We start from the raw sequence: 57,671 nt of genomic DNA on the forward strand, positions 1-57,671 counted from the left end.
CATTCGCGGCTCAACAGCCACCGAAAGACTGCACGGAACGCAGTCTTTCGCCCACAACCGGACGGCCCGATTTCATTTAGATTTCACACGGGCGCCTTATATGAGGAAGAGGCCCATAGACACCGCTCTCCCTGGCGGGCGCCCCATAGGATACGTCCGTACAAAGCGGACACCTGGCGGGCTGCGCCCTGGTTTTCGGACAGTCTCAGGGGGGGGCAAGTAACCTAAAGTATGTGAGAATATAGGATTTTCCTGATAATTCCGCATTTATTTGTGACCAAAAATTTGTTGATAGCTTTTGATCTCATTTGTCTCAGGTTCTGCATCCAATACCATGATCCCTCCCATCATTTCAGCCCATCTTTTGCAAATCTCCGACTCCTGCTTGACCTTGTCCGCATATTGAAGGGATTCACATTCATAATACCCGATAACTGTATCGTTGTTATTCCAAATCGTATAATTGTGAATTCCCTGTGTATTCAGAGCTTCTGTCATTTCCGGCCAAATTTGCTGATGCGTTCGAATATATTCCTCTAATTTTCCCGGAAGAATTTTTCCTGTCCACACTCTTTTTTCCATAATTTCTATTACTCCTGCCTGTCAAAGCCAATCAGCTTTTTATAATTTCATAATCGATATGAAGTACTTCCGCTATTTTAGCAATGGTATCTGCATGGTGTCCGACTCCAAGAGCATAGTGATGGGTGGGGCCTGCCATTACCCATTTTTTGATATATTCTTTTGTAGTCGGCTCAAAAAATCCTCGCGTATTTGTATTTCCTGTGGGCGGAATCGGTCCATGCTTTGAAATCCCTTCGCCAAGGATAAATTTAAACTTCCCATCGTAGCTCTGCGTAATTCCAAGCATCGTGATAGGGCCTTCTTTGATTTTAAATTCAATGGAAGCGCCTGAGCCCGGCTTTCCATGGAATTTTTTGAGGGAGCGCAGCACCGGTTTCCCATCTGCAATCGCAATATGATGAGGTCCGTCATGTCCAACCATAATATAATCTTCATCAAAGTCAAATGGATGAAATTCTGCAAAACTTCCGCCAATATTTAATCTATCCATAATAAACATTGCGATACAGGTTTTAATATCAAACTCTCCGCACATAGGAATCCCTTCTGCATTTAACAAAGAATTTCCCACGATAAAAGAACTCACTACTTGCCGATGATTCGAATCCGGCCGCCCGTTATAATAATAAGCCAGACCTGTCAGATTATATTTTTCCACAAACTTATCTAACGTTACTGCTGTCTTGGACGCATTATACAGATCTTCTTCTGTCAGTTTCATCGTCAATGGATCGGAAACCGGAACCGGAGTGTCAAAGCATTCCAGAATCAGCCTGCTTTTCTCTTCTATCTCTTCTTCCGTTACTGTTTCATATACCGCTAAGACGTCATCCACCTCAAGCAGAGGAACATGAACGCCAAATGCATCTGCAATTGCCGTTGGATCCGCATGCATATCATACATAGCCTCCAGCACATGTCCCATCAAACCAAAACGTGCGCCTTTTAAATCATGAAGCACTTTTGCAATTTCACACCATTCTGAAATATTTGTTTTTGCTTCATTATCATCATATAATACACCAATAATCACATCCTGGACCTTTTTACCCATACGGATCGCAACCCCCGTAAATTCCGGAACCGAACAGATATTATCATTTTCCAGCTGCTGGCGGGTGTTTGCCTCCTCACACTCTAACTGTCTTCGGGGTTGAAGCGCCACTAAAATAATCGGAATATCTAATGCTCGAATGATCGGTGCAAACACGGAAGAGGTTGCATAAGTGAGCATATTACAAAACAGAATATCTATCCTGCCGCCTTTGATCTCTTCCACAGCAGCAAAAGCCTTTTCGCTGTAATCGATCATTCCGAAATCTACGACATCCACTCCGTTTTCGTATACGATTTTTTTGAATTCTTCATGATATTTCATTAACTGTTCTTCCAAGCCCGGAAACTGTCCCCAGTATACCGGATGGGCAACGCCAAATACGCCGATTCTAGCATTTCGCTGTTTTAATCGTTCTACCATTTCTCTAATCTCCTTAACTCTTAGACATGAAAGATATTTTTCTGTTGAATAAAAAAAAATTTTTGTTAAACTGTAGTTAGAACTGTTTTCGAAAGGTAAATAAACTATGCCGTTAAATTTTTCCCTGGACTTTGCCGACATTCAGCCCAATATTCGATACGTACAGCGTTTTCGTGTCACAAAGGAAGAGTATCCCGATTTCTTCCGGCCATATGACTGCCGCTTTTTCTTGGTTTCTAAAGGAAGCGGCTGTCTCTATACCATTGATGCCTCTTACCGCCTTTCCCGCGGCGATGTTTTTATGTATCATTCCGGTACGGAATACCGTATGGTCAGCGATGACGGGAATCTCCTGATTCTCCTGGGCGTAAACTTCGATTATACGCAAAGTAATAAAAACCTTGTGGTTCCGATTCCGCCTGAACCGATCAGAATATTTGATGAAAATAGGATTTTAGAACGGGTTTTTCTAACTGATATGCCTGCCATGAATCAGTTTATCTATCTGCAAAATATGCAAAGCTTGGAATCTACATTACAGGATATGCTAATCGAGTTTGATTCTAAAAAAATTTTTTACAGCCAGCGTTTAAGCGGACTTTTTTTGTCTATTCTTTCCCAGTGCTACCGCACACTCTCACTCGGACAAAATCAGCGTTCCTTTTCTGCGAAAAAGGCAGAGCAAATTTTAAGCTATATCCAGCAGCATTATACGGAAAATATTACAAATGTCACTATCGGGCAGCATTTTAATTATCATCCAAATTATCTCAACAAACAGTTCATAAAATATACAGGTAAATCACTGCATCAATATCTGATGGCGTACCGTATCTCCAAGGCAATCGAAATGATCACTTCTACAGATATGACAATTTCAGAGATCGCTGATACCACCGGCTTCAGCGATATTCATCATTTTTCAAAAACATTTCGTCAAAAAACTGGTATGTCTCCCCGTGGACTGCGTTCCAGCAAACAAAATCTAGTGCTTGATATTTAGATTTTCCGTCTTAGGCTTCCTCCCTTAATCGCATCGATGGATACTGCAGCCAACAGAACGAGGCCGATAATAATATACTGCCAATAGGAACCTACGGATAAAAGCGTCATTCCGTTATTCAGCATAGCCAATATCATAGAACCCAAAAATGTTCCGAATATCGTTCCTTTTCCACCTGTTAAAGCCGCGCCGCCAAGGATAACAGCGGAAAGAGCCGTCATATTATAAGTGGCCGCAGCATTTGGCATACCTGCTCCTGTCTGTGCCGATAAGATAATACCGGCAACGCCGCACATTAATCCATTTATCAGATATAATTCGAAGCGTATTTTATTGACTTTGATGCCAGCCAGGAAGGAGGCTTGCGTATTTCCGCCTATCATGTAGATCGATCTTCCGAATACGGTCCATTTTGAAATAATATGAAAGATGATATAGCATATCAGCATGATCCACAGAGAAGTCGGTAGTCCGACCAGATATCCTCTTCCGATGAAGGTAAATTCCGGATTAGAAATCGGCAGAGACTGCCCCTGCGAGATCAGATAGGCGATTCCGCTTAAAGACTGCATCGTTGCAATGGTGGTGATAAATGCATTTAATTTTAATACCGTAATGAAAAAACCGTTCACCGCGCCACAAACGACGCCTGCAATTAATGCCGCGATACATGTGATTTCCCAGCCATAGCCTGCGCGGCTTACAACCGCAGCTACCATACCGACCACTGCGATCTGTGAACCTACCGATAAGTCAATGTTTCCAGAAATATTGACTAACGTTACAGAGCATGATACACAACCGACGATCGCTGCATACAAACCAATATTTAAAAAATTCTTCCAAGATAGAAAATGTGGAGACATGAGCGCAAAAAATAAGATTTCCAATACCAATGCGCAAATAACTGTCGTAAACGATGTATGAGTCATTTTCCCCACAACTTCTTTTAAACTCTTCTTTGCCACACTCTTAACCTCCTATCGCATACTGAACAACCAATTCCTGCGTAGCTTCATCTTTATTTAAAAAACCGCTTTTTTGTCCGTCGGACATTACCATAATTTTATCGGACATTGCCAAAAGCTCCGGCATCTCTGAGGTAATGATAATCACACATTTCCCCTCCTGACACAACTGATCCAGAATCCTGTAAATTTCTGATTTTGCACCGACATCAATGCCGCGTGTCGGCTCGTTTAAAATCAAAACATCCGGATCTAATTCCAGGCAGCGCGAAAGAATCACTTTTTGCTGATTTCCACCTGATAAGGATTCTACTGCCGTATCGATTGTTGGTGTTTTTATAGAGAATTTATCCACCCACTTCTTTGTCTTTTCAATTTCCAGACGGTTATTCAGTATCTTTTTATGGGACTTACTATAATATCCAGCCATCGTATTTACCGCAACGCTTTGATTTAAAACCAGACCTTCTGTTTTTCGTTCTGCAGGAACATAGGCAAGACCAGCATTAATGGCGTCCAGGGGTGTTTTTGGAATTAAATTTTTATTATTTATACGGATTTTTCCTTCATGAACGATATCTTGTCCGTATAAAGCGGAGCCGATTGCCTGATGCCCGGACCCCATTAAACCATAAATTCCCAAAATTTCTCCATTCCTTGCCTCAAAGGATACACTTTTCAGACTGTCTGTTGTCAGATTTTCAACCTGCAAAGCTACTTCTCCAACGACTCCGCCAATCTTAGGATACATATCGTCCAGTTCCCGGCCAACCATTTTGGAGATTAACAGGTCATTCGTAGCCTCTTTCATATCGATCTGGCCAGTTACACATCCGTCCCTCATAACAACCACGCGGTCGGCCACTTCAAAAAGCTCATCCAGTTTATGGGATATATAAAAGATCGATACGCCCTCAGACGCAGCTTTATGTATCAGTTGAAACAGATATCCTACCTCTATATCATTTAACGCGGAAGTCGGCTCATCCAGGATCAGGACTTTTGCGTTGTTGGACATAACCTTCGCGATTTCAATCAGCTGTTTCTGCGCAACAGAGCAATCTCCGATATTTATCTTGGGATCAATCGTTAAGCCTACCAGCGATAGAATCTCTTTGGATTGTCTGTACATCGTTTTATAATCTACCAGGCCGTATTTTTTCGGAATATTACCCATAAAAATATTTTCTGCAACAGAAATCGTGGAAACATAATTTAATTCCTGATGAATCACTCCAATACCTGCATTGGTCGCATCTGACGGAAGTTCAAAATTCATCTCTTTGCCTTCCATCGCAACCGTACCGATTTCCTGTTTATAAATTCCGGAAAGTACTTTAATCAGAGTGGATTTTCCTGCGCCGTTTTCACCTAGAAGCGCCACCACTTCCCCTTTGTGAATGGTTATATCTACATCGCTAAGCGCCTTTACGCCGGGAAAACTTTTACATATTCCTTTCGCTTCCATTACGATCTCATCTGAAACAATATGGTCATTTTTCATATATTTCTCTGCCATTTTATTACCTCGAATTTCAATATCTACAGACATAAAGAAACCGTAAAATAAAATTTTGGTTTCTTATATTTTAATTTACGGTTTCCCATATGAGACAGCTTTCTTTCATTTACCTTAAGTAATAGCATACCGATACAGGCATTACTCAAAATTATCCCACGGACAATTGCCTTCCGGGTAAAATTCGCTGATGTTATCCCAGGTAATCGCTTCAAATTTACAGCAGGTACTTTCAGGAATAGTTCCTGTCTCAAAATACTGCTCGATCAGTTCACAGCACTGTTCTCCATAAAGCTCAGTAAAATTAGAAATCGTACATACCCAGGACTGCTTTCCAGCTGATTCATACATCGGTTCTACAAACTGGACACCGCAGTTTGCTGAGAAAATACGTACATCCCATTCGCGGCCGGCGGTAACAGCTCCTGCATATACGCCCTGCGCCGAATTTTCATTAATGGTAAATACAATGACAGATTCTGCATCCGGATGCGCTGTCAAAAAGTCTGTGAATCTTTGCTGGCTGATAGCCGCGTCATTTTCACTCTCAATTTCTACTACTTCGCCGTATTTAATTCCATTTTCATCCAAAGCGTCAATGGACGAACGAACACGTTTCTGCACTTCATCGCCGGAAGCAATCTGAGTCATCAATACAACATAATCTACCGATCCCTCATAATTTTCCTGAATATACTTTGCTGCTGTTTCTCCATTAAAATAACCAAGCTGTTCAGAATCGATTCCGAAGAACGGCGCATCTCCCAGGGCGATATCGACAGCCAGAACCGGAATCCCCGCCTCGTCAAAAATCCCTTTTACCATATCCCCCACGGATGAGTCTACATTCAGGTCAACTACAAAATCTACCTCCTGCAATACCATGGTGTCTGCGTTTGTAATCGCCTGCTGGCCGTTGGAATTATTATCTGCATATACCAATTCCCAACCTCGTTCGTTGCAGGCCTGCTCAAATCCATATTTTACCAATTTTCCAAACGCGCCTTTTTCATTAATGTTGCATAACCCTACTTTAATCGGATCCGAATCCTCATTCTTCACTGTTGTATCGGTCTGTGTTTTCTCAGAGGTCTCTGCATTTACGTCTGTCTGTGTCTGCCCGACTCCTTTTGCCGGTTCGTCTTCCGTTTGCTTAGCCCCACATGCTGTTAGTGAAAAAATCATTACCGCTGACAGTAACATTGCTATTGCTTTTTTCATACCTTTCCTCCATATTTATAATTTTTGTACAGTTCCATGGTTCTGCTTACTTTCTAATTTTACTATGTGCTGAAAATTATTCAATAGGTTTCATCCTTTTACATCTTTTATTACAAAAAAGCGTTTTTTGACAAATATCTGCATTTTTGTAATCATTCTCATAGAAAAAATCTGATAAAAAGTATATATATTTAAAACTTTTTTGACTGCCGGCTCGTTATATAATAAGGTAAGAAACTTAATTTAGAAGACCAGGAAATCACAGAGGTAAAAACTTTGGAAGACAGGAAACTGATCAGAGAAATTCAAAAAGGAAAGAAAGAGCTTCTGAATGCCGTAGCGGAGAAATACTATGACGACATTTACCGTTTCTGCTGTTTTCAGACGGGAAATCCGGTACAGTCCTATGATTTGGCCCAGGAGACCTTTTTAAAATTCATCCGCACGGTAGACCGGTATCAATACCGGAATCTGAAAGGATATCTGCTGACAATTGCCAGAAACTGCTGTATTGATTACTATCGGGAAAAGAACCACAGCATACCAGGATTTGACCAGTTCCTTAAGGAGGGCCGGGAGGACGAGCGGCTGGCCGGGCTGGAACTGCGGGAATGCATCCTTCAGGCCATACAGCAGCTGCCATCTGTGCAGCGGGAAGCCGTGGTTCTTTACTATTATTATGATATAAAACTCCGGGAAATTGCCCAGATGACGCAGACCGGGGTGTCAACGGTAAAATCCAGGGTGCGGCAGGGCACACAGAAATTAAGAAAGTGGATCAAAGAGGAGGAATTGAAGTGAAACGGCAACGGGATACGGAGGCGTGGTTAAAAAAAGAGTGGATAAAAGAACAGGAGCCATACCGGACAGACCCGGACAAAAAAGAGAAGGCACTGGCCGGAATCCGGGCGGAAGTGAACGGACAGGTTCTTTGTTATCAGCCGGGCCTGCCGGAAATCATAGCCGGACAGCTCCAATATCTGTCGGCCGGATACTGGATTCTTCAGGGTATCCTGCTGGCTGTGATGCTGGCTGTGATGTACTGGATGAACCGCAATGTGGAGGATGCGATGACCTATATAGCCGCCGGTTCCGCCTTCGCCGCTTTCGCGGGCGTCATCGGTGTCCAGGAACTGGGCCGCAGCATGGCATACCATATGGCGGAGCTGGAGCAGACTTTTTATCTGAATATGAAACAAATGCTGGCGCTGCGGATGATCCTGTTCGGCGGAATGGATCTGCTGTTTCTGACTGTGCTGGCCCTGGTAACGCACCAGGGAGCAGAGTACGGCATCGGGGTAATGTGTATCTACCTGCTGGTACCATTTGCCGCCTCAAATATCGTCTATTTTGCCACCCTGACCCTGGCTAAAAACCGCAGGGCCAGGTATATCCAAACCGGAGCAGCCATATTAGCCGTACTGTTCTCCATGATGCCGGCCATGACACAGGAGGCTTACCGGACGGCCGCGGTACCGGCCTGGCTGGGAATCCTTCTGTTAATGCTGGCAGTGCTTGGGATACAGATCCGGATCCTGCTTCAAAAGGCGGTGAAAGGAGAATTATTATGTTGGAATTGACACTGGACAGACTGACCAAGCGGTACAGGAATAAAATAGCGCTGGACCAGGTGTCCGCGAGCTTTACACAGGGGGTATACGGTCTGCTGGGCGCCAATGGCGCCGGGAAAACCACAATGCTCCGGCTGATCTGTGACATTTTGGACCCCACAGAAGGGGAGATCCTCTGCAACGGCACACCCATACGCAGGCTGGACGGCGAATACCGGAGGCTTCTCGGATATCTTCCCCAGGACTTCGGATATTACCCCGATTTTACCGCCCTGAAATACCTGATGTATATCGCGGCGCTGAAAGCCCTTCCGCCGCAAACCGCCCGTGACAAGGTGGAAGAATGCATTCACCTCGCTGGGCTGAAGGGCGAAGAAAAGCAGAAGATCCGCGGCTACTCCGGCGGGATGCTGCGCAGGCTGGGAATCGCCCAGGCCCTGTTAAATGATCCTCGCATCCTGATTATGGATGAACCCACTTCCGGCCTGGACCCCAGAGAGCGGATCCGTTTCCGGAACATTATCAGTTCCCTGTCGAGGGACCGGATCATAATCTTATCCACCCATATTGTCTCGGATGTGGAATATATCGCGGACGAGATTCTCCTCCTCCGGTCCGGACGGCTGATTCAAAAAGGGACAGTCACAGAAGTAACTGAAGTCGTCAGAGGCCGGGTATGGGAATGCATGGTACCCCCGTCAGAGGCCGAAGAACTGGGCCGAAGATACGCGATTGCAAATCTAAAGAATCTGGAAGGGATGGTAAAAGTGCGCATCGTCTCCGACGAAAAGCCGTTCCCACAGGCGGCAGAAGCGGAGCCGGGGCTGGAAGACCTGTATCTTTACTATTTCGACCAAAAGGATATGCGAAACTTAAGGGAAACCTACGGCCCGGGCGGGAGAAGGGAGAATGAAAATGTTTCGGACAGAACTCTATAAACTTTGCCATAAGAAAATAGCAGTGATCGGATTACTCTGTCTGGTGTTTATTTCAGTATTCTATTTTTATGCATCCGGTATCGAAGATACGATGGTGACGGACAACGGGAAAACCTATCTGGGGATGGATGCGGTCCGGATTGACCGAAAGATCGCCCGTCCCTACCAGGGCGTGATGACACTTGACAAGGCCAGACAGATCCTGGACAAATACGGCTTTGCAGATTTAGAAAACCACACGGGAAATTTCAATTTCTGTAACGAGTTTGTGACCAGATATATGACGAATGCCGGCAGAGACGACGGAAAAGACGTCCACCTCCATACGCCCGAAGAGTCAGGGCTGATCAGACAGGTGGCGGCAGGCGGGATCACCTTTGGATACACGCGCGGCTGGAGTTCTTTTTTGGAAACCTATATTTTGATCTTTGTGTGTCTTTGCATATACCTTTCCATCGTGATCACCCCGTTATTTTCAGAGGAATATGCACTTCGGACAGCTGACATTCTTCTGACAACGGCACACGGCAAAAAAAGAGATATCCATGTCAAATACGCAGTATGTTTCAGTGCCGCTGTGGGACTGACGCTCTTTATGTACGCCCTTACGTTCCTGCTGTACGGTTTTGCCTACGGATTCGACGGTCTTGGGGCCAGTGCCAGCCTGATGGACATGGTCGACCCGGGCACGAAGATGCCGGTATGGGCCGTGCTGGCGCTTCTGCTGGGATGTTCGGTGCTGGCGGCATGGCTGCACACCTGTATCACAATATGGATCTCCTCCTGTTTCCGGCAGCCGTTCCTCGTAGTAATCCTGTCTGTGATCCAGTATCTGGCCCCCTGGGCAGTGAACCAGATTATCCTGGGAGCCTTACCGGTCACGTTCCTCTCTATGTGGCTGCGCCGCTTTACTATGCTGTTCCCGTTTTACCTGCTGTTCGCGTGGGGATATCACGATCCGGTGAGTTTTAAGGTTTTTAAACTATTATTCTTTGCAGCGTTCTCTACACTCTGTCTGCTGCTGGCACGAAGAAAATACGGCCATTATCAGGCAGGAAACTGAAGAAAAGAAGTCTGGTAAAAACGCCGTTTTACGGTTATAATACCGTTAGCTGTAAAATATGGGTTTGCGTAAACGAAACTACTGCTGTGATACATGAGAACAGAGTTGATTGCTGATAACAAACCGCAAAGACGAATAGAAAAGGCTGAGGACCATTGAACAAAAGAGAGATAGAGGCAGGGAGACGAAAGAATGAGTAAAAGAGTAAACTGTGAATGCTGCGGCAATTACTTTTATGACGAGGAATCCGGATATTACGAATGCCAGATCAATTTGGACGAGGATGAGATGGGAAGATTCCTGACCGATTCCTTCCGGGACTGTCCGTATTTTCAATATGACGATGAGTACCGGATCGTCCGAAAGCAGATGTAGAAATACCTAACGCATGCAGGGGCGGTTTCCGGAGGCGGCCCCCATTTCGTTTAGGCCCTGCCTCCCAAAACCGTCCCCTGTGCCCGCCTTATCCCGCCCCCAGCACCGCAAAAGCGGTGTAAGCAGTAAAATTATCCAATTCCCCCTTGCGAAGAAGCAGAAAACAGTTTATAGTATAAAAAAACAGAACGATCTGATACAGCAGAAACAGCGTTGAGAAAAGCTGCGGTTGTGAATTTCTACAGAGAGCCGGTGGTTGGTGTGAACCGGTGAAAGGAAGAACCTTTCCACTTTTTTAGCTGTTGGTGAAAGCCAGAGGCCGGTATCCTTTATCATACCTTCGAGAGGCCGTCACGGATGTGTACGGCAATTTGGGTGGCAACGCGGATTCCTATTCGTCCCATAGCAGGGGGGAACAGGAATTTTTTTATTTCATAGGAAACGGAGAGTTTTGCAAGCAAAACCGCGGTATCAGAGCTGTTCTAAATAAAAAGATTTGTTGCCGGAGGGTAAGACCCGGCAGCCATGAAACGGAGGAAAACAACATGCTGGATTTAAAATTTGTCAGAGAGAATCCCGAAGCAGTAAAGCAAAATATCAGGAACAAGTTCCAGGAAAGCAAGCTGCCGCTGGTAGATGAGGTGATCGCCCTGGACACCGAACACCGGAAGGTACTGCAGGAGATGGAGGCGCTGCGCGCCGAGAGAAACCGGATCTCCAAACAGATCGGCGGGCTGATGGCACAGGGAAAGAAGGAAGAAGCGGAGGAAACCAAGAAAAAGGTCACGGAGTTTTCCTCGCATCTGGCAAAGCTTGAGGAACAGGAAAAAGCAGGCAATGAGAAAATTACGAAGATCATGATGACCATCCCTAATATCATCGATCCCAGCGTGCCGATCGGAAAAGACGACAGTGAGAATGTAGAGGTACAGCGCTATGGGGAACCGGTGGTGCCGGATTTTGAGATTCCGTATCACACAGAGATCATGGAACGTTTCAATGGGATCGATCTGGACAGTGCCAGAAGGGTTGCCGGAAATGGTTTCTACTATCTGATGGGCGATATCGCCAGACTGCACTCCGCGGTGATATCCTATGCCAGGGATTTTATGATCAACCGGGGATTTACCTACTGTGTGCCTCCGTTTATGATCCGAAGCGATGTAGTGACCGGTGTGATGAGTTTCGCGGAAATGGATGCCATGATGTATAAAATAGAAGGGGAAGATCTCTATCTGATCGGAACCAGTGAACATTCCATGATCGGAAAATTCATTGATTCGATCCTTCCGGAAGAACAGCTGCCCTATACCCTGACCAGCTATTCTCCCTGTTTTAGAAAAGAAAAGGGAGCGCATGGTCTGGAGGAACGCGGGGTGTACCGTATCCACCAGTTTGAGAAGCAGGAAATGATCGTGGTGTGCAAGCCGCAGGACAGCATGATGTGGTATGACAAGCTCTGGCAGAACACGGTGGATCTGTTCCGCTCCCTGGATATCCCGGTCCGCACGCTGGAATGCTGCTCCGGTGATCTGGCCGACCTGAAGGTGAAATCCGTGGATGTGGAAGCCTGGTCGCCGAGACAGAAGAAATATTTCGAGGTGGGCAGCTGTTCCAATCTGGGAGACGCCCAGGCCAGAAGGCTTAAGATCCGGGCGGTAGGGGAAGGCGGCAAATATTTTGCCCATACGTTAAATAATACCGTGGTGGCTCCTCCTAGAATGCTGATCGCGTTCCTGGAGAACAATTTGAATGAAGATGGCACGGTGCGGATCCCCGAAGCCCTCCGGCCTTATATGGGCGGGGCAGAAGTGATCGATTAAGCGGATACGGATAATGGAATACAAAATGTGGAAATCTTTAGCTCAGATTGAAAAGATACGGTTGTTCCGGTAACTTTTGAATTTGGACAGGGTTTCCACATTTTTTATGCATAAATTCGGATAAAGAGAAGTTTCTGGCCGTACGGAGTTCTGTTCCAGGATGGTATCCGGTTAATTCCGCTTCGAGAACTGTATCCGAGAATGGTGCGGGCCTGCGTTTTTCTGGGCGCGGGAGTGGGCATCGCCGGCAGCCTGTTTGCCATGCGCAAGCTGAAGGATAAAAAAAGCCGATACTCAAAAATTTGTCAAAATCAAGGCAAAATCGTATAATTTTCACATTGATCATGTATCCTAGTAGTGATAAACTTCAATAATAGTAAAATCCAGGATTATGGAATGCGTGAAAAAATACAGGTGAGATATTTCGGGAGGTATCATATGATAGAAAAGCAATTGCGTGACATCATCACTCGGCGCTATCACAAAAAAGCGGAGGAGTGCAGCAGAGAGGAATTGTACTATTCCCTGCTGGAGCTGACAAAAGAGATCACAAAGGAACGCGGATACAACGAAGGGGAGCGCAAGCTCTATTACATTTCCGCCGAGTTTCTGATCGGCAAGCTCTTATCAAACAACCTGATCAATCTGGGGCTGTTCGAAGAAGTGGAAGAAGTGCTGGTGAAGTTTGGAAAAACGATAGAGGAGGTAGAAGCTGCTGAGCCGGAGCCATCCCTGGGAAACGGCGGGCTGGGCCGTCTGGCTGCCTGTTTTTTGGACTCCATCGCAACGCTTTCCCTGCCTGGCGACGGTATCGGCCTGAATTATCATTATGGGCTGTTTCGGCAGATATTTGAAAAACATAAGCAGAAAGAGTTAATCAACCCCTGGATCGAGCCGGAGAGCTGGCTGAACCAGACCGATATCCATTTTGATATACCCTTTAAAAATTTCACGCTGAAATCCCGCCTTTACGATATCGATGTGACGGGTTACGAGAGCAAAAATAATAAACTGCATCTGTTTGACGTGGAGACGGTGGATGAAAAGCTGGTAGAGGAAGGCATCCATTTTGATAAAAGCCAGGTGGAAAAGAATCTGACTTTATTCCTGTACCCGGATGACAGTGACAAAGAAGGAAATCTGCTCCGCATTTACCAGCAATACTTCATGGTCAGCAACGGCGCGCAGCTGATCTTAAAAGAGTGCAAAGAAAAAGGTTACGATCTGCACAAGCTGGACCAGCATGTGGTGATCCAGATCAACGACACCCACCCTACCCTGGTGATCCCGGAGCTGATCCGTCTGCTGATGCTTAAGGGCATCCGTATGGATGAGGCCATCGGCATCGTCTCCAGGACCTGTGCGTACACCAACCACACGATCCTGTCGGAAGCGCTGGAAAAATGGCCCTTCGAGTACCTGGATGAAGTGGTACCCCATCTGATGCCGATCATCTGTGAGCTGGACACCAGAGTAAAAGAGGAGTACGCCGATCAGAAAGTACAGATCATCGACGGGGAGAGAAGGGTACACATGGCCCATATCGATATCCATTACGGATTCAGTGTCAACGGGGTGGCGGCCCTGCACACTGAGATCCTGGAACAGTCGGAACTTAAGCATTTCTACGATATTTATCCGGAGAAATTCAACAATAAAACCAACGGGATCACCTTCCGCCGCTGGCTGCTGGAGGCAAACCATCCGCTGGCAGACTATATCGCCTCACTGATCGGAAATGGGTTCAAGAAGGACGAGGAAGAACTGGAACAGCTGTTACAATACCGGGACGTAAGCCAGGTGAAGGAGCGGCTGCTTGCCATCAAGAAAGAGAATAAGCTGGCGTTAAAGCGGTACCTGGCAGAGACGGAAAATATCGAGATCGACGAAAATTCCATCTTTGATATCCAGATCAAGCGTCTGCACGAGTATAAGCGCCAGCAGATGAACGCGCTCTATGTGATACACAAATACCTGGAGATCAAAAAAGGCAGAGTGCCTTCCACGCCGGTCACCCTGATCTTCGGGGCCAAGGCGGCCCCGGCCTACGAGACAGCTAAGGATATCATACATCTGATCCTCTGCCTGCAGGAGTTAATCCAGGACGATCCACAGGTCCGCAGGCACATGAATCTGGTTATGGTCCAGAACTATAACGTGACCAAGGCCACGAAACTGATACCGGCCTGTGATATCTCCGAACAGATTTCCCTGGCATCCAAAGAGGCCAGCGGAACCAGCAACATGAAGTTCATGCTGAACGGGGCGGTGACACTGGGAACTATGGACGGTGCCAACGTGGAGATACATGATCTGGTCGGGGATGAAAACATCTATATCTTCGGAGTTGGCAGCAAAGAAGTAATCGAACACTATGCCAAGGAAGACTATGTATCCAAAGACTATTACGAGAAAGACCCGGAGATCAAAGAGGCCGTGGACTTTATCACCGGCCCGGAGCTTATGAAAATCGGAGACCCGGAAAACCTGAACAGGCTGCAGAAGGAACTGATCGGCAAAGACTGGTTCATGACGCTTCTGGACCTGAAGGACTATATCCGTACGAAGGACCGGATGATCAAAGACTACGAGGACCGGGAAGGATGGAGTGAGAAGATGCTGGTAAATATCGCAAAGGCCGGATATTTTTCTTCCGACCGGACCATTGAACAGTATAATGAGGATATCTGGAGACTGAAATAAGCCGAAAACCTAAAAACATTCCTGTGCGCTATGAGCATATTCCATAGGCCAATCGGAAATAAAAAGGCGAAATCAACTTCCGTTGCAGTTCAAATCCATCCGCCATCCAGGGTGATCACCTGACCGGTCAGATAAGAAGGAGCAAGAGCCAGCTGATAAACCATCTGAGCTACCTCCTGCGGGTCGCCGCAGCGCCCCGCAGGGATCTCCTCCATCAGTTCCTGACGCTCTGATGCGGACAGGAACTGATTCATTTCCGTCTCAATAGCCCCGCAGGCTACAGCATTCACCTGGATATTACTGGGAGCCAGTTCCTTAGCCAACGCGCGGGTAAGAGCGTTTACCCCGCCTTTGGAAGCGGAATAAGCCACTTCGCAGGAAGCGCCCACATTTCCCCAGACCGATGAAATATTAATAATCCGTCCCTTCTTTTTTGAAAGCATATAAGGCACAGCCAATTTACTGCAATAAAACACCGAAGATAGATTCGTATTCAACAAATCCTGCCACTCATCCGCAGACATATCCTGCAGAAGGCCGATATGAGAGACCCCGGCATTGTTTACCAGGAGATCTACTCCGCCTAAACGCCGTTCAATTTCCGAAAAAATACCCAGCGCCTGCTCATAATTTCCCACATCACCCGGGCAGACAAGACAGGCCTGACCTGTCCGTTCTTCGATTTCATGCCTAACATCCTGCAGCCGATCCAGAGACCGGGCACAATTCAAAACCACCGACCAGCCCTCCACAGCAAACTTCAAAGCAATAGCCCTGCCGATTCCCCGCGAAGAACCAGTGACCAGAACAGTTTGACCCATGTGTAGATTCCCTTCTATTCTTTTCCGGCATACCTTCCGAATAAAGATTCTCTTTTCTTCTGATCTTACTACAATCCACAGCTTAAGCGCAAGGATCATTACTCAAAAACCTAAAACACATGATCCCAAATACCAAAGCTAAGCCGTTAAACCTATGAACCTGCCTCTCATGAAATCCATGCCCCGTCCAGTGTATATCCCCATTCCGGCCCGGATTTTTTTGCTTTGCAGTCATCATACCCGATCGCCCCGTCCCCGCCCCGCCATTTCTTAACCGTAAAATCAAAAGAAGAGCCTTTTACCGGGGTATCCGTAAGCGTAATCAGAATCCCATCCTCGAAACTTAGACGATCCTTATCAATATACCCCTGTTCACACAACTCATCCCACGAACTCTGGAAAGCTTCGTATCCGAACTGAGTCCATACCAGATAAGCAAGAGCCCCTTTCTCTGCGTCCGTTAGATTATGCACTTCGGTAAGATCCAGAGCAATGGTATGAATATCGCTGTTAAGCGCCGAATCTGTCTCAAAGATATCCCGGACAATCGTCAGATAAAATCCAGTCATATCATCACCAGCATCCGTAATCCGAACCAGGGAAGGATTAGCGACGATCCCGGGATAAACCTCCTCGATAAATCCGTCATACTCCACATCCACCACCATTCCCGGTAAAACCTCCCCAGCCTTTACCGGATTACCCGAAGAATCCACGATCTGAATATCAGCCGTTCCTACCGTAAATAGATCCGACGAAGCATTCTCATCCACAGCCAAAAGAATCGTCGTATCCGACACCTGAATCACCGTCCCCTTCATCACCGCTTCCGGCACGGCAGAAGGCTTTGCAGCCGCTATCCCAGAAGAGTTCCCTGCCAGCTGTCCCCCGGACATGTCCCCTCCTTCCATACCAGCAGCAGCCGGCGTCGCCGCCAGTCCCATATCCCCCGATCCATTTAAATCCGCAGAATCCATCGATTTCCCAGAATCCGTCGAATCCGGCTCAGCCGTTCCCGCCGTTTGGCACCCAACCAAACTAAGCATCAACACGAACAGCAGACAAAAACCCCTTTTATACCACCTTATCCTACTCATACAGAAACTCCTTCCCAGGCTCCTTAGGCGCAAACGCTCAATATAAGCTCCAATAAATTCCAACATAAACCTCTTTTCTTATAAGTGTAAACCAAACGCCCAACTGTTGCAAACCCAGTAAAATATAGTGTTCAAAAACTATCTCTAATGCGCACATATAAAAAGGCTTTTACCAGTGTAGGGGAGAGAGGGAAGGGGCCCGGCCCAGCAAGGCCACGCCCCTTCCCTCTCTCCCCGGCCCCAACCTCTAAAAGCCCTTTCCTCTTCCCCATTATTGCATTTTCTCCAGTAGTTTGCTATGATAAGGGATAAGAATTTTCTGGAAAGGAAGTAATGCTATGATAGCAGATAAAATGATAGGTATGGTTCAGAATAGTTCGGCGATCCGGGCGATGTTCGAGGAAGGAAAACGTCTGGCGGCGATCTATGGAGCGGATAAGGTATATGATTTCAGTCTGGGCAATCCAAGTGTGGATGCTCCCGCGGAAGTGAAACAGGCGGTTATGGACATCATACAGGAGGAGGATTCTCTGGCTGTCCACGGATATATGAATAATTCCGGGTTTGACGATGTGCGCCAGGCGATCGCGGAATCCCTGAACAAAAAGTTCGGTACCTCTTATCAACTACATAATATTCTGATGACCGTAGGAGCGGCAGGAGGTCTGAATGTAATCTTCAAGACCTTACTGAATCCCGGTGATGAAGTGCTGGCATTCGCTCCATTCTTCGGTGAATACAGAAGTTATGTCGCCAACTTTGAAGGAACCCTGGTGGTGGTTCCCCCTAACACGGAAACCTTCCAGCCCAACCTGGACGAATTTGAGAAGCTGATCACCGGCCGGACGAGAGCGGTCATAGTCAATTCTCCGAATAATCCCACCGGCGTGGTATATTCCGCGGACACACTGAAAAAGATGGCGGAAATCCTTCACAGAAAACAGGAAGAATTCCATACGGACATTTATCTCATTACGGATGAACCATATCGGGAGCTGGTATATGACGGGGTGGAAGTACCGTGGGTCGCGGATTATTATGAAAATACCATCATCGGCTATTCCTACAGCAAATCCCTGTCCCTGCCGGGAGAGCGGATCGGTTATCTGGTGATCCCGGATGAAGCTGCCGATAGTGAGATGATAATCAATGCGGCGAATGTGGCCAACCGGATTCTGGGCTATGTAAACGCGCCGTCCCTGTTCCAGAAAGTCGTCGGCCGGTGCCTGGATGCCAAAGTTGATGTTGCCTTCTATGACAAAAACCGGAAAGCGCTCTATGAAGGGCTGAAAAAGTGTGGATTTACCTGCATTAAGCCGGAAGGCGCATTTTATCTGTTCGTAAAATCTCCGGTTCCGGATGAAAAAGAGTTCTGTGAGGAAGCGAAAAAACACAATATCCTGATCGTGCCGGGCACCTCTTTTGCCTGCCCCGGATATGTCAGGATCGCGTACTGTGTAGCTTATGAGACAATCGTAAATGCCATGCCCGGCTTCGAGGCCCTTGGCAAGGTATATTTTTAAAAGGTGGAGATACGAATGAGAACATGGGAAAAGAATATCCGAAAGGTCACCCCCTATGTGCCCGGTGAACAGCCAAGAAGAGACAATATCATCAAGCTGAATACCAATGAAAATCCCTATCCTCCGTCACCGGAGGTCAGGCAGGCGGTAAAAAGCATGTCCACCAGAGCCATGCGGCTCTACCCGGATCCGGCATCGTCGGATCTGGTGGAGGCGCTGGCCCATCATTATCATCTGAGCAGCGGCCAGATATTTGTGGGAGTGGGCTCAGACGATGTGCTTGCTATGGCGTTCATGACTTTTTTTAACTCGGACAAGCCGCTGATGTTCCCGGATGTGACCTACTCCTTTTATCCGGTATGGGCAGAGTTGTTTCAGATTCCCTATGAAATGGTGCCGCTGGATGATCAGTTCCATCTGGTGAAGGAGGATTATGTCCGGGAAAACGGCGGAATTATTTTTCCGAATCCCAATGCGCCTACCGGTGTGTATGAGCCGCTGCAGGATGTCCGCTGGATCTTACAGCACAACAGGGACAGTGTTGTCATCGTAGATGAAGCCTATATTGATTTCGGCGGGAAGTCGGCGGTGAAATTGATCGACGAATTTGAGAATCTGCTGGTGGTCCAGACATTTTCAAAGTCCCGCTCACTGGCCGGTATGAGAATCGGCTATGCGATGGGTAACCCGCGGCTGATCCGGTATCTGAATGACGTAAAGTACTCGTTTAATTCCTATACCATGAGCAGGGCGGCGATAATCCTGGGCGTCGAGGCAGTCAATGACGAAGCTTATTTCCGGGAAACCCTGGATCAGATTATCACCACCAGGGAGCGGGTGAAAGAGGAATTGAGGGAGCTGGGATTTGAGTTTCCGGATTCCAGGGCGAATTTTCTGTTTGCCACTCATCCGGACTATCCGGCCCGTGAACTGCAGGCCGCGCTAAAAGAAGAGGGGATCTATGTCCGTTATTTTGATGCCCCCCGGACGGATAATTATCTGAGAATTACCATCGGAACGGACGAGGAGATGAATGTTTTTCTCGGTTTCCTGAGAAAATATAGGAAGAAATGAATAGAACTTTCAGAATTGTATAGAAATCTAAATTTAAGAAGTATAGAAATCTAAGATGTATAGGAATTTTAAGAAGTGAAGTAACTTTAAGAAGTGAGCATAACTCATTAAGAAAGGTAAGATGTTACGCATGAAATTTATTATCGATATTGTAAAAGGTATTTTCGTGGGGGTAGCCAATATCATCCCCGGAGTCAGCGGCGGTACAATGGCGGTATCTATGGGAATCTATGACCGGCTGATCTCTTCCATTACAAATTTGTTCAAACAGTTTAAGAAGAGCGTGATCAGCCTGCTTCCCATCGGAATCGGCTGCGTCATCGGCCTGGTAGGTTTCACTTATGCGATCCAGTATCTGTTGGCTAATCAGCCGTTTCCCACTTGTCTGGCATTCATCGGTATGATTCTGGGCGGTGTACCGATCCTGGTCTCAAACCTGAAAAAGGGAATGCGCACCACACACACGAAGTTCGGGGCTGTCCAGGTCATTGCATTCCTTGTCCTGTTCGCGCTGGTTATTGTGATGCCTTTGATGAAAAGTGAAGGACAGTCGGCTTCCCTGACGGACCCCGGAGTCTTTACCATGATGAAACTGTTCCTGGTGGGTATCATCGCATCAGCGACCATGGTAATTCCCGGAGTCAGCGGCTCGCTGGTTCTGATGATCCTGGGATATTACTATGGGATTATTGATACGCTGAAAAGTTTTCTGGACTCACTGGCCGCTTTTGAGATGGACGGGATTCTCTCCGGATGTTTTGTGCTGATACCTTTTGGAATCGGGGTGCTGCTGGGGATCTTCCTGATTGCGAAGCTGATCGATTACCTGTTCCGCAAACACAGTGTGACCACCTATAGCGCGATTATGGGGCTTATCGTGGCGTCCCCTTTCGCTATCATATACAATGTCATGCAGGAAAGCGGTATGCGTATCACAGTTCTCAACACCATTGCTGGAGTAGTGCTGCTGGCGGCAGGCGCGGTCTTTACCTACATTATGGGTACTAAGGGTGAGGAATAAAGAGTACCTCAATAGGAAGTTTCGTTTATATTATATCCAAATAGAGAAATCCTTATATTTGAAAATACCGCTGCCGTGATGCAGCCTGCCTTCTACCTTCAACTGGGTGAAGGCATTTTTCATGTCCTGGATGAGAGCGGGCTGTACATTCAGATCGTGATGAGCCGGAAATACCTTTTTCACAGGAAGCACGGCGATCCTCTCGATGGAGGCCAGATAGGCGGCCGGGTCGGTTGAGGGATAATAAGCAAAAAGCGTATCCTTATAGACCAGATCGCCGGTAAAGAGATAGCCGCTGGCTTCCTCGTAGAAACACATATGTCCGGGAGAATGGCCCGGGGTATGTAATACCTGTATTGTTCGGTCTCCGATATCAATGAGATCCTGATCTTTTAATACCCTCACGGGAGTGCCCTGGAAAAATTCATAATTGTCCACGTTGAAATTTTCGGGAAGATCACAGCGCTCGACCACATAGGCTTTGATCTGTTCCACAGTCAGCGGAAATTCACCGGTAAGCCAATGAACCTCATCTTCATGGGCGTAGAATTCAGGAAAATACCGGTGGCCGCCGATGTGATCCCAGTGGATATGGGTAGCTACGGCTATAACAGGCTTAGCGGTTAATTTTATGACTTCTTCATAGATATTTTCAATGCCAAGTCCTGTATCAATCAGAAGACTGTGGGTACTTCCGTTCAGCAGATAGGCGTGGGTTTCTTCCCAGTGCCGGTATTCGCTGATAATATGTGTATCTTTATCGATGTGGTCAATGGTAAACCAATCACTCATTATAGATAGCCCCTTTTGTATGTGATTTTCCTTGAAAAGATTGTACCATATCTCCTGCACTCCGAAAAGATAATTGTCTGATTCATATTGCTGACCAGTATGATTTGCTATATACTGGTTGGCAGAGTGCGGCCTCCGGTTTAATCAATGGAGGAGAAGCCAGCCCCTTTTCTAATTTTCAGGAGGTCAGAAAAAGTATGGAAGAAAAGTATTATGAATCACAGGAGTTTGAAAATCTAAAATACAGAGAAGAAACTTTCCGGAAGTACCGGTTTGTGGACTGTTATTTTACCAACTGTACGTTTGAAGCATGCGTGCTCGTCCAGTCCTCATTTAACAGCTGTACATTCCACAAATGTACGATTACAAGCCTAAGAGCGTCTGATTACTCCCAGATTCAATACGTAGAATTTATGGATTGTAATCTGATCGGGGTACATTGGGAGGAGCTGCTGCCCGCAGGAAAGTTTGCAGAGCCGATCAAAAAACTGCAAACATGCCGATTGAAATACAATACTTTTGCCGATATGGACTTGAGAAAATTTGATTTTTCAGGACAGGACATCTCGGATTCCATGTTTGCGGAATGCCGGCTTATGGAGTGCAGCTTTAAAGGATGTAATCTTGATCGAACGGAATTCTTTAAATGCAATATGCAGAAGGCAGATTTCAGGCAGGCTTCGGGATACCAGATCGATGTACTGACAAATAAAATGAGTGGGGCCAGGTTTTCATTTCCGGAGGTGATGTCCCTTCTTGGCGGGCTGCATATAAACATAGACTAAATAAGCGGCTGAGTATTCTTTTTTTCTGTATTCGCTTGCACAGCAGTGTGGGCGGCTTCCTTGTTTTCCTCTGTGAATCCAATGAGAATCCGGGAGTTAAGGTTCTGCAGGTACGCGATGACCGCGTCGGTATCATGCTGACTGCGTTTGGGAGAGGTAGTCACGTGGCCGTCTTCGGTGATCAGATACAGGTGATAGGACATGGACTTTCTCAGCAGCGGCTTGTGTACTTTCAGATGCCGGTACACCCAGAGCATATGGTGAATCGGAAGAATGATGGTTCCCCGGTTGGACAGATCAAAAAAATAGTGCTCTGTTACATACATCTGGCCGGTGGCCAGTAACGGCTCGGTTTCCAGTTCCTGAACCGCCCTGGCCAGAGCGTTTTTGTCCTTACACAGCCGGCTGAGCCTGCGGGATACAGGGGCCAGCCTGGGACTGATCAGGTAGGCCAGATCAGTAATCAGAACGGCGGAGGCACTTAGAAAGCCAAGCAGAAGAAACAAGGTCAGGATCGAAGGAAATGGCAGATGGTAATCTGCCTCATCCAGGATCAGTGGACTGACTACCAGGGACAGATCCTGATAGGTCCAGCACAGATCTTCGGCCAGGTGTTCCAGCAGCTCTTTGTGACTCTGGTTCGGGCGAACGATTTTGGCGCGGATATTGAGCTCTGTGATGGGCGCAGTTAGATCCTGAACCGTATTGGGCGAGAGGATGACAATGAGACAGGTGTCATCCAAAAAGGTGTAGTAATAGGTTCCGTATATTTTGCCAAAACGTATGTAGTCGTAACCGGTATTGTGCAGATCCTTCAGGGAGATTTTGACATAGCGGTTATCGGAGGAATAGGCATTTTTCAAGGTTTGCACAGAATCAATCTGCATTGGCGTGTAGATGCCCTGGAATGGATTGTACTTCCAGGCGGCTGCCAATATCAGGATAAAGAGAATGGGGAAAATCAAATCCGACAGATAAAAACGCCGTATATTTTTATAGACTTTGTTTGTATTTTGCATTCGTTTCATATGGAATCCTTTAAGGCCTGATATGCCGGAGACGGTTTCTTTTGTAGCTGATCCGTAAATTCTATTCCAGTATACGGGATTTTGGAGAAAGAATCAACAGAAGAAAGAATCAACCTTGCTTTTCCATAGAAAACTTGATAGTATATCTAACAAAAGGTTGGTGGACAGAAAATGGAAGCGTATACGGGATTTGCCGGGGTGTATGACGAATTCATGGACAACGTGCCCTACGAAGAATGGAGTGCCTATCTGATCGAATTGTTAAAAGGACTGGGGATCGAAGACGGTCTGGTTCTGGACCTGGGCTGTGGTACCGGCAATATGACGGAATTGTTGGCAAGAGCCGGATACGACATGATCGGTGTGGATAACTCGGAAGAAATGCTGGAGATCGCCATGCATAAGAAAGAGCAGTCAGGACTGCCGATCTTATATCTGCTGCAGGATATGCAGGAGTTCGAGCTGTATGGAACGGTGCGGGCGGTGGTCAGTGTCTGCGATTCGTTGAACTACCTGCTTGACGAAGAGGACATGCTGAAAGTATTCCGCCTTGTGAATAATTATCTGGATCCGGGTGGATATTTTTTATTTGATTTGAACACTATTTATAAGTATGAACAGATGGGGGACTGCGTGATTGCGGAAAATAGGGAGCATTGCAGTTTTATCTGGGAGAATACCTATTATGAAGAGGAACGGATCAATGAATACGATCTGACTCTTTTTGTAGAGGGAGACCACTCGCTGTATCGCAAATATGAGGAGACACATTATCAGCGGGCATATGAGCTGGAGAAGGTAAAGGGGCTGCTTTTGGAGGCAGGCCTTCAGTTCGCTGGAGCTTATGAGGCGTTCACCGGGGAAGAACCGGGACCGGCCAGTGAGCGGATCTATGTGATCGCAAGGGAATGGGGAAAAAGATAGGAGAGTGGAAAATGGGAGATTATATTGTAAGAGCAATGGGAGCCCAGGGACAGATCCGGGCATTTGCCGCTACCACAAGGAATATGGTGGAAAAGGCCAGGCAGGCCCATAATACGAGCCCGGTGGCCACAGCGGCGCTGGGAAGGCTTTTGACGGCAGGAGCTATGATGGGCTGTATGATGAAAAGCAGGCAGGATGTTCTGACGCTTCAGATCCGCGGCGACGGCCCGCTTGGAGGGATCACCGTGACCGCAGACGCCATGGCCCGGGTCAAGGGTTATGTTCATGAGCCCTCCGTTCTTTTACATGCGAACCAGCAGGGGAAGCTGGATGTGGCGGGAGCCGTGGGACATGGATATCTTCGTGTCATAAAAGACATGGGATTGAAGGAACCGTATGTGGGAGAGGTGGACCTGCAGACCGGAGAGATCGCGGAGGATCTGACCTATTACTTTGCCACATCGGAGCAGGTGCCTTCCTCGGTGGGACTGGGCGTGCTGATGTCCAGAGATAATACGGTTAAACAAGCAGGAGGATTTATTCTGCAGCTGATGCCCTTTGCCGAGGAGCGGATCGTGGACGAGCTGGAATCGAATTTAAGACAGGTGCGGTCAGTTACCTCTCTTCTGGAAATGGGCTATTCCCCGGAAAAGATTCTGGAAAAGCTGCTGGGCGAGCTGGGAATGGAGACTACGGACCGTATTCCCACCAGTTTTTGCTGCAACTGCACAAAAGACCGGGTGTCCAAAGCCCTGATCAGCGTGGGAAAAAAGGACCTGCAGGAAATGATCGACGATGGAAAAGAGATCGAAGTAAACTGCCAGTTCTGTGGTAAGCATTACCAGTTCACGGTGGAAGAATTAAAAGATCTGAAAAACCAGGCAATGTAAGTAATAGATAACCGATAGATACAGCAGATTCAGGCAGAATTTCAGTTAAAATGCAGGAGGCGCAGCATGAAGCATGGATTTATAAAGATCGCCGCGGTCACGCCGGATATGAAGGTGGCGGACCCGGTCTACAATACCGACGTTATGATTGAAGAAATGAAACAGGCGGCACAAAAGGGTGCGAAGATCATCGTGTTTCCGGAGCTTGCCATCAGCGGTTACAGCTGTGAAGATCTGTTTTTGCAGGAACTGCTGCTGGAGGAATCCATGCGGCAGCTGTACCGCATGGCAAAGGAGACAGAAATCCTGGACGCGCTGGTGTTTACCGGGCTGCCCTTCCAGTTCCGGAACAGACTGTATAATGCGGCGGCTGTACTGCACAGAGGAAAGATTCTTGGTATCATACCAAAAAGAAATATACCGAATTATTCTGAATTTTATGAAGCCAGACATTTCACCGAAGGCCCGAAGGACCCGGAATTCGTGGAATGTAAGCAGGAACAGGTTCCCTTCGGCAGCCGGATCTTATTCGAATGTGAGGAGATGAAGGGGCTGTCTGTAGCGGCGGAGATCTGTGAGGATGTCTGGGTAGCGTCCCCCCCCAGTACGGAACACGCGCTGGCGGGAGCCACACTGATCGTGAACCTGTCTGCCAGCGACGAGGTGGTGGGCAAGGACACCTACCGTCAGGACCTGGCCAGGGGACAGTCCGCCAGGCTGCTGTGCGGATACGCCTATAGCAGCGCCGGTGACGGGGAATCCACTACGGATGTGGTATACAGCGGCCATAACCTGATCGCGGAAAATGGGATCGTGCTGGCGGAATCACCCCGCTTCTCTAACCAGACCATCTGGGCGGACCTGGATGTCCACCGGCTGATGAGTGAACGGCGGCGGCTGGGCACCTTCCAGCAGGAAGAAAATCTGAATTATGTCCGGGTAAAATTCCATTTGAAGGTGGAAGAAACCGCGCTGGTGCGCATGTTTGACGCGAATCCGTTTGTGCCTTCCAATAAGCAGGACAGGGACAAACGCTGCCAGGATATCCTTTCCATCCAGGCCGGAGGGCTGAAAAAGAGGCTGCTCCACACCAACTGTAAAAGCGCGGTTGTGGGAATCTCCGGTGGCCTGGATTCCACGCTGGCTCTTCTGGTGACCGTCCGTGCCTTCGACAGCTGCGGCCTGTCCCGGGACGGCATAACGGCGGTAACGATGCCTTGCTTTGGAACCACGGACCGGACCTACACGAATGCCTGTGAGCTGATCCGGTGTCTGGGGGCCGCGTTCCGGGAGATCGATATCCGGGAAGCGGTCAATATCCATTTCCGGGATATCGGCCAGGATCAGGAGCGGCATGATGTGACCTATGAAAATGCCCAGGCCAGGGAGCGGACCCAGATCCTGATGGATATTGCCAACCAGACGGGAGGCCTGGTGATCGGAACCGGGGACATGTCCGAGCTGGCCCTTGGGTGGGCCACCTATAACGGGGACCATATGTCCATGTATGGGGTCAATGCCTCCGTCCCCAAGACCCTGGTCCGCCATCTGGTCAGATATTATGCCGAAACCTGTGATAATGAAACGCTCTCGGCGATTCTGTACGATATACTGGACACGCCGGTCAGTCCGGAGCTGCTTCCGCCGGAGAACGGTAAGATCTCCCAAAAGACGGAAGACCTGGTGGGCCCCTATGAGCTCCATGATTTCTATCTCTACTATATGCTCCGATTCGGCTATGAGCCGGAGAAGATCTACCGCGTGGCCCAAAAGGCATTTGCCGGTATCTACGACAACGTTACGATTCTGAAATGGCTGAAAATATTTTACCGGAGATTTTTCTCCCAGCAGTTCAAGCGCTCCTGTATTCCGGACGGGCCCAAAGTGGGAAGTGTTGCGCTGTCGCCCAGGGGGGACTGGAGGATGCCAAGTGATGCCAGCGCGGCTTTGTGGCTTAAGCAGATCGAGGAGCTGGGATGAAAAGGATTCCCGCCCCCCCAGTCTGCCCCCGCACTGGCTTTACAGTAGCTTTGTTTTTGATTTATAGATTAATTTTTCTTAAAGCAGCCGCAGAATTTTTTGCAGACATTTTTGCATTTGCATCCCAGGGATTGTCTGAGAACTCTGAGGATGCCCCACATGCCGGATTCGATATCCCATTTCAGACTGCCTGAGCGGTAGAGATAGTCTCCGGGACAGGCAGCGCCTTCTGATAGTTCCATGTCAAATTTGTTTCCGATGCTGATACCTCCCTGCAGGGGGATGATTCGGGAGAATGGATCTTTGGGCTGCTCTTTCCATAGGTGGCCGTGGACGGCGAGCCCTACGTTTCTGGGCTTATCGGCAGGCATCATGGTGCGGAAGACGATACGGTCACCGGTGTAGGACTTGAAGATCGGGGTGGCGGGGTCGCCATGCACCTTGCTGCTGAATACCCTGGATATACGCCCGTCTTTTTTTAGCCGGTTGAAGAATCTCTCGGAACGGTAATTATACCCCTTTTCTCCGGTGTCTTCCGCATCCACAGGTTCTCCGGGATCTCCCGCCGCCGTCTGGATTAATTGGCCCTGGATATCCAACAATCGGATTCCGTTCTGTATAAATAATACAAATTCACGGAAGGTTTCCACTCCAGGCGCTGTGATTACCGCCTGTTCGTCATAAGTTCCTTTTGCCATGGAGAAATTGCGGTACCATCGGGAGGCCGGCGGTTCGACGATGATTGCTCCGAACAAGCCGTGGTATCTGTGGTTGCGCATATCTGCGAATGACTGGAGGATACAGGCGCCGTATTCCAGGTCTGCGTGCCAGAGGTATTTTATGCTCTCGCCCGGGCCTACGGTCTGTTCCCTGTTGTTATAGCCCACATTGATGCCGGAATCCGTTATGGGGTTGTATTTAAGAAACTGCGGATTTAAGGAGACTCTGTCGGACGGCTGGTGTTTCATGTCTAAAGGAACGATTGGATAATCGTAATACGGTATCGGCTTATCCGGGGAGAACAGATTGTGGAGAGTAACTTCCACCCAGTCTCCCGCATTTGCCCGAAGGATCAGCGGCTTTGGCTTTGATTTTCCCGAATAGATATGAGGAAGTTCTTCTACCGGCACAAATATCAGACCGTCCGGATCATGATCCCCGTAGCGGTTGTATAACAGGTCTGTCTGGACGGCGGCTATTTCGTATTTTCGTATCACTGCGTCTTTGCCGGGACAGGGGAGCAGAGGCAGGATCTGCGCCTTTCCCCTGCAAATGGGAAGCAGATCGTCCCTTACTTTATCATAGGCCCGGATGATTCCCCACAATCCCAGCCAGGCGTCGTCGATTCCACCAAAATAGTACAGATAATCACCGGCACCATAGGTTCTCTGGATTCTCAGATTAAATGCCTCGGAGATGCCGATCGTCTGGGAGGCGGCCAGGGGGGAATGGATATCCTGAATTTCTTTTTGCCAGGCCAGCCCGGTTATATTTAAGGAGTGCTGTTCTTCATGGGCTCCGTCCAGCAGCCGGATGATCATCTCGTCGCCGGGATAGGTCTGCAGAAGCGGAGTGGCAGGATCACCATGGACGTAAGAGCTGAAGATATAGGCAGGATCTCCGTGGCTTTTCAGCCGTTCTCTCATGGGTTCGGAGCGGTAATTGATTCCCATAACCCCGGGGTCATCGTGGGAGCCGGGGACCGCAGGCGGATTCAGGGGCTTTCCGTCTTTGTCGAACAAAAGGGCAAAGTCGTGGACAAACAGGGCGAATTCACGGAAGGAGGAACCATCCCTTCTGCGGATTACGGCCTGTGTCCCGAACTTTAATTCTTCGCCTGTGTGGATATCATGGAAAGTCGCGCCTGCTTCCTCCACGATAAGGGAGCCGAAGACACCATGCTGCTGGTGGCTGTTGGCGTACAGATGATCATGGAAGAACACGGCGCGCAGCTCTGTATTTGCGAAGAAACGTTCGATCAGCGTTTCATACCTGCGGGCGCCCGCGATATTGTTCCAGCCGTTTGCCGCCCCGTCCGATACGATAGTATCAAATTTTACCAGATGGATATGGTACCCCACGATATCGGTCAGGGTTTTTAACTGGAACGGGCTGGCTTCCAGATATTCCGGCAGCAAGTTGGTTAATCTGATTTCGATACAGTCCCCGTCGTTCGCCCGGATGACCAGAGGCTCTACCCGGATTTCCTGGTTTTCCACTTTCCGAATATAGGCGTCCAGCCCTCCGTGCAGCTCCAGCTCTTCCTTTAGTACAAAAAAACGTCCCTGGGGGTCGTGCCATCCATAATCGTTGTACGTGATTTTGGCCTGGATCACAGCTAGTTCAAACACCTTGACATTTTTTTCTCCCGAGCCGCATTTACCATCGGTATGGCAGGGGCATGTGTCTGTGTAGAGGGCACCGCTTTTGTAATCTTCCACAAAATTTTTCATTTCCAGAGGGGTCGGAAATATTTTATTGCTTCCGTCCGGATTCAGGATTCCAAGCGGAGGCTGTAAAGGCCTTTGGCCATACTGACCGTTGATATAATTTGGATAGCCGGGGTGATCCGGGTCAACCTCAGGTGGAGCCACCCTGTCTTTTAACGGCAGCAGAGGGGGAATGACCGTTCCGTCCGGCAGCTTTTGATTTCCGTCCTGAAGGCGGTCGTATATTCTCCAAAGGGTCCACATTCCTTCATGAAAATGCGGATACAGATGGCAGTGGAAGATAGCATCTCCGATCATTCCATTCAGGCTTCCGGCTCCATGCAGTATATCCAGAGTATAACACTCCTGAGGGCTGATGGAGATGGAGTCTATAATCGTTGAGCTTAGATTATCCCCTTCCAGTCTCCACTGGTGGTTATGAAGATGAAATACATGTGTTTCCTTCACTCCTCCATGAACCAGGCGGATCTTGGACGGATCGCCCACGTAGGATCTGAGGATGGGCGGCGCGGGGTCGCCGTACACCCAGGAACTCATGGATATATCTTCTCCCGTATCCGCATGGTCAACGCTTAGAGGCATGCGGTTCCGCATCGGCTCTGAACGGTAGCTGATTCCGGTTGTGGCGGAAGGGAGGCCTGTGTGCATATCTACGGGCTGCAGCCCATCCTTATTTTTCATCTCCAGCTCGTCGTGAAAAAATACTGCGTATTCCCGGAATGCCGGGAGTGACAGATGGTAGATATCCGCGAACAGTCCGCTCTCTATCGGCTGACCGGTCATAGGATCCAGCCATATCGATTCGGGGGCTTCCACGATAATAGCGCCAAACAGTCCATGAATGTTTGTGCCCTCCTCGCTGCTCCTGGTATCCCCCATATCACTGAACAGATAGACCCCTTCTTTCTGGGCATACCAGCAGTAATTGATTTCGTTTCCTGTAGTGCTGTCCGCATTCATCCCCACAAACGAGCCATCCGAGGACTGCACATCGTAGGATAGTCCCTGTACATGAATGGACAATTCCCTGTCCAGGGAATGGCGGAAGTGCACCCGGATCTCATCCCCCAGGTTGGCCCTCAGCACCAAAGGCCTGACCTCCTCGTACGGCTGGGGTACAGCCTGGTGAAAATTTTCCAGGGCTTTTCTCTGAATACGCCCTGCATCTTTTTGTAACACATATAATAATCCGTTGGGATCGTGATCCCCATATTTATTATAAACAATAGGAATTTCTATTGCCTCTATATAAAAAGTACGGACATTACACCTTTCGGGATAATGGAATAATTCCATACTCTACCTCCTAAATGGATTTGTTTTTTTAAAAGAAACTATTCCGGCCAAAGGCTCTTTGAACCCTGGCCTTACCATATCATATGCGGAAAATCCGATAACACCACCAAAAGACATTTGTGTATTTTTGGTGAACCATACGCTTATAGTGGACACCAAAACCGCCGTGCATTATAATTATATAAAAGAAGGATACCGGCCGGCCGTCAGGGTTCCGGCGGAACAATAAGATAAACGTAAAGGATAAAGGAGAGATCATGAATATTCTATTTTTTCTTACCCCGAAAAGTGAAGTGGCATACATAAATGAAGATGATTCCCTGCGACAGGTTCTGGAAAAAATGGAGCATCACCGCTATACGGCCATGCCCATAATCAATAAAAAAGGCGAATATGTAGGAACCATAACCGAGGGCGATCTGTTATTCTCCATCAAAAACGAGTATTCGCTGAATTTCAGGGATGCCCAGAAGATACCGGTTTCCAAAATCGTGCGCAGGCTGGACAATCTGCCAGTCCACATCGACTCCAATATAGAAGATCTTTTTTTAATTGCCACAAACCAGAACTTCGTGCCGGTAATCGACGACAACCACGTATTCATCGGCATCGTAACCAGAAAAGAAATTCTTCAGTTTTTCTATGAACAATGCCATAATCACAACATTACAAAAAGTGATTAATTCCTTACCGCAACAGCAGTCCGATCCTGTATTGGATACATATATTTTACATTTAACCCTGAATAAAACCAGTTACTGACAGGAAAACTAAAGGTGAAACTAAAAAGGGAAACAAAGAAGGAAAAAGAAAAAAGTATTGACAAGCCTAAATGTAACTATTATAATTACAGTATAAACTGAAAACAAATTAGTTACAGTAAGCCAAGAACGTAACAAGAAACGGAGGAAAAATAAATGTCAGCGATTACAATAACCGAAGAAAACATAGCCCAAAAAACGAAAGGCTCCCTACCCTTACTGGTTGATTTCTGGGCTCCCTGGTGCGGCTACTGCCGTGCTATCGCCCCCGCTGTGGAACAACTGGCCCAGGACTACCAATCCCGGCTCACAGTCGGCAAAATAAATATCGATGAACAGATGAAGATCGCCGAGAAATATCAGATCATGACCATCCCCACCTTAATACTTTTCCAAGACGGAAATGCAGGCGAACCTCTGGTCGCCCCCAAAAATCGAAGCCAAATAGAGACCTGGCTAAAAGACCAGGGCATACAGTTAAACTAACACACATAACAAAAGAAATAGGAGCATGCCGGCAACAAAGCCAGCCGCTCCTTTTTTTTACCATAAAACCCCAAAAGCACAATGGAACCATACCCCCAAGCGTTACTCCTCCGCTGCCGGGACTAAAGCCTTATTCAGCGCAGATGCAATAGCATCCATCAGCACGGTAGAAGTATACTGATTACTCTGCGAATATGTAATATCGTTCAGGGACTGTTTTTCGATAATCTGGTTTGCCAGATCATCTAAAGAAGGCTGTATGAGCGGATACATAGTGGTGACTGTTTCACTTAAGTTCTTTAGTTCAATGGAATTGATATGGTCTTCATCCACGACCACTTCAACATCAATGGCATTGTCATTCAATTTAATGGAAGATGAATAGACACCTGCGACATATTTTGAAGTAGGAGCGGCAGCCTCTTTGTTCCCCTTCCCCCCTTTACCGGGCAGGAACATAAAAATAAGCAGTAATATCAGAAGGATTCCCAGTACAACAAAGATACCTGTATAGATAACCTCCTTCATATGTAACACCACTATTTTTGTCTTAGAGCTCATGGAAGGCCCTCCTATCGTTTTCTTTTTACATCTTATTATGGAAAGAAGGAAAATATTCATTTCTCTTGAGAAAAAGCGGTTCATTATTTTGGAGATCGCCGAATCTCCCGGATATTTGGCCGGCCTGGTATACAACTTCGGGTTTTCACATATTCTAACAACGATTGCGGCTGTCTATTGTATATGATACAATGTATTTTAAATTTAGGAAGGAGGAGTATGTAATGTTTCATAATAAACCTCTGGCACAGATACTGGAACAGTTCCAGGCAGATCCGGGCAAAGGGCTGACCACAGCGGAGGCTGCCCTCCGAAGAGAAAAGTATGGGCCTAATAAACTGAAAGAGGGAAAGAAGAAAAGCCTGCTGCAGCTGTTTGTGGCCCAGTTAAACGATCCGCTGATCTATATTCTGCTGATCGCCGCGGTAATCTCCGGCTTTATGGGCGAGATCAACGATACGGTGATCATCAGCTTGGTGGTGGTGCTCAACGCGGTGATCGGTGTCTCACAGGAAGCCAGGGCTGAAAAATCCATGGAAGCCCTGCAGAAACTCTCGGCCCCCAAGGCGTATGTGGTAAGAGATGGGGAAATAAGAGAGATGGTATCGGAGGAGATCGTGCCGGGCGACATCGTCGTGCTGGACGCCGGCCGGTATATACCGTGTGATATCAGGCTGATCGAGACGGCGAATCTGCAGGTGGAAGAGTCGGCGCTTACCGGGGAGTCGGTTCCTGTGAACAAGGACGCAGGGCTTACACTCGCTGAGGATAATATCCCTCTGGGGGATATGAAGAATATGGCGTTCTCCTCCACCTTGATTACCAACGGCAGAGGTACCGGAGTAGCGGTGGCGACGGGAATGGACACCCAGATTGGCCATATTGCCAATATGCTGGGGGAAGCGGATGAGAAAACTCCGCTTCAGAAGAAGCTGGCAGAGATCGGTAAGCTTCTTGGAATCGTGGCTCTGATCGTGTGCGTGGCCATGTTCGGCATCGCCGTGCTGCAAAAAAGAGACCTGTTCCAGATGTTCATGACGGCCATTTCTCTGGCTGTGGCGGCGATCCCGGAAGGGATGCCGGCGATCGTCTCCATCGTGCTGGCCATGGGTGTCCAGCGCATGGTTAAGAAAAACGCGATTATCCGGAAGCTGCCTTCTGTGGAAACGCTGGGCGCGGTCAACTTTATCTGTTCGGATAAGACCGGGACGCTGACCCAGAACCGGATGACCGTTATGAAATGCTTCGTGAATCGGAAAATCATAGAGGAACCGCAGCTGTCTTCGGATGACCCGGCACAGCGTCTGCTGATCGAGAACCTGGTGCTCTGTTCCGATGCCACCTCAGGGCCTGAAGGAAGCACGGGAGATCCGACCGAGGTGGCGCTTATTGATCTGGGAAATAAGCACGGGATTCGGAAAGAAGATTGGAACGTAAAACATCAGAGGGTCAACGAGGCTCCGTTCGACTCAGACCGCAAGCTTATGTCCACAGTAAATGTCTATGGGGATCAATATTACGTTATGACAAAAGGAGCCACGGATCAGCTGATCAGGAAATCTGCCAGCGCTCTGGTGGACGGCCAGGTGGTTCCTATGACGGAAGCTTTGGCCGCGGAATTTATGGCCGCCGCGGATGCGTTTTCGGATCAGGCGCTCAGAGTGCTGGGGGCTGCCTATAAGGAAACGCAGCGGGAGGATCTCACGCAGGAAGAGATGGAGAGCGGACTTACATTCATCGGCCTGGCAGCCATGATCGACCCGCCGCGGATGGAAGTGAAGGATTCCATTGCCACCTGCTGTAATTCCGGCATTTCCACCGTGATGATTACCGGGGATCATCAGAAAACTGCCTTCGCCATAGCAAAAGAGCTGGGCATCGCTCACACCCAGGAGCAGGTTATGCCGGGTGTGGAACTGGATCAGTATACGGATGAGGAGCTGATCGAGCGGGTGAAGAATGTCCGGGTATTTGCCAGGGTATCTCCGGAACACAAGGTCCGGATCGTGAAGGCATTCAAAGGAAGCGGAAATATCGTGTCCATGACCGGAGACGGGGTGAATGACGCCCCATCCCTGAAGGCTGCCGATATCGGAGTGGCTATGGGGATCACGGGGACTGATGTGGCGAAGGGCGCTTCGGATATTATACTGACGGATGATAATTTTTCCACCATTGTCACAGCGGTGGAAGAGGGTCGTAATATATACGCAAATATCAAAAAATCTATCGTATTCCTGCTTTCCTGCAACATCGGTGAGATTATCGCGCTGTTCCTGGCTACTTTGATGGCGTGGATGACACCCCTGCAGTCCATCCATCTGCTGTGGGTGAATCTGATTACGGATACGCTGCCGGCGCTGTCCCTGGGTGTGGACCCGGGAGATCCGGATATTATGAAGGTGAAGCCCAGAGACCCCAAAGAGAGTTTGTTCCATGGAAGAAAGGTGTTCCTGATTCTGAACGGCGCGCTGATCGGGCTTATGACCCTGACGGCCTTTGCTATCGGAGCCATGCGTTATTCCGGAGAATGGAGCCTGCATGTGCTGCACATCGGTAACCTGTCCGGGGACACGCTGACCCATGCACAGACCATGGCTTTTGTGGTGCTGGCGGTTTCCCAGTTATTCCATTCGCTGAACTTAAGAAGTGAGACCAAGAGTATCTTCCAGGTGGGATTATTCTCCAATAAATATCTGGTCGGATCCATAATCCTAGGTATCCTGATACAATTTGTTGTGATCACAGTTCCTCCGCTCGCGGCTGCGTTTGATGTGTTCCACCTGACACATATCGACTGGATTTTTGTTTTGGGACTTTCGCTGGTGCCTGTAATTGTGAATGAAATTGTTAAAATATTTTTGCGGACAAAAAATAGAAAAAATTAATGAAAAGTAACAAAAAAGATGGAAATATATAGTATTTCCATCTTTTTTTGTAGGGAAATATGGCAAAAAAACAGGAGAAACCAATAAAAGGTTTGCTAGGGTGTTAATATTATGTTAAGATTATTTCGTAAAAATTAATAAGAGGAGAGGGAAAGATGAAAGACGACAAGCAATTCAAACCGTTTATACCAGCGGATCGAATATTGCCGGAAATGACAGTGACATCCGTTATTGTCGGTATCCTTCTGGCCGTATTATTCGGTGGTGCGAACGCGTACCTGGGTCTTCGTGTAGGTATGACTGTATCTGCTTCTATTCCGGCAGCGGTTATCTCTATGGGTATCATCCGGGTCATTATGCGGCGGAATTCCATTCTGGAGAACAATATGGTTCAGACCATCGGTTCAGCTGGTGAATCCGTTGCGGCAGGCGCTATCTTTACCTTACCGGTTTTGTTCATGTGGGCAGACGAGTGGAACGTCAGTGCTCCATCCTTGATCGAAATCGGACTGATCGCCTTAGTCGGCGGTGTGTTAGGCGTCCTGTTTATGGTACCGCTTCGGAAAGCGTTAATTGTTCAGGAGCATGGTACTCTGCCTTATCCCGAGGGTAAGGCCTGTGCGGAAGTATTACTGGCAGGAGAAGAAGGCGGAGCGAAAGCTTCCACCGTATTCGCAGGTCTTGGTATCGCCGCAGGTTACAAATTTATCGCTGACGGGTTAAAGATTTTCCCCAGCGAAGTGCACTATGAGATTACCCCTTACAAAGGCTCCGGTATTGGGATGGACGTGCTTCCGGCTCTGGCAGGTGTTGGTTATATCTGCGGACCCAAGATTTCTTCCTATCTGCTGGCCGGCGGTTGTGTTGCATGGCTGGTTCTGATGCCTTTGATCGCGCTGTTTGGCGGGGATGCGATTCTTTATCCGGGATCAAAAGCGATCAGTGAGATGGGATCCTTTGATATCTGGGGCAGCTATATCCGCTACATAGGTGCCGGTGCAGTTGCGGCTGGTGGAATTATGAGCCTGATCAAGTCTCTGCCGATGATCGTTACTACCTTCAAAGACGCCATGAAAGGCTATGGCAAGGGGAAAGGTGACAGCAATCTGCGTACGGATCAGGATCTGCCGACAGCCGGCGTATTAATCGCAGCGCTGGTAGTGGCAGTTGTTATCTGGCTGCTTCCTCCTGTCCCGGTGAATCTGCTGGGCGCATTTATTATCGTTATTTTCGGTTTCTTCTTTGCGACCGTGTCCTCCCGTATGGTGGGCCTGATCGGAAGCAGCAATAACCCGGTATCCGGTATGGCGATCGCGACGCTTCTGTTTTCCGCGATTATTATGCGTTCGACCAGCGGAACGGGACACAGCAGTTATACGGCGGTTATAGCTATCGGCGCGATCATCTGTATCATCGCAGCGATTGCCGGTGATACATCTCAGGATTTGAAAACCGGTTACATCGTAGGTGCTACGCCCAGGAAACAGCAGATTGGTGAGCTGATCGGCGTGGTTGCATCCGCGGTAGCCATTGGCGCGATTCTGTACCTGTTTAACGCAGCGTGGCAATATGGAACGACCGAACTGCCGGCACCCCAGGCCATGCTGATGAAGATGGTTGTGGAAGGCGTTATGAATGCGAACCTGCCGTGGGTACTGGTATTTGCAGGTGTATTTATCGCAATCGTGGTGGAGATCCTGGGTATCCCGGTGCTGCCCTTCGCTGTCGGGCTGTATCTGCCGATCCATCTGAGTACACCGATGATGGTTGGCGGTCTGGTACGTCTGTTCCTGGAGAAGAGGAAGAAAGGCGATTCCGAGACGAAGAAGAATATGGTGAACAACGGCGTCCTGTACTCTTCCGGCTTGATCGCTGGAGAGGGACTGATCGGAATCCTGCTGGCGGTATTCGCTGTCATCAAGATTAACGGGAAATCCCTTGGGGATATTATCAATCTTTCAGAGAAATTTAATCTGGGCAACATAGGCGGTTTAGTCTTTTTCGCTCTGATTATTATCAGCATTTTGGCATTTACCCTCTGGAAAAAAGAGAAAGCCAGCAAGAATTAATTGCCTGGGATCATGCTGTCTGAACCAGGTGATACTGCCTAATATAGGTAATGCTGTCTGATACAGGTAACAGCGCCGAATATAGGTAAAACAGGAAATTATTATACATTGTTTTGTATTTTCCTCCCATACTATAATGAAACGGACAATGAGTGCCAATTCATAAAGGATGGGGATTGAGATATGAAACAGGAAAAAAGTTTTAAACCATTTGTCCCCGCGGAACGGGTACTGCCGGAATTTACGGTGGCGTCGATCGTCATCGGAATCCTGTTGGCAGTGGTCTTCGGCGGGGCAAATGCTTATCTTGGCCTTCGAGTGGGAATGACGGTGTCGGCATCGATACCAGCCGCCGTTATCGCTATGGGTGTTATCCGGGTGATTCTGCGCAAGGATTCCATACTCGAGAGCAATATGGTACAGACAATCGGTTCAGCCGGTGAATCTGTGGCGGCGGGCGCGATTTTTACCCTGCCGGTATTATTTATGTGGGCAGAGCAGTGGGAGACCCTGCCTCCGTCCTTTTGGACCATTTCGATTATCGCGTTATTCGGAGGAGTCCTGGGAATCTTATTCATGGTACCGCTGCGGCGGGCTCTGATTGTTCAGGAACATGGTGTTCTTCCGTATCCGGAGGGAACCGCCTGTGCAGAGGTCCTGCTGGCGGGAGAAGAGGGCGGTTCCAAAGCCTCCACAGTGTTCGCGGGACTTGGAATAGCAGCCGCTTACAAATTCGCGGCGGATGGGCTGAAGCTGTTTCCCAGCGAGGTTCACTATGAGTTAAACTCCTATAAGGGAAGCGGGGCAGGCGTAGACGTACTGCCGGCGCTCGTTGGAGTGGGTTATATCTGCGGACCGAAGATCTCCTCCTATATGCTGGCGGGCGGAGTCCTGGCCTGGTTTGTGCTGATGCCGCTGTTGAGCTTTTTCGGGCAGGACGCAGTCCTCTTTCCGGGGACGGACCCCATTAGCTCCATGGATTCCTTTACGATCTGGACCAAATACATCCGATACATCGGGGCGGGCGCAGTAGCGGCCGGTGGGATCTTAAGCCTGATCAAATCCCTTCCTCTGATCGTCCGGACCTTCGGTCAGGCGCTGAAGGGATATGGAAAAGGAGAGGCCAGTATGCTGCGCACGGATAAGGACTTGCCTATGAAAGGGATTCTGCTGGTGATTCTGGCTATGGCGGTCCTGATCTGGCTGTTGCCGGCGTTCCCGGTCAATCTGTTGGGAGCGGTTCTGATCGTGGTGTTTGGTTTCTTCTTCGCAACGGTATCCTCCAGAATGGTAGGACTGGTCGGCAGCAGCAACAATCCGGTCTCCGGAATGGCGATCGCCACGCTATTGTTTTCCACGATGGCTTTAAAGGCCACCGGATCCACCGGTCAGGCAGGTATGATCGGCGCGATCGCCATCGGTTCCATTATCTGTATGATCGCGGCCATCGCCGGAGATACCTCCCAGGACTTAAAGACCGGATATATCCTGGGCGCCACGCCCAGAAGGCAGCAGATCGGGGAACTGATCGGTGTCGGGGCCTCTGCGGTTACCATCGGCGGTGTGTTATATCTGCTCCACTCGGCGTGGGGATACGGGTCCACCCAGCTGCCGGCGCCCCAGGCCACACTGATGAAGATGGTGGTCGAAGGCGTAATGGAAGGGAATCTACCGTGGGTGCTGGTATTTGCGGGTGCCGGAATCGCCATCGTGGCGGAGATCTTACGGATGCCGGTACTGCCTTTTGCCGTGGGCCTGTATCTGCCGGTTCACTTAAGCGCCGGGATCATGGCAGGCGGTCTTGTACGATTATATTTTGAAAAGAAAAAGCATCTTCCGGAAGGACACAAAAAGGGAATGATTGAACGCGGTGTGCTGTACTGTTCCGGCCTGATCGCCGGAGAGGGGCTTGTGGGTATCCTGTTGGCCGTGCTGGCCATCGTTCCCATCGGCGCAGTGACACTTGGTGATAAAATAGATCTGTCCGAAATCCTGAATCTGGGAAATATCGGAGGACTGGCAGCGTTTGCGCTGTTGATCGGGTCACTGTTCCTGTTCGCAAAGCGGAAGGCGAAATAGACAAAGGATGTGAGAGCATGTCAAAAAAGACAGTATTGCCCGGAAACTATATGGACTACGTGCCCATGAAAAATCCGGAGTACAAATGGGAAACCAATGAGAAAGGGCGGGTGGTGATCGACGAGCCCAACGAGGGTTTCTTCAACCACATAGCCCAGAAATTTTTCCGCCGGCCCAAAGTAAGCCACATACAGCTGGATGCCTATGGGAGTTTTGTCTGGCTGCAGATCGACGGAAAGAACACGGTCTATGACATCTCGGAGCTTGTTCAGGCTGAGTTCGGCAAGAAAGCGGAGCCGCTGCTGAACCGGCTGGTAGAATTCTTCCGGATATTAAAGTTCCATCATTTTATCATCTACAAAAATGATTGAGAAGCGGAAAACTGAATTCAGGAACGGAGCCTCTGAACCGGGAACGTGTGATGCGTTCCCGGTTCAGAGGTTTTTGCCGTCGGCTGTGGTCAAAATAACCATGGACATTTTCATCAGAAATTATTAAACTAAGATAAGGCGTCACCCTGGCGGTGCTCATGGAAGATAGGAGAGCAAATAACTTACGGAATATTCTATTCTATAAAAGACAGAGAAGGAGCATAAAATGAGATTACAAATAGCGCTGGATATGGTATCGATGGAAGAAGCATTGGGAATGGCGGAAAAAATACACGATATTATCGATATCGTAGAGATTGGAACACCGATGATCATCAAGTACGGGATGCAGCCGGTGAGGTGTATGAAGGAGAGTTTTCCCCAGCTGACGGTTCTGGCAGACACCAAAATCGCCGATGGAGGTGAAATTGAGGCCCGCTATGCCATCGAGGCCGGTGCGGATATCGTGACCGTTCTGGCCGCTGCCGCCGACAATACGATAACAGCAGCAAAGAACGTGGTCCATAAGGCCGGAAAAGAACTATATGTGGATCTGCTGGGTGTTCCTGATCTCATTCAAAGATCCAAAGAGCTGGAGGCGATGGGCGTCGATTATATCGGCGTACATACCGCCGTAGATGTGCAGCAGTCCGGAATAACGCCGTTTAACGACCTGAAGAAATTATCAGAGACAGTCTGTAATACCAGGATAGCGGCCGCAGGAGGTATCACTCAGGACACACTCCCGTTAGCTATGTTCAGCCATCCTGACGTGATTATAGCCGGAGGAGCGCTGACAACCGCCCCCGACCTTCGGGCGGCCGTTCTTGCATTTAAACGCAGAATAATAACAGATCAGAACCGGCTTTAAATCCGGCCGCTTTCAAGAAATTCATAAATTAGAAAGAATTATCACCCCGGAAATTAAGAAATAACTAAGGAAGTAATACGAAAAAATACAAAGAGAACGGATATAATAAGGGCATACCGAAATAAAGGAGGATGCCCCAATGACATCGAGTGAGGAATTAAAAAAAAGGACAAATATAAAGGCCAGAAGAAAACACAGGCGCAGAAGAAGGGCCCGGACAAACCTGCTGAAATTCGTGCTCCTCACCGGGCTGCTGATTCTAGTGGTATTTGGACTTCACTATGGTGTGAAAAATATAGGGAACAAATTCAAAGAATGGCGGCAGCCATATCTGACTGAAAATTCACAGCCTCCCGACGGCAGTCTGTCCGTCAATGTCTCCTCCATGGATATCGACAATTCACTCCTGCAGCAGTTACAAACAATGGATCTGCCCTCTTCCCAGCTCAAGCAAATCACCAGTCATATCGAAGACTATCCCGAAAGAATGCTGGAAGCTCTGACCAAAAATGAAGAGCTGCTGGATTACGTACTTGCCTATCCGGAAAACAAGGACCTTATGGAAAATGATCAGCCCATCGATCTTAAAAATGACTGGGAAGAGGGCAAAATTCCGCTTTTCCTCCAGTGGGATTCCAGATGGGGATACCATTCCTATGGTACAGAAGGTCTCATTGGACTGGACGGCTGCGGACCCACTTGTCTGTCCATGGTCATCGTCGGATTAACCCTGGACCTGCAGAAGAATCCCCAGGCTATAGCATCCTTCAGTGAGGATAACGGATACCTGGACCCAGCCGCCGGGACCACCTGGGCGCTTATGACCACAGGCGCCAGGCAGCTGGGGATCCAGGCAGAAGAAATCCGTCTGGATGAGTCCGTTATGAAAAATGAACTTTCCCAAGGGCATCCCATCATCTGCAGTATGCGGCCGGGAGACTTTACCACCACCGGGCATTTTATCGTATTAACCGGTTACCGGGACGGGGAATTCACAGTCAATGACCCAAACAGCCGAAGCCGCAGCTCCAGGACTTGGTCTTATTCTGAGCTGAGTTATCAGATTAAAAATCTTTGGGCGTTTTCCCTGTGAGGAAGGGGAGACTGTCCGAAAACCAAATAAGTTAATTTTACTAAGGTCCGGGAAGAGATGAGCCGCCCGGTTCCAAGGCCCCGCCGCGTTCCTCTCTTCCCTGCGTTGGTGAATTATGCCATATATCCACTTTTGACCGTAATCAGATAATACTGTGTTCCTGGGATTCGTTCGTAGAGCCTGAGAGTATAGCCAGACTGATCGATGCTTTTGTGAACAGCCTTAATTTAAAAAAATATGAAGGAAAAGAAATGGCAAAAGAGGGCAGGCCGCCCTATGATCCAAGGGGAATGTATAAGCTGTATATATATGGTAACCGAAAAGGAATTCGTTCCTCACGAAAACTGGCGGAAAGTTGCAAAGTCAATCTGGAAGTGAAATGGATGATAGGCGGTGTGGAGCCGGACTTTCGTACCATAGCCGATTTTCCTGGAAAAAATGCCCCAGAGGATGTGCCTGTCGGAGCATCCGTTTGGAACGATAAAAAGAGCGATGGGAGCCAGCCACTTTCTGTTAAGAGGATTGCGGAAGGTGGCAGGAGAATTTGCGCTCTTTTGTCTGGGATATAATATAGAAAGAGCGAAAAACCTTCTGGGATTTAAAAAAATGATGGAATTGATGGCAGAACATAAGCTTCTTTTCTTAAAGTGCGGGTAAATTTGTTTTCGGACATTGCAGGTCTGAAGGGGGTGTGCTAGAATGAAGTCAGAACTTATATATGGAAGCTTAGCCCTTGAACCCGGAGACAGGCAGCGATAAACATTAGATGTATCGTGGTTGGTCCGGGACATTTTATGCAATGAACCTGGATGTTTTGGAAGACGGGAGTGGTATGCGGGGTTAGGAATGTGTTTGCTTGGTTAACTTGATTTGTACAATGGAACGTAGCTTAAGGGAGGAATATGAAGTGAAAGAAATATGGACCATGGGGGAGACGATCTGTGAGATTATGCGGCCGGAGGTAGATATGCCTCTTGAGCGGACCGGCGAATTCACAGGACCTTTCCCATCCGGAGCACCGGCTATTTTTGCCGATACTGTGGCTAAGATGGGATATGTCAGCGGAATTATCGGCAGAGTCGGAGCGGATGAATTCGGCGTCTGCATCCGGAAACGCCTGGAGGAGGACCGGGTCAATTGCTCCTTGCTGTCGACGGATCCGATCTTGTCAACCGGTGTAGCCTTTGTCTCCTATGATCGGAACGGAGAGCGGAAGTTTATCTTCCATATGGGTAATTCCGCTGCCGGAAACCTGAGTGTTCCAAAGAAACTGCCGGAGAATGTGGGGCTTTTCCATATTATGGGCTGCAGTCTGACCTCGTCAAAGAAAATGGCGGAGAGCATACTACAGACCATGAAAGCCCTGTACGAAGCAGGTGCCGTGATCACTTTTGATCCCAATGTGCGGATTGAGATCCTGAAAGAAATAGATTTAATGTCCAGCGTCCTGCCCATTCTGGAGTATAGTTCTGTATTCATGCCGGGCCTTCATGAACTTTTAACGATTTTCGAGACAGAATCAATGGATCAAGCGATCGACCAAGTTTTCCAATATCCCAATATAAAGGTCCTCGTCCTAAAACAAGGGAAAAAAGGCGCTCAGATCATAACCCGGGAATCTCATTTTGACATCCCGATCTGCAAAGTCCGCGCCAAAGACCCCACCGGTGCCGGAGACAGCTTCGATGCGGCCTTCCTTTGCGGCTACTTAAGCGGCCTTCCCCTTGAAACCTGCGCCAGACAGGCATCCGCGGCGGCAGCCCTGAATACAGCCGCCTTCGGCCCCATGGAAGGGATCATCACTCCTGGTCGTGTATCCGACCTGATCCACCAAAATTACGAAGTGCGATCAATATAAGGGATGAATCTCAAATACAAAATGTGATCATTATAAGAAATTATCTCAAATGTAGCCTTCCCAGTTCTGTAGAACATATGAAAACAGGCCTTTACCAGAGCGGGGATGAGAGGGAAGCGGCGGGGGATGGCGGAGCCGGGCGGAAAAACTCGTGAGGCAGCATCGCTTGAGGCCGGGCCTTAGAGCGGGTTGTGCAGATGATGGGAGAACCTCTCAGGGACTGGAACACTGTCCGAGCCCCCAACCAAAAATTTCAGTCCCCCCCGTTGCAGAGGGTAAACACGTATGTTAAAATAAGACAGATAAATAAATTCAGGAAGGAATCCATTATGAAGCTATTGATAAAGCAAGGAAGAATTCTGGACCCGGCGACAGGCACCGATGGTATCTATGATATGCTGATAGAAGACGGAAAGATTAAGGAAGTTTCTGAAAACGTCCGGTCAACAGCAGATGCCACAGTAAATGCGGCGGGTTGTTTTGTGATGCCAGGCTTTATTGACCTGCACGTACATCTGAGGGAACCGGGGCTGACCCATAAGGAAACGATTATGACCGGCCAGAGAGCCGCGGCCCGGGGAGGATTTACCACGATCTGCGCGATGCCTAATACGAAACCGGTGATCGATAACCCAGACCGTGCCAGCTTTGTGCATAATAAAGCGCGTCATACAGGTAAGGTGCGGGTGTACCAGATCGGAGCTGTGACGCAAGGACAGGCCGGGGAGAAACTGTCCGATATCGAGGGAATGGTCCGGGCAGGTGTGCCGGCCATCAGTGAGGACGGTAAATCGGTGATGAATGCAGGACTCTATGAGGAGGCTATGAAGATCGCAGCTGCTCTTGGAATTCCGGTATTTGCCCATTGCGAGGATATCACCATGGTGAAAGGCGGAGTGATTAACGCGGATAAGAAGGCGAATGAACTGTGCCTGCCGGGAATCACGAATGCGGTGGAGGACGTGATCGTGGCAAGGGATATTCTGCTGGCCAAGTCCACGGGAGTGAAGCTGCATCTGTGCCATTGCTCTACCAGGGACAGCGTTCAGATGGTTCGCCAGGCGAAGGAAGCTGGTATTCCCGTAACCGCAGAGGTGTGCCCCCATCACTTTACTCTTACGTCCGGGGATATTCCGGGCTATGACTCGAATTATAAAATGAATCCTCCGCTTCGATCGCGGGAGGATGTGGATGCTTTGATCGAGGGACTGGCGGATGGCACGCTGGATGTGATCGCTACAGACCACGCGCCCCATGCGGAAAATGAAAAATCCAAGTCCATGCTAAAAGCACCGTTTGGTATCGTAGGGCTTGAGACTGCTGCTGCTTTAACTTATTCGGAATTGGTGGACAAGGGGTTTTTGACGCCGCTTCAGATGGCTGAGAAGATGAGTTATCAGCCGGCACGGGTTCTGAATATAGAGAGGGGAACACTGGCAGAAGGCAGCACGGCGGACCTGGTGATTTTTGACCCGGAAGCGGAGTATACCATTGACGCGGAACGGTTTGAGTCAAAAGGAAAGAATACGCCGTTCCATGGCAGAAAAGTAAAGGGCAGGGTGGTTTATACGGTTATAGAAGGGGAAATCGTCTATTCCCTGGAGGATGAGGTTTCCATTTAAAACTCATCCGGACAGACGGGTACCGCAGGCGGAACAAAAATCGCACGAATGGAGGAACGGTTGAACGAAGAGCTGTTCACCTATACCTGAATATAAGACGCAGTAAATGCGTCACTGGAGGTAAATAATGATAGATAAATTGGTAGCGAAAATACAAAAAACAAATGCCCCTATTGTAGTGGGACTGGATCCCATGCTGGCCTATGTTCCGGAACAAATAAAAGAGGCGGCGTATCGGGAGCACGGAGAAACGTTAAAAGGAGCAGCCGAAGCGATCTGGGAGTTTAACCGCAGAATCGTGGACGCGGTGGCGGATCTGGTTCCTGCCGTGAAACCTCAGATCGCCATGTATGAGCAGTTCGGGATCGAGGGCCTGATGGCTTTCCAGAAGACCGTTTCCTACTGTAAATCCAAGGACCTGGTAGTGATCGGGGATGTGAAGCGCGGGGACATTGGTTCCACTTCGGCTGCCTACGCGGCAGGGCACTTAGGTCATGTGGAAGTGGGCGGTAACGTGTATGCCCCGTTTGACGAAGATTTTATTACGGTGAATCCTTATCTGGGGACGGATGGAATCAAACCGTTTACCGATATCTGTAAAAAAGAGGATAAAGGTTTATTTATTCTGGTGAAGACCTCGAATCCTTCCAGCGGAGAATTCCAGGACCGTCTGGTGGATGGCAGGCCGCTGTATGAACTGGTAGCCGATATGGTGAACCAGTGGGGCGCGGATCTGACCGGCAGCTGCGGCTACAGCGCCGTGGGAGCTGTGGTGGGCGCCACCTATCCCGAGATTGGAAAGGTGTTGCGCAAGGTGATGCCCAAGTCCTATATCCTGGTACCTGGTTATGGTGCCCAGGGAGGAAAAGGCGCGGATCTGGTGCACTATTTTAATGAGGACGGGCTGGGTGCCATCGTCAATTCTTCCCGGGGGATTATTGCGGCTTACAAGCAGGAGGCGTACGCTTCTTTTGGCGCGGAGCATTTTGAAGAGGCGTCCAGACAGGCGGTGCTCGATATGACCGCCGATATTGACGGTGCCCTTAAGTCTGCGAAATAAGTACAAAAGGCTGGCCGTAACGATTGCGGCACTGGAGGAAGACATGAACGAAAAAAGGGAAGCCCTGGTGCTAAGCCAGGGAGAGATAGCGAAGGACATTTTTGATCTGTGGATCAAGCAGCCGGAGATTGCCGGGGCAGCCAGGCCGGGACAGTTTGTGATGATTTACTGTGAGGATAACAGCAGGCTGCTGCCGCGGCCCATTAGTATCTGTGAGGTGAACACGGCGAAAGGCCATCTGAGGCTGGTGTACCGGATCGCCGGGGAAGGGACGAAGGAGTTTTCCAAACTGGTATCCGCAGACCGGATTCAGGTGATGGGGCCTTTGGGAAACGGATTTCCGCTGAGCGCCAAAAAAGCGATCCTGGTGGGCGGCGGAATTGGTATTCCGCCGATGTTAGAACTGGCCAGACAGCTGGAAGGAGAGAAGCAGATCGTACTGGGATACCGGGATGAGCTGTTCCTTGACAAGGATCTGGAAAAGTTCGGGCAGGTATGTATTGCCACGGAGGACGGCAGCACCGGCACCAGGGGGACTGTCATAGACGCGATTAAGGAACATCATCTGGACGCGGAAGTGATCTACGCCTGCGGACCCACACCCATGTTAAAAGCGCTGCAGAAATATGCCATTGTCCACAATATAGAGTGCTATTTGTCCATGGAAGAGCGGATGGCCTGCGGGATCGGAGCCTGCCTGGCCTGTGTATGCAAGTCTGTGGGCAAGGATGAACATACCAATGTGCACAATAAGCGGGTATGTAAGGACGGCCCGGTATTTGAGGCGAGGGAGGTAGAGCTGTAATGAATCTGAGTGTAAATATTGCCGGAGTCGAACTGAAGAATCCGGTTATGCCTGCCTCCGGTACCTTCGGGTCCGGACTGGAATACAGTGATTTTGTTCATTTGGGCGAGCTGGGCGCTGTGGTCACCAAAGGGGTCTCCAATGTGCCATGGATCGGCAATGACACCCCGAGAATCGCGGAGACAAAAAGCGGAATGCTCAATGCGGTGGGGCTGCAGAATCCCGGAGTGGACCTGTTCCTGGAGCGGGATATTCCCTACCTGAAAAAATATGATACAAAGATCGTCGTAAATGTCTGCGGGAAGACAACGGAAGAATACTGTGAAGTGGTGGAGCGGCTTTCCGACGCACCGGTGGACCTGCTGGAGATCAATATATCATGTCCGAATGTGAAGGCAGGGGGGATTGCTTTTGGCCAGGACCCAGAGTGCGCGATGGCGATTACGCAGGAAGTGAAAAAGTATGCGAAACAGCCCATCATCATGAAGTTAAGCCCGAATGTGACGGATATCACGGAGATGGCGAAAGCCGTGGAAGCGGGCGGCGCAGACGCGGTTTCCCTGATCAATACGCTGACCGGTATGAAGATTGATGTACACAGACAGAAATTCGTATTGGCCAACCGGACTGGCGGGCTTTCGGGGCCGGCCATCAAGCCCGTCGCTGTTCGTATGGTATATCAGGTGTTCCAGGCTGTGGATGTGCCCATTATCGGCATGGGCGGTATCGCATCCGCGGAGGACGCCCTGGAATTTATCCTGGCAGGGGCCACGGCGGTAGCTGTGGGGACTGCTAATTTCCACAATCCGGCCGTCATGCCTGAGATTATCCAGGGTTTGGTAAATTATATGAAAAAATATAATATTTCGGATATCCAGGATCTGATCGGTGTGGTAGAATGAGTATTGAATTTTAGGAAGATACCGCTTACGCGGCCCGCCGCAGGCGGAGAGCTTCGCAAGCGAAACTCTATTTCAAAGATCGGAATCAAGTAATAGGAGGATAAAAAAGTGGAACAATATAAGCAGGAATTTATAGAATTTATGGTGGATTGCGGCGTGTTGAAGTTCGGGGATTTTGTAACCAAGAGCGGTAGAAAAACGCCATTTTTTGTGAATACCGGATTCTACCGGACAGGTTCACAGCTGCGTAAGCTGGGGGAATATTATGCGAAAGCGATTCAGAGCAGCTATGGCGTGGAGTTTGACGTACTGTTCGGGCCGGCTTACAAGGGAATCCCCCTGTCAGTGGCTGCGACGATGGCGCTTTCCGAGTTCTACGGTGCGGACATCCGTTATTGTTCCAACCGCAAAGAGGTGAAGGACCACGGAGATACCGGTATTCTGCTGGGAAGCCCCTTGCAGGATCAGGATAAAGTGGTGATTATTGAGGATGTGACCACGGCCGGCACTTCGATCCAGGAGACCCTGCCGATTATTAAGGCACAGGGCGATGTGCAGGTGGTCGGGATGGTCGTATCTGTAGACCGCATGGAGCGCGGACAGGGAACCAAGAGCGCTCTGGCTGAGATCCAGGAAACCTATGGTTTCCCCGCTGCGGCGATCGTTACCATGGCGGAAGTGATCGAACATCTGTATAACCGGCCGTACAAGGGAAAAGTCATTATAGATGACACATTAAAGTCAGCCATTGATGCATACTATGTACAATATGGAACACAGGCGTAAGTCATCTTCAAAGCAGCATTTCACTAAGATGATAAAGAAGATCATACAGGAGGAATCAGCATGAGCGAAAGAGTGTATAAGACAATGTGTAGAGCTGGAGCCAGCAGCCTGGTTCTGGGAATTATATTGATGGTCACCGGCATCACGGCCGGAATTATGATGGTTGTCAATGGGGCAAGACTGTTAAAAAGGAAATCGGATATCATTATTTAGCATAACCGAATGACGGCCGGGAGAATATCTAAGAGCGCTTAGTGGACGCTTTTCATATTCCCGGCCGCCGTCTGATTTCCAGCCATTTAAGAGAGAATGGCAGGGTTTCCGGAACAGGAGATTGGGGTATGTTGGAGTGAAAAAAAGTACTGCGAAAATAATCAGGACGGCAGGGTTGCTGCTGTTTATTTTATATATCATCGGCCTGGTGTATTTTATGTTCTTTTCCGAAGAATACGGCCGGATGCCGGGGGAACGGACATACAGCTATAATCTGGTTCTGTTCCAGGAAATCAATAGATTTATCAAATACCGGGATATCCTCGGACCAATGGCAGTGCTAACAAATCTGGTGGGGAATGTTGTGGGTTTTATGCCTTTTGGATTTATTTTACCGATCATTCACCGGGGCAGCAGGCAGTTCCTGTGGATTACCCTGCTGACTTTCCAGATGAGCCTGTTTATCGAAGTGACCCAGCTGATTTTCAAGGTGGGCAGCTTTGATGTGGATGATCTTCTGCTTAACACCATAGGCGGTATGCTGGGATATCTGGTATTCTGGATCTGCAATAAGATAAGGAGAAAGTATATTGGCTAAAAAAAGAGGATATAAGTTTACAAATAAGCGGCACTCCGGAAAAGGGATCTTTTCTACGGTAGTAGCCGCGTTGTCGATTGTATTGTTTGGTTTCATGATCTATCTCTCCTACTTAAGCAAGGGGAGCGGCGAGCTGTATATCGGCTCTGTGGGTGTAGTGGCCATCATTATGGCTGCCGTCGGGCTGGTGTATGGACTGAGAGGTTTCCAGGAAAAAGAACGGTATAAGCTGTTCCCGACGCTGGGGTCGTTACTGTCGGTGCTGATACTGGCTGTGTGGATTGGGATTTATCTGATCGGTTTCTAGGGCGTGCGGCTGGCGGGAATGAATTTTCCATGGCCGGAGGGTATTTTCAATAGCGGGAATGAATGTTCGAGCACGCTCCGGGGCAGGGAACTGGAATAGAGAAATAGAAAAAGAATGGGGGATTTTCATGGAACGTTTAGACAAGCAAATGGAATTTATCCTGGAAGCGGATAAGGAAAAAAATATCATGCGGCAGACTTATATTGCTGATGGCAGCAGAAAGGAAAACGATGCGGAGCATTCCTGGCATCTGGCCCTTATGTGTTACCTGCTGGCGGAGCACGCCAACGAGCCCATCGACGTGGCGAGAACAATGGCGATGGTTCTGATGCATGATATCATTGAGATCGACGCGGGGGATACCTATGCCTACGACAGCGCGGGGAACGACACCAAAAGAGAGCGGGAACTGAAGGCGGCGGAGCGGATCTTTCATCTGCTGCCGGAGGATCAGGCGGCGGACGTCAGAGGGCTTTGGGATGAATTTGAGGAAGGGAAGACTCCGGAGGCCAGGTTTGCCAACACGCTGGACAAAGTGCAGCCGCTTCTTCTGAATGATCGTTCCGGCGGAGAGTCCTGGAGGGAACACGGCGTGAGCCAGGAACAGGTGATCCGGCGCAATGCCCGCACGCCGGAGGGATCGCAGAAACTCTGGGAATATTGCCTGCCTCTGATTGCGAAGAATGTGAAAGAAGGGAATTTGAAGCCATGATGGATAAGGAACGGGCGGAATGGATCTGGGCGCGCTATGCGTTGGCCATTGAGCGGATCCGGGAGATCGCCGGGGAAGAGGTCATCGAAGGTCTGGGCCGAGACTATTTTCAGAAGACGGCCGGTTTTCTGGTGGAAATGGATCTATTGCTGGAGATGATCGAGGGAAAGCGCTTTAAGCGCATGTCCCTGTCTGAAATGCAGGAGCTGAACCGGGAGCTGTACCGGGATATCCTGCCGGAACATTACGATCACAGCTATGCCAATCCTGCGTATGCGGCTGAGAAACTGGGAGCGGAATACGGCAGTCTGCTCTGTTTTCTCTACACGGAGCTTCGGGGGGCGATCCCCTGTGCGTTTGAAATGCAGGCTTATGATGAGGAACGGCTGCTTCATATGGTCATACTGTATGAACTGTTTCTCCAGGTCTACGCGGGATTTACCGACGATCCGGCGCAGACGCCGGAAGAGATCCGCCAGATGATCTACTGGCATATGAGCGATTACAGCGATGTACTGGTGCCCTATCGGATCCGGCAGCAGTTAGATCCGTCGCTTGATTTTGCCACAGACATTATTTTACACAGCCAGCTGATGGATCTTCGCTATCTCTACCGCTACGGGGAGTACATTTCCGATAATGAGCTTAAGCTGGCTTCTTATCTGAACAGTCTGTCACAGGAAAAGATAGATGCCATGGCCCTGACTTATACGGACGGGTACCGGGTCGGATTTGTCAACACCGGAAAGGATATTTCCAAAAAATCCGTGGTGAATATCCGCTATCCCATCGGCTTTGAGCGGGTGGTGCGTTCCGCTATCCGGTATTTTGAAGACATGGGGCTTAAACCTGCGATTTACCGCATTGCGTACCACAGTGTGAACAAACGGCAGAATCTGAGGATCGGTTACTGCGCCACCTCACCCAACAAACAGTACGACTACGACCACAAGGACGACGCTGCCGTTTATCTGGATAAGAAGTATGTCACTCGGAAACTGGAAGTGACCCGCCAGGCGTTTGAAGAATATAAAGAGCTGGCATACGGGCATGCGGGGCCTGCCTGCATCGAGGTATTCGGGGAAGCGCCCTTTACTCCGGAAAATAAGCCTGCGGCCTGCCGTCTGACCGATAAGCAGCAGAAGCTTATGGTCTATTGCCAGAATGAGGCGGGACAGATTACCAACGAATATATCAAAGGGGATGAACGCAGTTTTACGATCATTGCGTTTCCGCTTCCGGAGATCGGTAAGGATTTTCCTGAAATCTTTGATGAAATCGTCAGGATCAATACGTTGGATTATGTCTTATATCAGACGATCCAGCAAAAGCTGATCGACGCTTTAGACGGGGGAGCCTATGTCCATATACTGGGCGCGGGCGCAAATGAGACGGATCTGCAGGTGGCGTTAAAACCGCTCGCCGATACCGCGCGGGAAACCGTGTTCGAAAACTGTGTGGCCGATGTGAATATCCCGGTGGGAGAGGTGTTCACCTCTCCGGTTTTGAAGGGCACCGACGGTATCTTGCATGTGGGCCGTGTCTATCTGAACGAACTGGAATACCGGGGATTGCGGATCGCTTTTAAAGACGGGTGTGTGTCCGATTATACCTGTACTAACTTTGACAATGAGGAAGAGAATAAAAAATATATCCGGGAAAATGTGTTGTACCATCATGATAGCCTGCCCATGGGTGAGTTCGCGATCGGCACGAACACCGCGGCCTATGTTATGGCGCGCAGGTATAGAATAGAGGATAAGCTTCCGATTCTGATCGCGGAGAAGATGGGGCCCCATTTCGCGGTGGGAGATACCTGCTATAGCTGGGAAGAAGATACGAAGACCTATAATCCGGACGGGAAGGAGATCATCGCTAAGGAAAATGAGATCTCAGCACTAAGAAAAGAGGATATTAGTAAGGCCTATTTCAACTGCCATACGGATATTACGATACCTTATGATGAGCTGGCGGAGATAGCTGTGGTGTATCCGGATGGGGGAAGGTGTATGCTTATCAGGGATGGGCGGTTTGTGCTTGCGGGTACGGAGAAGCTGAATGAGCCTTTTGGGGCATAAACAATGGGGACATGTCCAAACTGGAATGGACATGTCCCAAACCGGAATGGACATGTCCCAAACTGAAATGGACATGTCCCAAATCAGAACGGACATGTCCCCCATTACCGCTGGATTATCTTGATCGCCCATTGACAAACGTAAGAAACCCTAGTAGAATTACTTATATAAACGAAGAAATATATAAGCACAACTTATCAATGTCCATTACAAGAAAAGAGAGCGGAAGACATATGAAAAAAATTGGTATAGTGGGCGGCGGTCAGCTGGGAAAAATGATGATTCTGGATGCCAAGCGTCTGGACTATTATTTTGTCATTGTGGACCCGACCGAGCATTGTCCCGCGCACGGTATTGCGGATGAGCACATCGTAGCCGGTTTTGAGGATGTGGCTGCAATTAAGGCGATGGCGGAAAAGGTAGACGTGGTCACTTATGAGTTCGAACATATCAGTTTGGAGGCATTGCAGCAGCTGGAGGCAAAAGGGCATAAAGTCTATCCGTCCAGCGAGACCCTGTCTCACATACAGAATAAGCTGGAGCAGAAGAAGTGGCTCAGGGATCACGGTATCCCGGTACCGGCTTTTCTGGAGATCCCGGACCGGGAGGCTCTTAGTAAGGCACATGAGGTGTTTGGCTATCCCATGATGCTGAAGACCTGTACCGGCGGCTATGATGGAAAAGGCAATGCGCTGATCCGGGAAGCCGGAGACGAAGAGGAAGCCTATCAGGCGTTGGGCGGCGGCAGCCTTCCGCTGATGGTGGAGGAATGTATCCCCTTTGAGAAGGAAGTGTCGGTGCTGGCCTGCAGAAGTACCAACGGCGAGATGGCGGTATTCCCGGTAGCGGAAAATGTACATAAGAACAGTATCCTGGACGAAACCACCGTACCGGCGGATATTCCGGACAGCACTGCCGGGGAGGCCTGGGAAGTGGCCAGGGCCTGTACGAAAGCGGTCAATGCATACGGGATGCTCTGCATAGAATTGTTTGTGGCTAAGGACGGGCATGTCCTGGTAAATGAGCTGGCGCCCAGACCGCATAATTCCGGCCACTATACCATTGAAGGCTGTTATACGTCCCAATACGAGAACCATATTCGGGCGATCCTGGGACTGCCGCTGGGGAATACACAGCTGATCCGGCCGGCCGCGATGAAGAATTTGATCGGAGATCACAGCGGACCGGCAGAATTGACAGGGGTGGGAGAGGCTTATCAAAACCCCAATGTCAAGCTGCACATATATGGAAAAGAGACGGTATCTCCGGGACGGAAAATGGGACATATCACCGCAACCGGCAGCACCATTGAGGAAGCGTTAAGAGAAGTGCGTCAGGCGCACGCATGTATTCGATTCTGATCATTACGGGAGGAGAAGCAGGATGAAACCAGTAGTTGGAATTATCATGGGCAGTGATTCGGATCTGCCGGTGATGGCTAAGGCAGCAGAAATGCTGGATCAGTTACAGGTACCCTATGAGTGTACCATCGTATCGGCGCACAGGACGCCCGGCCGTCTGTGCGAATACGCGAAGCAGGCGGAGGAGCGGGGAATCCGTGTGATCATCGCGGGAGCAGGAGGAGCGGCGCACCTGCCGGGCATGACGGCGGCGATGACGGTGCTGCCGGTGATCGGAGTGCCGGTGCAGACCAAAGCATTAAGCGGCGTGGACTCCCTTTACAGCATTGTCCAGATGCCCCCGGGCATTCCGGTGGCTACCGTGGCGATCAACGGAGCCTTGAACGCGGCGCTGCTGGCAGCTAAGATCCTGGCTGTCACCGATTCGGAATTAAGCGCCAGACTGAAAGAATATGCCGGCCAGCTGGAGGACAGTGTCCTTGGCAAGGCGGAAAAGTTGGAAACGATCCATTATGAGGATTATCTGAAACAGATGTAACAGGATAACAAAAGTTGGAGGAAAATTATGGATTACAAAAAAGCGGGTGTCGATATCGAAGCCGGATATCGAGCGGTAGAGTTGATGAAAGAGCATGTGAAGGGGACGATGCGGCCGGAAGTGCTTACCGGACTGGGCGGTTTCTCAGGAGCCTTTTCACTGGAGTCCTTTAAGAACATGGAAAAACCCACGCTGGTTTCCGGTACGGACGGTGTTGGTACCAAGTTAAAACTGGCGTTTTTGATGGACAAGCATAACACCATCGGTATCGACTGTGTAGCCATGTGTGTGAATGATATCGCCTGCGCGGGCGGGGAGCCTTTGTTTTTCCTGGATTATATCGCCTGCGGCAAAAATGAACCGGAGAAGATCGCATCCATCGTCAGCGGCGTGGCGGAAGGCTGTAAACAGGCGGGAGCCGCCCTGATCGGCGGCGAGACGGCCGAAATGCCCGGATTCTACCCGGTGGACGAATATGACCTGGCCGGATTCGCGGTAGGAATCGTGGATGAGAAGAAGCTGATCACCGGCCGGGACGCGAAACCCGGCGATGTGCTCATCGGTTTTGCCTCCTCCGGGATCCACAGCAACGGATATTCCCTTGTCCGCAAGGTGTTCAGTATGACAAAGGAAGCGCTGGATGTAACCTACGATTCCCTCGGATGTACGCTGGGAGAAGCACTTCTGTGCCCTACGAAAATATATGTAAAAGCTTTGAAGGCCGTAAAAGAAGCCGGCGTATCCATCAAAGCATGCAGCCATATCACCGGAGGCGGATTTTATGAAAATGTACCCCGGATGCTGCCGGACGGTGTCCGCGCGGTAGTGGAAAAGAACAGTTATCCGATTCCTCCTATTTTTGACATGTTATCCAGAGACGGCGATATTGAAGAGGAAATGATGTACAATACCTTCAACATGGGCATCGGCATGATGATCGCGGTATCCCCCGACCAGGCGGACCGGGCGGTGGAAGCCGTAAAAGCGGCCGGAGAGATCCCTTACCTGATCGGGAAACTGGAAGCCGGAGAAAAAGGAGTAACCCTATGTTAGATCTGGTAGTGCTGGTGTCCGGAGGCGGAACAAACCTGCAGGCCATTATCGATGCCATCGATAACGGAACCATAACCAATGCCAGAATCCGGGCGGTGATCAGTAATAATCAAAACGCTTACGCGCTGGAGCGGTCCAGGCGGCATGGAATAGAAGCCGTATGTGTCTCTCCGAAGGAATACGCGGACAGAGAGCTGTTTAATCAGGCTTTTTTGGATACGGTTGATGCTTATCAGCCGGGGCTTATTGTTCTGGCCGGATTCCTGGTAGTTATTCCACCGGCCATGATACAAAAATATGAGAAAAAAATAATCAATATACATCCCTCCCTGATCCCCTCCTTCTGCGGCACCGGATATTACGGGCTTAAGGTACACGAGGCGGCTCTTACAAGAGGAGTAAAGATAACGGGAGCCACGGTGCACTATGTGGACGAGGGGACGGATACAGGTCCGATTTTACTGCAGAAAGCGGTGGAAGTCCGGGAAGGAGACACCCCTCAGGAGTTGCAGCGAAGAGTAATGGAAGAGGCGGAATGGGTGATTCTGCCGGAGGCGATTCAGTTGATAGCGAACGGGAGGAAAGAAGCATGAAAGTACTCATAATCGGAAGCGGCGGACGGGAGCATGTTCTCGCATGGAAAATATCCCGGAATCCGGAAGTGAAGGAAATATACTGCGCGCCCGGGAACGGCGGAATCGCGCAGATTGCGCAGTGCGTGGATATCGGCGTGATGGATTTTGAAAAACAGGTGGCTTTCGCGAAAGAAAAGCAGATCGATCTGACCATCGTAGCCATGGATGATCCTCTGGTAGGGGGCGCGGTGGACGCTTTTGAAGCCGCGGGCCTGAAGGCTTTCGGACCCAGGGCGAACGCGGCGATCCTGGAAGGTTCCAAGGCATTTTCCAAAGATCTGATGAAAAAATATAAAATTCCCACCGCAGGCTATGAAAACTTCGACGATCCGAAGGAAGCGCTTCAATATCTGGAGACAGCCAAGTTCCCTATCGTGCTGAAGGCGGATGGACTGGCTCTTGGCAAAGGGGTGCTGATCTGTCAGAACCTGCAGGAAGCCAGAGCCGGTGTAAAGACCATCATGGAAGATAAACAGTTCGGCAGCGCCGGAAACCGTCTGGTGATCGAGGAGTTCATGACCGGACGGGAAGTATCGGTCCTCTCCTTTGTGGACGGGAAGACCGTCAAAACCATGACGTCCGCCCAGGACCATAAAAGAGCCATGGACGGGGACCAGGGCTTAAATACCGGCGGTATGGGTACCTTTTCCCCCAGCCCGTTCTATACCAAAGAAGTGGATGACTTCTGCCAGAAATATATCTATCAGGCAACGGTAGACGCCATGGCCGCAGAAGGCCGTCCCTTTGTGGGAATCATCTTCTTTGGCCTGATGCTGACGGAAGAAGGCCCGAAGGTGTTGGAATACAATGCCAGATTCGGTGACCCGGAAGCGCAGGTAGTGCTTCCAAGAATGAAAAACGATATGATCGAAGTGGTGGAAGCCTGCATGGAAGGCAGACTGGACCAGATCGACCTGCAGTTTGAGGATAACGCCGCGGTTTGTGTGGTGCTGGCCTCCGACGGATACCCGGTGAAATACGAAAAGGGCTTTCCGATCCATGGACTGGAGAACTTTACGGATAAAGACGGCTGCTAT

52 protein-coding genes (1 of these 52 running past the window's edge) are annotated in these 57,671 nt (G+C 49.1%); 41 read left to right on the plus strand and 11 right to left on the minus strand.

Going from position 1 to position 57,671, the window contains the following annotated elements; translation table 11 throughout:
* Window positions 1-267: 267 nt before the first annotated feature.
* Complete coding sequence (locus KTH90_RS21925) at window positions 268-582, minus strand: L-rhamnose mutarotase (protein ID WP_158352026.1); 315 nt, start codon at window positions 580-582, stop codon at window positions 268-270.
* A 31-nt stretch (window positions 583-613) separates the two neighbouring features.
* Window positions 614-2,062, minus strand: coding sequence for an L-fucose/L-arabinose isomerase family protein (locus tag KTH90_RS21930; RefSeq protein WP_158352024.1), 1,449 nt, complete (start codon window positions 2,060-2,062; stop codon window positions 614-616).
* Window positions 2,063-2,168: 106 nt separating this feature from the next.
* Here KTH90_RS21930 and KTH90_RS21935 point away from each other — a divergent pair, with 106 nt between their 5' ends.
* Window positions 2,169-3,065 carry an AraC family transcriptional regulator gene (locus tag KTH90_RS21935; RefSeq protein ID WP_158352022.1) on the plus strand — a complete coding sequence of 299 codons (897 nt, stop codon included), beginning with the start codon at window positions 2,169-2,171 and terminating at the stop codon, window positions 3,063-3,065.
* On the opposite strand, the gene KTH90_RS21940 is transcribed toward KTH90_RS21935, so the two are convergent.
* From KTH90_RS21940 to KTH90_RS21950, 3 genes are all read right to left on the minus strand, one after another.
* A complete protein-coding gene (locus tag KTH90_RS21940; protein ID WP_158352020.1) occupies window positions 3,062-4,033 on the minus strand; it encodes an ABC transporter permease in 972 nt (323 codons plus the stop codon). The genes KTH90_RS21935 and KTH90_RS21940 overlap by 4 nt on opposite strands.
* A 4-nt stretch (window positions 4,034-4,037) precedes the next feature.
* Complete coding sequence (locus tag KTH90_RS21945) at window positions 4,038-5,552, minus strand: sugar ABC transporter ATP-binding protein (RefSeq protein WP_238727482.1); 1,515 nt, start codon at window positions 5,550-5,552, stop codon at window positions 4,038-4,040.
* 141 nt (window positions 5,553-5,693) lie between these two features.
* Window positions 5,694-6,773 (minus strand): sugar ABC transporter substrate-binding protein, encoded by a 1,080-nt coding sequence (locus tag KTH90_RS21950; RefSeq protein ID WP_158352016.1) that lies wholly within the window; start codon window positions 6,771-6,773, stop codon window positions 5,694-5,696.
* Between the two features lie 276 nt (window positions 6,774-7,049).
* Between KTH90_RS21950 and KTH90_RS21955 the strand changes: the two genes are divergently transcribed.
* The 7 genes from KTH90_RS21955 to KTH90_RS21985 all read left to right on the plus strand — a co-directional run bounded on the left by KTH90_RS21955 (window position 7,050) and on the right by KTH90_RS21985 (window position 15,246).
* Window positions 7,050-7,574 carry an RNA polymerase sigma factor gene (locus tag KTH90_RS21955; RefSeq protein ID WP_158352014.1) on the plus strand — a complete coding sequence of 175 codons (525 nt, stop codon included), beginning with the start codon at window positions 7,050-7,052 and terminating at the stop codon, window positions 7,572-7,574.
* Entirely contained in the window at window positions 7,571-8,353 is a 783-nt protein-coding gene (locus KTH90_RS21960; RefSeq protein ID WP_158352012.1) for a hypothetical protein, read from the plus strand. Before KTH90_RS21955 ends, KTH90_RS21960 begins: the two co-directional genes overlap by 4 nt.
* Window positions 8,341-9,282, plus strand: coding sequence for an ABC transporter ATP-binding protein (locus tag KTH90_RS21965; RefSeq protein WP_158352010.1), 942 nt, complete (start codon window positions 8,341-8,343; stop codon window positions 9,280-9,282). The genes KTH90_RS21960 and KTH90_RS21965 overlap by 13 nt, the downstream gene beginning before the upstream one ends.
* Window positions 9,254-10,345 carry a hypothetical protein gene (locus KTH90_RS21970; RefSeq protein WP_238727483.1) on the plus strand — a complete coding sequence of 364 codons (1,092 nt, stop codon included), beginning with the start codon at window positions 9,254-9,256 and terminating at the stop codon, window positions 10,343-10,345. The genes KTH90_RS21965 and KTH90_RS21970 overlap by 29 nt, the downstream gene beginning before the upstream one ends.
* Window positions 10,346-10,537: 192 nt before the next feature.
* The gene (locus tag KTH90_RS21975; RefSeq protein WP_158352006.1) at window positions 10,538-10,720 is read left to right on the plus strand and encodes a DUF6472 family protein; all 183 of its coding nucleotides are present in this window, start codon (window positions 10,538-10,540) and stop codon (window positions 10,718-10,720) included.
* A 545-nt stretch (window positions 10,721-11,265) separates the two neighbouring features.
* Complete coding sequence (gene serS, locus KTH90_RS21980; RefSeq protein WP_158352004.1) at window positions 11,266-12,543, plus strand: serine--tRNA ligase; 1,278 nt, start codon at window positions 11,266-11,268, stop codon at window positions 12,541-12,543.
* Between the two features lie 438 nt (window positions 12,544-12,981).
* Window positions 12,982-15,246, plus strand: coding sequence for a glycogen/starch/alpha-glucan phosphorylase (locus KTH90_RS21985; RefSeq protein WP_158352002.1), 2,265 nt, complete (start codon window positions 12,982-12,984; stop codon window positions 15,244-15,246).
* A gap of 89 nt (window positions 15,247-15,335) precedes the next feature.
* Here KTH90_RS21985 and ymfI read toward each other — a convergent pair whose 3' ends face one another.
* Window positions 15,336-16,067 carry an elongation factor P 5-aminopentanone reductase gene (gene ymfI, locus KTH90_RS21990; RefSeq protein WP_158352000.1) on the minus strand — a complete coding sequence of 244 codons (732 nt, stop codon included), beginning with the start codon at window positions 16,065-16,067 and terminating at the stop codon, window positions 15,336-15,338.
* A 167-nt stretch (window positions 16,068-16,234) separates the two neighbouring features.
* Window positions 16,235-17,164, minus strand: a complete 930-nt coding sequence (locus KTH90_RS21995) for a hypothetical protein (protein ID WP_158351998.1) — start codon at window positions 17,162-17,164, stop codon at window positions 16,235-16,237.
* A 338-nt stretch (window positions 17,165-17,502) separates the two neighbouring features.
* On the opposite strand from KTH90_RS21995, the gene KTH90_RS22000 reads away from it, so the two are divergent.
* The 3 genes from KTH90_RS22000 to KTH90_RS22010 all read left to right on the plus strand — a co-directional run bounded on the left by KTH90_RS22000 (window position 17,503) and on the right by KTH90_RS22010 (window position 20,782).
* Entirely contained in the window at window positions 17,503-18,687 is a 1,185-nt protein-coding gene (locus KTH90_RS22000) for a pyridoxal phosphate-dependent aminotransferase (RefSeq protein WP_158351996.1), read from the plus strand.
* 15 nt (window positions 18,688-18,702) lie between these two features.
* The gene (hisC, locus tag KTH90_RS22005) at window positions 18,703-19,761 is read left to right on the plus strand and encodes a histidinol-phosphate transaminase (RefSeq protein WP_238727484.1); all 1,059 of its coding nucleotides are present in this window, start codon (window positions 18,703-18,705) and stop codon (window positions 19,759-19,761) included.
* A 130-nt stretch (window positions 19,762-19,891) separates the two neighbouring features.
* Window positions 19,892-20,782 (plus strand): DUF368 domain-containing protein, encoded by an 891-nt coding sequence (locus KTH90_RS22010; RefSeq protein WP_238727485.1) that lies wholly within the window; start codon window positions 19,892-19,894, stop codon window positions 20,780-20,782.
* Window positions 20,783-20,812: 30 nt separating this feature from the next.
* Here KTH90_RS22010 and KTH90_RS22015 read toward each other — a convergent pair whose 3' ends face one another.
* Window positions 20,813-21,574: an MBL fold metallo-hydrolase gene (locus KTH90_RS22015; protein ID WP_158351992.1), complete on the minus strand. Its 762-nt coding sequence runs from the start codon at window positions 21,572-21,574 to the stop codon at window positions 20,813-20,815.
* Window positions 21,575-21,771: 197 nt separating this feature from the next.
* Between KTH90_RS22015 and KTH90_RS22020 the strand changes: the two genes are divergently transcribed.
* A complete protein-coding gene (locus KTH90_RS22020; RefSeq protein ID WP_238727486.1) occupies window positions 21,772-22,359 on the plus strand; it encodes a pentapeptide repeat-containing protein in 588 nt (195 codons plus the stop codon).
* On the opposite strand, the gene KTH90_RS22025 is transcribed toward KTH90_RS22020, so the two are convergent.
* Entirely contained in the window at window positions 22,356-23,387 is a 1,032-nt protein-coding gene (locus KTH90_RS22025) for a DUF6709 family protein (RefSeq protein WP_238727487.1), read from the minus strand. The two genes, KTH90_RS22020 and KTH90_RS22025, sit on opposite strands and share 4 nt — an antisense overlap.
* A gap of 171 nt (window positions 23,388-23,558) precedes the next feature.
* Here KTH90_RS22025 and KTH90_RS22030 point away from each other — a divergent pair, with 171 nt between their 5' ends.
* The 3 genes from KTH90_RS22030 (at window position 23,559) to KTH90_RS22040 (ending at window position 27,181) form a co-directional block, all read left to right on the plus strand.
* A complete protein-coding gene (locus tag KTH90_RS22030) occupies window positions 23,559-24,311 on the plus strand; it encodes a class I SAM-dependent DNA methyltransferase (protein WP_238727488.1) in 753 nt (250 codons plus the stop codon).
* An 11-nt stretch (window positions 24,312-24,322) separates the two neighbouring features.
* A complete protein-coding gene (hslO, locus tag KTH90_RS22035; RefSeq protein WP_238727489.1) occupies window positions 24,323-25,201 on the plus strand; it encodes an Hsp33 family molecular chaperone HslO in 879 nt (292 codons plus the stop codon).
* A gap of 66 nt (window positions 25,202-25,267) precedes the next feature.
* Window positions 25,268-27,181, plus strand: a complete 1,914-nt coding sequence (locus KTH90_RS22040) for an NAD(+) synthase (RefSeq protein WP_238727490.1) — start codon at window positions 25,268-25,270, stop codon at window positions 27,179-27,181.
* Between the two features lie 68 nt (window positions 27,182-27,249).
* Here the strand turns inward: KTH90_RS22040 and KTH90_RS22045 are convergent, their stop codons facing one another.
* Window positions 27,250-30,927, minus strand: a complete 3,678-nt coding sequence (locus KTH90_RS22045) for a multicopper oxidase domain-containing protein (RefSeq protein WP_238727491.1) — start codon at window positions 30,925-30,927, stop codon at window positions 27,250-27,252.
* Between the two features lie 257 nt (window positions 30,928-31,184).
* On the opposite strand from KTH90_RS22045, the gene KTH90_RS22050 reads away from it, so the two are divergent.
* Window positions 31,185-31,610, plus strand: coding sequence for a CBS domain-containing protein (locus KTH90_RS22050; protein WP_158351979.1), 426 nt, complete (start codon window positions 31,185-31,187; stop codon window positions 31,608-31,610).
* A gap of 234 nt (window positions 31,611-31,844) precedes the next feature.
* Window positions 31,845-32,174 carry a thioredoxin gene (gene trxA, locus KTH90_RS22055; protein ID WP_158351977.1) on the plus strand — a complete coding sequence of 110 codons (330 nt, stop codon included), beginning with the start codon at window positions 31,845-31,847 and terminating at the stop codon, window positions 32,172-32,174.
* A gap of 102 nt (window positions 32,175-32,276) precedes the next feature.
* Here the strand turns inward: trxA and KTH90_RS22060 are convergent, their stop codons facing one another.
* Entirely contained in the window at window positions 32,277-32,735 is a 459-nt protein-coding gene (locus KTH90_RS22060) for an FMN-binding protein (RefSeq protein WP_158351975.1), read from the minus strand.
* 224 nt (window positions 32,736-32,959) lie between these two features.
* Between KTH90_RS22060 and KTH90_RS22065 the strand changes: the two genes are divergently transcribed.
* The 24 genes from KTH90_RS22065 to purD all read left to right on the plus strand — a co-directional run.
* Window positions 32,960-35,623, plus strand: coding sequence for a cation-translocating P-type ATPase (locus KTH90_RS22065; protein WP_158351973.1), 2,664 nt, complete (start codon window positions 32,960-32,962; stop codon window positions 35,621-35,623).
* A gap of 155 nt (window positions 35,624-35,778) precedes the next feature.
* Window positions 35,779-37,692: an OPT family oligopeptide transporter gene (locus KTH90_RS22070; protein ID WP_158351972.1), complete on the plus strand. Its 1,914-nt coding sequence runs from the start codon at window positions 35,779-35,781 to the stop codon at window positions 37,690-37,692.
* A 183-nt stretch (window positions 37,693-37,875) separates the two neighbouring features.
* Window positions 37,876-39,771 (plus strand): OPT family oligopeptide transporter, encoded by a 1,896-nt coding sequence (locus tag KTH90_RS22075; protein WP_158351970.1) that lies wholly within the window; start codon window positions 37,876-37,878, stop codon window positions 39,769-39,771.
* A gap of 17 nt (window positions 39,772-39,788) precedes the next feature.
* Window positions 39,789-40,142: a PqqD family protein gene (locus tag KTH90_RS22080; protein WP_158351968.1), complete on the plus strand. Its 354-nt coding sequence runs from the start codon at window positions 39,789-39,791 to the stop codon at window positions 40,140-40,142.
* A 226-nt stretch (window positions 40,143-40,368) separates the two neighbouring features.
* Complete coding sequence (gene hxlA, locus KTH90_RS22085) at window positions 40,369-41,013, plus strand: 3-hexulose-6-phosphate synthase (RefSeq protein ID WP_158351966.1); 645 nt, start codon at window positions 40,369-40,371, stop codon at window positions 41,011-41,013.
* A gap of 139 nt (window positions 41,014-41,152) precedes the next feature.
* A complete protein-coding gene (locus KTH90_RS22090; RefSeq protein ID WP_238727492.1) occupies window positions 41,153-42,106 on the plus strand; it encodes a C39 family peptidase in 954 nt (317 codons plus the stop codon).
* Between the two features lie 251 nt (window positions 42,107-42,357).
* A complete protein-coding gene (locus KTH90_RS25375) occupies window positions 42,358-42,675 on the plus strand; it encodes a transposase (protein ID WP_275061469.1) in 318 nt (105 codons plus the stop codon).
* Complete coding sequence (locus KTH90_RS25535) at window positions 42,599-42,763, plus strand: hypothetical protein (protein WP_408626304.1); 165 nt, start codon at window positions 42,599-42,601, stop codon at window positions 42,761-42,763. The genes KTH90_RS25375 and KTH90_RS25535 overlap by 77 nt, the downstream gene beginning before the upstream one ends.
* Before the next feature lie 250 nt (window positions 42,764-43,013).
* Window positions 43,014-43,964, plus strand: coding sequence for a sugar kinase (locus tag KTH90_RS22100; RefSeq protein ID WP_238727494.1), 951 nt, complete (start codon window positions 43,014-43,016; stop codon window positions 43,962-43,964).
* Window positions 43,965-44,293: 329 nt separating this feature from the next.
* Window positions 44,294-45,586 (plus strand): dihydroorotase, encoded by a 1,293-nt coding sequence (locus KTH90_RS22105; protein ID WP_158351961.1) that lies wholly within the window; start codon window positions 44,294-44,296, stop codon window positions 45,584-45,586.
* Window positions 45,587-45,713: 127 nt separating this feature from the next.
* Complete coding sequence (gene pyrF, locus KTH90_RS22110) at window positions 45,714-46,646, plus strand: orotidine-5'-phosphate decarboxylase (protein ID WP_158351959.1); 933 nt, start codon at window positions 45,714-45,716, stop codon at window positions 46,644-46,646.
* Window positions 46,647-46,689: 43 nt separating this feature from the next.
* Window positions 46,690-47,451 carry a dihydroorotate dehydrogenase electron transfer subunit gene (locus tag KTH90_RS22115; RefSeq protein WP_158351957.1) on the plus strand — a complete coding sequence of 254 codons (762 nt, stop codon included), beginning with the start codon at window positions 46,690-46,692 and terminating at the stop codon, window positions 47,449-47,451.
* The gene (locus KTH90_RS22120; RefSeq protein WP_158351955.1) at window positions 47,451-48,353 is read left to right on the plus strand and encodes a dihydroorotate dehydrogenase; all 903 of its coding nucleotides are present in this window, start codon (window positions 47,451-47,453) and stop codon (window positions 48,351-48,353) included. Before KTH90_RS22115 ends, KTH90_RS22120 begins: the two co-directional genes overlap by 1 nt.
* A 108-nt stretch (window positions 48,354-48,461) precedes the next feature.
* On the plus strand, window positions 48,462-49,139 hold the full coding sequence (gene pyrE, locus KTH90_RS22125; protein WP_158351953.1) for an orotate phosphoribosyltransferase: 678 nt from the start codon (window positions 48,462-48,464) through the stop codon (window positions 49,137-49,139).
* A gap of 60 nt (window positions 49,140-49,199) precedes the next feature.
* Window positions 49,200-49,352: a hypothetical protein gene (locus KTH90_RS22130; protein WP_238727495.1), complete on the plus strand. Its 153-nt coding sequence runs from the start codon at window positions 49,200-49,202 to the stop codon at window positions 49,350-49,352.
* 136 nt (window positions 49,353-49,488) lie between these two features.
* Complete coding sequence (locus KTH90_RS22135) at window positions 49,489-49,950, plus strand: VanZ family protein (RefSeq protein WP_158351951.1); 462 nt, start codon at window positions 49,489-49,491, stop codon at window positions 49,948-49,950.
* Window positions 49,943-50,257 (plus strand): DUF6142 family protein, encoded by a 315-nt coding sequence (locus tag KTH90_RS22140; protein ID WP_158351949.1) that lies wholly within the window; start codon window positions 49,943-49,945, stop codon window positions 50,255-50,257. Before KTH90_RS22135 ends, KTH90_RS22140 begins: the two co-directional genes overlap by 8 nt.
* 127 nt (window positions 50,258-50,384) lie before the next feature.
* Window positions 50,385-50,969, plus strand: coding sequence for an HD domain-containing protein (locus tag KTH90_RS22145; protein ID WP_158351947.1), 585 nt, complete (start codon window positions 50,385-50,387; stop codon window positions 50,967-50,969).
* Complete coding sequence (locus KTH90_RS22150; protein ID WP_158351945.1) at window positions 50,966-53,047, plus strand: aminopeptidase; 2,082 nt, start codon at window positions 50,966-50,968, stop codon at window positions 53,045-53,047. The genes KTH90_RS22145 and KTH90_RS22150 overlap by 4 nt, the downstream gene beginning before the upstream one ends.
* Before the next feature lie 233 nt (window positions 53,048-53,280).
* Window positions 53,281-54,408 carry a 5-(carboxyamino)imidazole ribonucleotide synthase gene (locus KTH90_RS22155; RefSeq protein ID WP_158351944.1) on the plus strand — a complete coding sequence of 376 codons (1,128 nt, stop codon included), beginning with the start codon at window positions 53,281-53,283 and terminating at the stop codon, window positions 54,406-54,408.
* Window positions 54,409-54,430: 22 nt separating this feature from the next.
* The gene (purE, locus tag KTH90_RS22160) at window positions 54,431-54,946 is read left to right on the plus strand and encodes a 5-(carboxyamino)imidazole ribonucleotide mutase (protein ID WP_158351942.1); all 516 of its coding nucleotides are present in this window, start codon (window positions 54,431-54,433) and stop codon (window positions 54,944-54,946) included.
* A gap of 27 nt (window positions 54,947-54,973) precedes the next feature.
* Entirely contained in the window at window positions 54,974-55,999 is a 1,026-nt protein-coding gene (gene purM / locus KTH90_RS22165; RefSeq protein WP_158351940.1) for a phosphoribosylformylglycinamidine cyclo-ligase, read from the plus strand.
* A complete protein-coding gene (gene purN, locus KTH90_RS22170) occupies window positions 55,993-56,592 on the plus strand; it encodes a phosphoribosylglycinamide formyltransferase (protein ID WP_158351938.1) in 600 nt (199 codons plus the stop codon). Before purM ends, purN begins: the two co-directional genes overlap by 7 nt.
* A protein-coding gene (gene purD / locus KTH90_RS22175) for a phosphoribosylamine--glycine ligase (RefSeq protein WP_158351936.1) crosses the window boundary here: on the plus strand, window positions 56,589-57,671 show its 5' portion. It continues 189 nt past the right edge of the window; the window shows 1,083 of its 1,272 coding nt (coding positions 1-1,083); its start codon is at window positions 56,589-56,591; the stop codon falls past the right edge of the window. Before purN ends, purD begins: the two co-directional genes overlap by 4 nt.

Origin of the sequence: Diplocloster modestus (genome assembly GCF_019042245.1) — a bacterium.
GTDB classification, from domain to species: Bacteria; Bacillota; Clostridia; order Lachnospirales; family Lachnospiraceae; genus Diplocloster; species Diplocloster modestus.

What these genes read in the sequence shown, in the direction of transcription:
- KTH90_RS22020 (WP_238727486.1), top strand. Translation starts at nt 21,772, where the DNA reads ATGGAAGAAAAGTATTATGAATCACAGGAGTTTGAAAATCTAAAATAC.
- KTH90_RS21970 (WP_238727483.1), top strand. Translation starts at nt 9,254, where the DNA reads ATGAAAATGTTTCGGACAGAACTCTATAAACTTTGCCATAAGAAAATA.
- KTH90_RS21930 (WP_158352024.1), bottom strand. Translation starts at nt 2,062, where the DNA reads ATGGTAGAACGATTAAAACAGCGAAATGCTAGAATCGGCGTATTTGGC.
- purN (WP_158351938.1), top strand. Translation starts at nt 55,993, where the DNA reads ATGTTAGATCTGGTAGTGCTGGTGTCCGGAGGCGGAACAAACCTGCAG.
- hslO (WP_238727489.1), top strand. Translation starts at nt 24,323, where the DNA reads ATGGGAGATTATATTGTAAGAGCAATGGGAGCCCAGGGACAGATCCGG.
- KTH90_RS22075 (WP_158351970.1), top strand. Translation starts at nt 37,876, where the DNA reads ATGAAACAGGAAAAAAGTTTTAAACCATTTGTCCCCGCGGAACGGGTA.
- KTH90_RS22000 (WP_158351996.1), top strand. Translation starts at nt 17,503, where the DNA reads ATGATAGCAGATAAAATGATAGGTATGGTTCAGAATAGTTCGGCGATC.
- purM (WP_158351940.1), top strand. Translation starts at nt 54,974, where the DNA reads ATGGATTACAAAAAAGCGGGTGTCGATATCGAAGCCGGATATCGAGCG.
- KTH90_RS22090 (WP_238727492.1), top strand. Translation starts at nt 41,153, where the DNA reads ATGACATCGAGTGAGGAATTAAAAAAAAGGACAAATATAAAGGCCAGA.
- KTH90_RS22150 (WP_158351945.1), top strand. Translation starts at nt 50,966, where the DNA reads ATGATGGATAAGGAACGGGCGGAATGGATCTGGGCGCGCTATGCGTTG.
- pyrF (WP_158351959.1), top strand. Translation starts at nt 45,714, where the DNA reads ATGATAGATAAATTGGTAGCGAAAATACAAAAAACAAATGCCCCTATT.
- KTH90_RS22105 (WP_158351961.1), top strand. Translation starts at nt 44,294, where the DNA reads ATGAAGCTATTGATAAAGCAAGGAAGAATTCTGGACCCGGCGACAGGC.
- KTH90_RS22080 (WP_158351968.1), top strand. Translation starts at nt 39,789, where the DNA reads ATGTCAAAAAAGACAGTATTGCCCGGAAACTATATGGACTACGTGCCC.
- KTH90_RS22120 (WP_158351955.1), top strand. Translation starts at nt 47,451, where the DNA reads ATGAATCTGAGTGTAAATATTGCCGGAGTCGAACTGAAGAATCCGGTT.
- KTH90_RS25375 (WP_275061469.1), top strand. Translation starts at nt 42,358, where the DNA reads ATGGCAAAAGAGGGCAGGCCGCCCTATGATCCAAGGGGAATGTATAAG.
- KTH90_RS21950 (WP_158352016.1), bottom strand. Translation starts at nt 6,773, where the DNA reads ATGAAAAAAGCAATAGCAATGTTACTGTCAGCGGTAATGATTTTTTCA.
- KTH90_RS21995 (WP_158351998.1), bottom strand. Translation starts at nt 17,164, where the DNA reads ATGAGTAGGATAAGGTGGTATAAAAGGGGTTTTTGTCTGCTGTTCGTG.
- ymfI (WP_158352000.1), bottom strand. Translation starts at nt 16,067, where the DNA reads ATGGGTCAAACTGTTCTGGTCACTGGTTCTTCGCGGGGAATCGGCAGG.
- KTH90_RS22130 (WP_238727495.1), top strand. Translation starts at nt 49,200, where the DNA reads ATGAGCGAAAGAGTGTATAAGACAATGTGTAGAGCTGGAGCCAGCAGC.
- KTH90_RS21985 (WP_158352002.1), top strand. Translation starts at nt 12,982, where the DNA reads ATGATAGAAAAGCAATTGCGTGACATCATCACTCGGCGCTATCACAAA.
- hisC (WP_238727484.1), top strand. Translation starts at nt 18,703, where the DNA reads ATGAGAACATGGGAAAAGAATATCCGAAAGGTCACCCCCTATGTGCCC.
- purE (WP_158351942.1), top strand. Translation starts at nt 54,431, where the DNA reads ATGAAACCAGTAGTTGGAATTATCATGGGCAGTGATTCGGATCTGCCG.
- KTH90_RS21935 (WP_158352022.1), top strand. Translation starts at nt 2,169, where the DNA reads ATGCCGTTAAATTTTTCCCTGGACTTTGCCGACATTCAGCCCAATATT.
- serS (WP_158352004.1), top strand. Translation starts at nt 11,266, where the DNA reads ATGCTGGATTTAAAATTTGTCAGAGAGAATCCCGAAGCAGTAAAGCAA.
- KTH90_RS22155 (WP_158351944.1), top strand. Translation starts at nt 53,281, where the DNA reads ATGAAAAAAATTGGTATAGTGGGCGGCGGTCAGCTGGGAAAAATGATG.
- KTH90_RS22045 (WP_238727491.1), bottom strand. Translation starts at nt 30,927, where the DNA reads ATGGAATTATTCCATTATCCCGAAAGGTGTAATGTCCGTACTTTTTAT.
- KTH90_RS22065 (WP_158351973.1), top strand. Translation starts at nt 32,960, where the DNA reads ATGTTTCATAATAAACCTCTGGCACAGATACTGGAACAGTTCCAGGCA.
- KTH90_RS22050 (WP_158351979.1), top strand. Translation starts at nt 31,185, where the DNA reads ATGAATATTCTATTTTTTCTTACCCCGAAAAGTGAAGTGGCATACATA.
- KTH90_RS21945 (WP_238727482.1), bottom strand. Translation starts at nt 5,552, where the DNA reads ATGGCAGAGAAATATATGAAAAATGACCATATTGTTTCAGATGAGATC.
- KTH90_RS22070 (WP_158351972.1), top strand. Translation starts at nt 35,779, where the DNA reads ATGAAAGACGACAAGCAATTCAAACCGTTTATACCAGCGGATCGAATA.
- KTH90_RS25535 (WP_408626304.1), top strand. Translation starts at nt 42,599, where the DNA reads ATGGGAGCCAGCCACTTTCTGTTAAGAGGATTGCGGAAGGTGGCAGGA.
- KTH90_RS22060 (WP_158351975.1), bottom strand. Translation starts at nt 32,735, where the DNA reads ATGAGCTCTAAGACAAAAATAGTGGTGTTACATATGAAGGAGGTTATC.
- KTH90_RS22030 (WP_238727488.1), top strand. Translation starts at nt 23,559, where the DNA reads ATGGAAGCGTATACGGGATTTGCCGGGGTGTATGACGAATTCATGGAC.
- KTH90_RS21965 (WP_158352010.1), top strand. Translation starts at nt 8,341, where the DNA reads ATGTTGGAATTGACACTGGACAGACTGACCAAGCGGTACAGGAATAAA.
- KTH90_RS22015 (WP_158351992.1), bottom strand. Translation starts at nt 21,574, where the DNA reads ATGAGTGATTGGTTTACCATTGACCACATCGATAAAGATACACATATT.
- KTH90_RS22115 (WP_158351957.1), top strand. Translation starts at nt 46,690, where the DNA reads ATGAACGAAAAAAGGGAAGCCCTGGTGCTAAGCCAGGGAGAGATAGCG.
- KTH90_RS21975 (WP_158352006.1), top strand. Translation starts at nt 10,538, where the DNA reads ATGAGTAAAAGAGTAAACTGTGAATGCTGCGGCAATTACTTTTATGAC.
- KTH90_RS22025 (WP_238727487.1), bottom strand. Translation starts at nt 23,387, where the DNA reads ATGAAACGAATGCAAAATACAAACAAAGTCTATAAAAATATACGGCGT.
- KTH90_RS22010 (WP_238727485.1), top strand. Translation starts at nt 19,892, where the DNA reads ATGAAATTTATTATCGATATTGTAAAAGGTATTTTCGTGGGGGTAGCC.
- trxA (WP_158351977.1), top strand. Translation starts at nt 31,845, where the DNA reads ATGTCAGCGATTACAATAACCGAAGAAAACATAGCCCAAAAAACGAAA.
- hxlA (WP_158351966.1), top strand. Translation starts at nt 40,369, where the DNA reads ATGAGATTACAAATAGCGCTGGATATGGTATCGATGGAAGAAGCATTG.
- KTH90_RS22145 (WP_158351947.1), top strand. Translation starts at nt 50,385, where the DNA reads ATGGAACGTTTAGACAAGCAAATGGAATTTATCCTGGAAGCGGATAAG.
- KTH90_RS21925 (WP_158352026.1), bottom strand. Translation starts at nt 582, where the DNA reads ATGGAAAAAAGAGTGTGGACAGGAAAAATTCTTCCGGGAAAATTAGAG.
- KTH90_RS22040 (WP_238727490.1), top strand. Translation starts at nt 25,268, where the DNA reads ATGAAGCATGGATTTATAAAGATCGCCGCGGTCACGCCGGATATGAAG.